We start from the raw sequence: 57671 nt of genomic DNA, 5'->3' as shown, positions 1-57671 counted from the left end.
CGGAGCTCCAGGATCACCCCGTGCTCCTTCAGCAGACGGATGATCCCCGCCGGCACGGTCTGTTCCGACCGCGCGTTGACCCGCACCGTCTGCCCCTCGGGCGCGGACCGGATCAGCCGCTCGACGGACGGCCAGATGGATTCCGCCGAGCCGGAGCCGGAGCCGGACGAATGATGCCCGGAGCCGCCGGACGGGCGGGACTCCTCCGATTCGGTGTAGGTCAGCACATAGAGGGAAAAGCGGTCGGTCAGGACGGTTACGGTTTTCGGGTCGTTGTCCGTATCCGGAAGCCGCGTGTAGGAAAGGCTTCCGTCCGGCTGCTCATGCGCGCGGATGACCGTGAACGCACGCTCATAGCCCGCCTGCGGGAGCAGGTCCTCCGGAAGCTCGATGACGAGCGGGATCGGCGCGGTGGTTTCCGGGACGGCCTGCGGCGCCGCGTTGCCGACCTTTTTGAAGAGCTGGATGTCGAGGCTCGCGCCGATCGTCTCCCCCTGGAGGCTGCCCGTGAGCTCCGCCTCCACGTCGGGGGCCAGCGCGGTCTTTTCCACCTTGGGGTAAATCTTCACCGTCGTGCCGTTCTGGACCTGCTCCTGCTCCCTATCGGTCAGGACGCTCGAGGCGATGTGGGAAGCCTGCTCCTGCGGCAGCTCCGTCTTCGGCGCGCCGTCGGCGATCTCCGAGTCGATGATCACATCCCCCGAGGCGAGGTTCCCGATCGTCCAGGCGGCCAGGTTTCCCTCCTGGGAAAAGCCGAGGTCGAATCCGCTGCCGGCAAACCACCCCGCGGGAACCGTGTCATTGTCGTCCGCCTCATAGGAGACGGCGACGTCCCCATTGTTCCAGCCGCTTCCGAGAAGTTCGAGGGAGACCGCGTCGTCGTCGGCTCCCGTCTTTGTGAAAAAGCCCTTCAGGTCGAGCCGGTCGGTCAAGCGGACCGTATCGAAATGCGCCACGCCGACGATCTGGCTGTTTCCTTCGTACAGGGTCAGCGACGCGCTCCCCGTCTCCGACGGGACAGGCATGCTTCCCTGCAGGTTTCCGCCGAGGATCATTTCAGCCTCGCTGTCCGAAACGGTGATGTCGCAGCGGTCCGTCACCGAGGCGTTGCCGCCCGTGCTGTCGGTCCCGCCGATCACAGTGCAGAAATATTCATTCTCCGGGAAAACCGCGGGATGATGATCCCCCTTCACGCGGTCCAGGGTCAGATCGACGGAACCGACGGCCGCGTTCGCGCCGGCGCCCGCATCGCCCCCGCCATAGATGCCGCCCGGAATCAGGCAGTCCTCCAGGAGCATGGTCACGCTCCCCACCGACGCGTCGGAACCCGTCCCCGAGGCCGTTCCGCCGCCGTAAAACACCGCCGCGGCGGGACTTCCCCATTGGTCCGCGACCGGCGCTTTCGAGCCCGAAACGGTCAGCTCCACCCGGCCGATCGAGGCGTTGCCCCCGCCGCTGGCGTCGCCGCCGCCAAGCACATAACCATAAAGATTGGGGCAGTCCTTGATCAGCGTCCGGGCCGTCCCCGATACGGAGGCGTCCCCCTTGCTGGCCTGCCCGCATTCGTAGCTCATCATCTCGGAGGTCCCGACCGTGCAGTCGATGCTTTCCGCCGTCGCGGAGGCGGATGCTCCGCTGGCGTAACCGCCGCTGTAGACCTCCCGCACGTCAAGGCCGGTGAGGTGCATACTGATGGGGCCGTTCACGTCGGCCACCGCCGCCCCGCCCGACGTCGCGGTCGCATAGCCGCCTCCGCGTACACTGTAGGTCGCGCCCCCCTCCAGGACCTTCAGGGAGACGGCGCCGACCGAGGCGTCCGCACGGTTCCTGCTGTTGGAATAGGCGTAGCCGCCTCCATAGACGCTATGGCCGTCTTTCGTGAAGCCCTCCTCCGGTAGGGGGCCGCGGGCCCGGTTCTCGGTGCGCGCCGTCCCCAGGACACGGGCGCTGGCGTCGCTGTTTTTGGCCTCCGCGTAGCCGCCGCCGTATGTCTTCACGATGATGTTCCCGGAGGTATCGATATTTGCGTCGCCGCTCACGTCGGCGGAATGGCTGCCGTCCGAATAACCGCCGCCATAGACGGCGCTCACCGGAACGCCGTCCAGCGTGACGCTGGTGTCCCCGTCGACGTCGCGGTTCTTGCCGCCCCCGAAGACGGTTTTGCCCCCGGGAGAGGGGAGCTCCAGCTTCCCGTCCGTCCCGTAGAAGATGTAGCACACGCCGTCCTCCTTGCGGATGGTGATGGCAACCCCGTTGGCGTAGACGCGGTTCCCGTCAATTTCCGGGACGGGACCGTCCTCTTCGGAAAGCGCGGCGACCGCGGCTTCCTCCTCCACGGGCTCCAGTCCGTCCTCATCCCCCGGCTGTTCCTCTCCGGGGAGCTCGTCCCCGGGAGTTTCCTCCGTCGGGTCCGTCCGCCCGCTTTCGTCCGGGACTTCCGGGTCCGTCACCGAGTCGGCGGGCCCGCCGTCTCCCGGCGTCTCTTCCCCGCCGTCCCCGGAATCCGCATCTCCCGGGAGTTCGGCGGGCGGGTCCTCTTCATCCGTTTCCGGTTCGCCGGGTTCTTCCGCGCCGCCCGTCTCCGGGACTTCCGTGGAAGGGGGCTCCGGGTCGGGGACCGGGTCCGCCTCCACGGTTTCACGCGGCTCTTCCCCGGGCTGCCCGTCCGCGGCGAACAGGGGGAGGCTGCCTCCCCACAGCAGAACGACTGCCGTAAGAAGCGCCAGAATCCCTTTCATCTTGGTTTTCATACAAACTACCCTCTCTAATAAAATACTGCAAAAAAAATACGCACCTCATTTTTCAATGATAAAATGCGCAGTCATACATAAGCAACGCCCCCGGGCTCCGGGAGCAGATGTGCTGCAACTGGCTGTCATCGCTTACGCATTAGACCCTATAGCTTTGCGTCCCCGCCTTTAGGCAGGTTTGCCCAATATGGAATTGTCACAAATCTTCTTGATATTTTAAACTGACAAATTCTGTGTTACTTATAAATATATACCTTATTTTGCGGAATGTCAACGCGGTTTTTTATGAAAGATCTCCCAAATCGTCCGCCGGGCCCCAATTGGGAAAATTTCCTCCGCGGCTTCCCTTCCCGCCCGGAATCTGTCATAATGGGACTATCTTTCCGTGCTCCCGCCCCGCCCGCCGGGAGGGGCGGGAGCACGCAAAAAAGGAGGGCCGGGATGCTGGTCAAAGCCGAACGGTATTTTCTCTGCTTCCTGTCATACTCCGTCCTAGGATGGCTGTACGAGGTATTTCTCGAGGTCGTCGTATACCGGTGGGGCTTCTCCAACCGGGGCGTCCTCTTCGGGCCCTACTGCCCGATCTACGGGGTGGGCGCCCTGGTGCTGGTCCTCTCCCTGCGAAGGCTGCGGGACCGCGACATCCGCATCGGGAAGCTGCCGGTTACGCCCCTGCTCGTCTTCGCGTCGGCCGGGGCCATCGCGACGGTGATCGAGCTCATCGGCAGCTACGTCATGGAGCTTACAACGGGCGGCTGGATGTGGGACTACCGCGCGTACCCGCTGAATTTTCAGGGGCGGATCGCGCTCAATCCGAGCGTCCGGTTTGGGCTCGGCGGCCTCGTTATCCTCTACCTTCTCCAACCGTTGCTGGAGCGCGCGGCGCGCAGGCTGCCCGGCAGGGCCCTCGCCCTCCTGAGCGGTTCCCTCGCGGGGCTGATGCTTTTGGATGCCGCCGTGACCTTCTTTTGAGGCGGATTCCGGAAGGCGCCGTGCGGGACGCTGCCGGTGCAAACAAAAAAGAGCCGGTGGAAACCGGCTCTTTTTTCTTATTTGATCGGGATGCAAACGAGTCCCAGCGGAAATTTGGTGAGCAGCTCGAGCTTCCTCTCCTTGACGCAGACGATATACTCGAGCGTAAAGGCGAAGTCCTCGTTGAGGTCGTAGATGTGGGAGTTGACGGAGATGAGCGTGTTGGGCTTCAGGATCACATCCTCGTCGTCCATGAAGTAGGGCGGCAGGTGGCCCGTACCGATGCCGTGTCCGAGGGGCACCGAACCGTTGTCCGGGTATCCCGCCTGCGCCAGCCGGTCGTGGTACCAGTGCTCGATCTCCTTAGTGGAGGCCCCCGGCACCAGCTTGGCGTTCAACTCGGGGATGATCCCCTCGATGGTATCGGTCATCTTGCGGAACTCCCTGCTCGGCTCGCCGAAGCACCAGGTGCGGAAGGTGTCGGTGCGGTACTCGTGCCAGACGGGATGAAAGTCGGTGTAGAAAACGTCGTTCCGGCGCAGGATCTTCCCCGAGGGCAGGTGGTCGCCGCCGCCGATGCGGGCGCCGAAGTTGCACTGGTTGGGGGTGTAATACCAGGTGGCGCCCAGGCGGCGCATCTCCTGCTCGCAGTGCCCCATCAGCTCCGCCTCGGTGATGCCGACGCGCGCGTACTCAATGATCTTCTGCTGCGCGGCGTCGCCCATCGCGCAGACCCGGCGGGTGATCTCCAGCTCCTCCTCGTCCTTGATCATCATGATGTCGTTGATCATCTTTTCCCCGTCGACAATGGTGGCTCCGGGGAACTCCGTCTCGAGGTCGTGGTAGAGGCGGTAGGGGATGGAGGGCAGTTCCACGGCGATGGTGGCCTGCTCGCAGTCGTGCTCGTGGAGAATCTGGTTGGCGACCTCGAGGAAGGAGACCGGCTCCATGCCCGAATAGGGCGATTTCCAGAAGCGGATGTCCTTGATGTAGCCCTCATATTTGAGCCTGCGCCACTCCGCGATCGCCACGAGCAGGGTGGGCTCCTGGTCGGCCCAGACGAAGATGCAGTTCCCGAGGTTGAAGTCGTTGTGGAAGTTGCCCGACACATAGGAGTACTTCTGCTGGTGGGTGAGGATCATCACGTCGATGCCGCGTTTTCGCAGCTCCGCGCGCACCTTCTCGGCATTCCGCCGGAAGAACGAGTAATTCATCATGCTGTCACAGCTCCTTTTCCAATCCGTTTCAGTCGTACCGCTTGACAAACCGTCCCATCGGCTCGAACGAGTCGAGCATGTTCTGTAAGAACACCCCGAAATTCCCCTGCTCCCCCTCCTTGAGGATCTTCTTGCCGCTGCCGACATACATGCCCGAGGGGTCGAGCAGGCGCAGAATCTCAATCTCCTCCTCGGTGGGCGGCTCGGTCTCGCGGACGTCCGGGGAAACCTTCAGGTCCCAGGGCACCATCTCCCGGATCTCCTCCACCGACACGCCGGGATGATAGGTGGCGAGGTACATCTCCTTCGTCTCCGGGTCGAAACGGAAGGTCCCCTCGGCGGAGATGACGATCTCCGGCCCGCCGCCGGGCATCCCGTATTTTTCCCGGCACCCCGGCCCGTCAAGGTAGCCCGGCGAGGTGATGTAATCGACCTTCTCCACAAAGCAGCGCCTGGTGCTGCGCATGATGATGATCGTGCGTTTTGCGCTGGTGGCGATGTCGTTCGCCCCGCCCGAGCCGGGCAGCATGGTTTTGAGGCCGCCCGTCTCACGGTCGAGGATCATCGTGGAGTTCACGTTGCCGTACCGGTCCACCTGCGCGCCGCCGATCACCCCAAGGTCGAGGCGGCCGTTCTGCATGTCGTTCATGATCACCTGCGAGCCGGGCAGCGCCACCGCCCGCTCGTTGACCGTGGTGTCGGTCACGCTGAACATCAGGCGGCGGGGGGTGGGGTTCACGGTGCCCCACTCGGTGGTGACGACGATGTTTTTGGCGTGGGTGATCCCCGCGAGGCTCGCCGCCAGCGTCGGGATGCCGACCCCGGCGATCAGGGTCTCATAGTCGTGGATCACCTTTGCGGTGGTGACGACGAGCAGCTCGTTGAGGGTATAATCCTTCGCGTACTTTTTCACGCTACCGCACCTCCCCATATGCCAAAAACCGCTTTTCGGCGTGGTAGAGCTTCCACAGCCGCTCGTATCCGACCGTCCGGCAGTAGCCGTCCCAGTCCTCCACGCCGAAGATGTACTTGTCGCACCACTCCCGGAAGCCCTCCTCCGTCCGCCACTTTTCCAGCGTGTAGGCGCCGAAGGGGAAATCGTTGTGGTAATAGTAGTTGGAGGCGAACCAGTGCGCGCCGAAGGGTGCCTCGACGACCGCGTCCACGTTGTACTGCGGGATGATCGTCTGGTTGGGGGTGCGCCGGATCTCATCCGTGGTGACCAGCTCCTCGCAGCTCGCGATCACGTATTTCGCGCTGCGCACGAAGATGTCCGTGTTCCCGAAATGCCCGAAGAACTGTAGATTCCCCAGTTTGTCGGCCCGGTGCACATGGATGATGCACACGTCCGGCCGGGCGGCCGGGACCAGCGCGACGGGGGTTCCGCCGCCGTAGGGGTCGTCGATCACCCTGATGCGGGGGTTCTGCTCCGCGATGCTCGAGCCGATCATCGAGCGGGTCGGCAGGAAGGGCACGTTCATCGAACCGGCCAGCGCCATCAGCGCGATGCCGTAGTTGCTGTAGAACTCCATCTCGACCTCGCGGGGAATCTTCTGCTCCGCAGCGCGGCGGAAGACATAGTTGTTCCCCGCGTTGCCGCCTCCGCAGTAGGCGGTGATGATCTTTTTGACCCGCCCGAGCCCGAGCAGCGGGGCGGTGAGGCCGCTGTCGCTGTCGAGCAGCAGGGTCAGGTCGGTCATCCCCTGCCGCGCGATCTCGTGCACGAGCGCGACCGAGCTGTGCTGCAGGCCGCTGAGCATCATGTCCCCGTCCCGCACGAACCGGCTGACCGCCTCCTTGGCGGTCATTACCTTGTCCCGGGACTTTTTATTTTCCACTCTGGGTGGCAGGTTGCTTTGCATCTCCCTCATATCCCTCCGATCACAGGCCGGGCCCGCCGAGGATCCCGCCGTTGTCCGCGCCGAGTTCGGGCGCGGGGCCCGGCTCCCTGAGCTCGAGTCCCTCGAACTTCACCGGGAACGCGACGAGCGGCTGCCCGTTCACCCGTTTTATCATCCCGCGGCTGACAAACTGCGGGTCGTTTTCCAGTTCCTCGATCCTGTTGACAGGCGTGACAGGTACGTCCGCCTCCCGCAGGATCTTCATCCATTCGTCCCGGTCCCTGAGCAGGAACTTTTCGTCGAGGCGCGGGTTGATCTCCGCGCGGTATTTCATCCGGTCGAACCAGCCGAGGTATTTCGGGTCCCTTCCGAGCTCCGGGTCGCCGAGCGCGTCGCACAGCCGCTGCCAGAAATTGAGCTCCAGGCAGCCGACCGAGACGTATTTCCCGTCCCGGGTCCGGTAGGCGCCAAAGCCGCTGCGCCCCATCATGGTTCCCTTGGGCGGCATCCCCCGGTCGAAATACTCCAGGATGCGCGGCCCCATGAACGCCAGCACGCAGTCGGTCATCGACACGTCAAGGTAGGCCCCCTTCCCCGTGCGGCCGCGGTTGATGATGGCCGCGAGGACCGAGACCGCCGCGTACATGGCGGAGGTCAAATCCGCCACCTGCACGCCGCCGCCGGCGACCGGCGGCCCGTCCGGGTCCCCGGAGATGCTCAGCGCCCCGGCGATCGAGAGGTAGTTGACGTCGTGTCCCGCCAGGTCGCGGTTGGGGCCGGTCTGGCCGAAGCCGGAGATCGAGCAGTAGACGACGCGGTCGTTGAGCGCCCGCACCGCCTCCCAGCCGAAGCCGAGCCGGTCGAGCACGCCCGGGCGGAAGCCCTCCATCAGTACGTCGCAGTCCAGAACCAGCTTCCTGAGCGCCTCCTTCCCCCCGTCGCTCTTGAGGTCCAGCGCGACGCTCTTTTTATTGCGCCCCGCCGAGGCGAACATCCCGCCCTGGTACCGCGCGGGGTCCCCCTTGGGCGGGCGCTCCACCTTGATCACCTCCGCGCCGAAGTCCGAAAGGATCATCGAGCAGAACGGCCCGGGCAGGAAGTTGGTCAAATCCACTACGCGGACGCCTTCCAATGGCAGCAATAGACTCACTCCTATCTTCCCCGCCGCGCTACGCGGCGGGCACCTTTGGTTTTCGTTTGTACTGCGACCAGTTGATCGCGGAGATCACGGCGATGATTGCCAGCCCGACCAGGTCGCTGCCGATGCCGGGCTTGATGAGCACCAGCGCGGCAACGAGCGACATCGCCCGCAGGAACCAGTTGAGCTTCCCGAATTGATAGCCGGTCAGCCCGGCCGAAAGCGCGAAGGTCCCGAGCATGGCGGTGACGAACGCCAGCAGGATCTCTCCCGCCGAGCCGATCATCAACAGCGGCGTGCCGTAGACGAACATGAAGGGCACGATGAAGCCGCATGCCCCCACCCGCGTGGCCTGGAAGCCGGTGCGCATCGGATCGGAGCCCGCGATGCTCGCGCCCGCGTAGGCCGCCATCGCGACCGGCGGGGTGATGTTGGAGAGGCAGGCGAAGTAGAAGGCGAACATGTGCGCCGCGATGGCCGGCACGCCCATCTGTACCATGGCGGGCGCGATGAGGACCACCACGATGATATAGCAGGCGGAGGTCGGCAGGCCCATGCCCATGATGATCGAGGCGATCATGGTGAGGACCATCAGGATCGGCAGGCTGCCGTGCGACAGCTCGACCAGCATGCCCGTAAGCATCATGCCGAGCCCGGTGCGCATCAGGATGCCGATGACGATGCCCGCGCAGGCGCAGACCGCCGCGACCTCGAGCCCGCCGATCGCGCCCTCGATCATCGCGGAGACGAATTTGCGCAGGTTGATGCGGGTGTGCTTGCGCAGCGCCGCCACCAGCACGACCAGCACGATGGTGAAGAAGGCGGATTTCTGCGCCGAGTAGCCGACCACACCGAGCAGGTAGATGAGCACGATGACCGGAATCACGAGGTGCCCGCTGCGCTTCATGATCTCGCCCGCCTTGGGCAGCTCGCTCTTCGGCATGCCCTTGAGCCCCGTCTTGGCGGCTTCCAGGTCGACCATGAAGAAGACCGCCGCGTAATAGAGCACGGCGGGGATGATCGCCGCCTTGACGACGTTCCAATAGGGGATCCGCAGGAAATCCGCCATGATGAACGCGGCCGCCCCCATGATCGGCGGCATGATCTGCCCGCCGGTGGAGGAGACCGCCTCCACCGCGCCCGCTACCTCGGGCCGGTAGCCGGTCTTTTTCATCATCGGGATCGTAAAGGTCCCGGTGGTGACCACGTTGGCGACCGCGCTGCCGCTGACGCAGCCCATGAGGCCGCTGGAGATGACCGCCGCCTTGGCGGGGCCGCCGCGCATGCCCCCGAAGGCCGCGTCGGCGATGTCGATAAAGAATTCTCCCGCGCCGGATACGCGCAGGAAGGCGCCGAAGAGGACGAACACCATGATAAAGTCGGCCGCGACCTGTAGGGGCGTGCCGAAGATGCCCTCTTCAGAGAGGTAGATGCTCGAAATGAACGCGCCCGGGTCCAGCCCGCGGTGCATGAGCACCCCCGGCATATAGGGGCCCGCAAAGCCGTAGATCACCAGGACGCCCACCAGGATCGGCAGCGTCCAGCCGACCTTCCGGCGGGCCGCCTCGATGACCAGAAGGGCCGCACAGACGCCCATCACCATATCGACCGCGTTGGGATTGCCGACGCGCCAGGCGATCGCCTTCTGGACCTTGATGACGTAAACAAAGACTACGACCGCGAGGATCGCGAATCCCGCGTCCAAAACAAGGGAAAGCCGTGGGTGCTTTTGGCTGGAGGGCTTGATCAAAAAGATCATCGGCAGCGCGAACGCCATCAGGGTCGCCCGCTGGGCAATGTTGGGCAGCGACCCCGAAAACGCGGTGTAAAGGAAGAAACAGGAACAGCAAAACGCAATGACCGCGATGATCTTCCCCCTGGTCCCTTTGAGCTTCTGCCCCTCCAGTACTTCTGTCAGCCAGTTCAGCATACTCATCCCTTTCTATTCAGTCTCCGGGTTTCCCTCCGCCGGCCGGCGGAGGATTGCCGGCCGGCGGAGACGGGGCCTCTTATGGTTCCCGCTGACGACCAGCGTTTATGGCAAGATGCTGATATCGAACCCGGCCTCCTTGTAGTAGCGCTCGGCGCCCGGGTGCAGCGGGAACGGGCAGTTGACCGCGGCGGTCTTTTCGTTGGTGTCCTTCCAGGCCGCGTGGATCGCGTCCAGTTCGTCCTTATGCTCGAACATGGATTTGGTGATATTGTAGACGAGCTCCTCGTCCATCGTATCCTTTACCATGAAGACGCAGCCGATGACCAGGGTGTTGACCGGCTCCTTCAGGCTGTCCACATAGCCCGCCGGAATCTGGCCGATCGTGTAGCAGGGGCTCTCCGCGTTGACCTCCTTGAGTTTCTCCATGTCCATGTCGATAAACCGGATCTTTTCGGTCGTGTCCAGCTCGATCAGACCGGGGGCCGCGCCGCCCTGCGGGAAGGTCATCATGAACGCGTCGATGTTGCCGTCCTTGAGCGCCTCCGTCTGCTGGGAGATGCCGCCCTGGTACTGGTCGACGTCCTTTTCAATGTCGATGCCGTGCGCCTTGAGGATCGCGACCGCGATTGTGTAGGCGCTGCTCCCCTGCACGCCGACCCCGAGTTTTTTCCCCTTCAGGTCCTCGATGCTGTGGACCGGGGAGCCGTCCTTGACGAGGATGCAGATGATGTTGTTGCTGAACATGGTGAGGGTGCGCAGGCTCTCATCCTTTTCCAGACCGGCCAGGCCGTGGTACTGCTGGTAGGGGATGTCCGCGGTCGCCATGCCGATCTCCATCTTTCCGCTGCGCACGAGGGTCAGGTTTTCAATGGTGGCCGCCGAAGGAGTCGCGCTTGCCTTTGCATTGGGAACATAGCTTGAAATCACATTGGCCAGCGCGCCGCCCATCGGGTACCAGGCCCCGCCCACCGTCGAAGTCCCGATGGTGAGCAGCTGGGTCCCCGCGGGAGCCGCCGCTTCCTGGGAAGCGCCCGGGGCCGCGTCGGGGGCGGGCGTCTGGGGCTCCGCCTTCTGGCCGCACCCCGCCGTGCCGATGATCAAAGTCAATGTCAACAGAACCGCAACTAAAATACGCATGCTTTTTTTCATGTCACACACTCCTTTTCTCCGTTCCCTCGATTGCAGTTCGAATCCTTCCTTTCAGGCACATCCCCTTTCCGCACATCCATTTGTTTCCCGGCTACGCGCCGGGCAGCCCGCCCGACTCCCGCTTCAGGCGTTCGTTCGCCTCGCGGACCCGTTGCCGTACGGTGCGGCAGCCGTATATCATATGGATCCTGATTAGGTCCTCAACCAACTTCTCATCCCTGTCGCTCAGGGCCTGCATGATCTCCAGATGCCTCCGGATCGAACCGTCGATCTGTTCCACGCTGGTGTAGTACTGCGGGTAGCGGTGAGAATAGTGCATCAGGTCGGAGATGATGCCGATCAGGCGTTCGTTGCCGCACAGCCGGTAGATGTAGCTGTGGAACGCCTGGTTGCAGAGCCAGTAGGCATAAAAATCCGCCGATTCGCGGTATTGCCTGCTGTCCTCGATCATCCGGTAGAGCTCTCCGATGTCCCTTTCCGTGACGCGCCGGGTGGAAAGCCTGGCCGCCAGGCTTTCCAGTGACGCGCGGATCTCAAACGTCTTGCACACGTCCTCGTCGCTGATGATGCTGACGGTGATCCCCATGTGCGGGGCCGTCACGAGGTACCGTTCCTGCACAAGCTGCTGGACCGCCTCCCGCACCGGGATTTCGCTTACCTCAAATTTTTCCGCGAGGCTCGTGATGGTCAGGCGGCTGCCGGGGGCGACGCTGCCCTGAACGATCTCATCGCGCAGTTCGTAATAGACCTTCTCTTTTTTCGTCCGGTATTTTTTCATACAATGTTCTTCCTCAAAATATATTTTTCAAAAATATAATATACTTTACCATCAATATAGCAAAGGCACTCCGCAAAAGCAAGCATTATTTTCCTACCGCGTAAAAAATAGGCGTTTTGTGCATTTATTACCGTACAATCTTGTGGTTAATGCAAATATTATGCATAATTACCACTATATTTTCCATTACTTTTTGTTTATATTGATTTCTCCGCCTTTTTTACTTCTGAAAAAATTGAAAATGTTTAAACTCCCATTCGAAAAAAATATATATTTTTCTTTACAACAATATATATTGATAAACTTTTCAGCGCGTTTTCAGACATAAAAAAGCAGCCGTCCCTGACGGCTGCTTCCCCGATATGGGCCGCGCGGTGCGGCTTCTTCTGTAAATATTTCGCTACTCCTTCTCTCCGGGGGCCTCCTCCCCCATCAGCTTCCGGCGCGCCTCCCGCACCCGCTCCTGCACCGTCTTGCACCCCATCACCATATGTGCGCGGACGAGGTCCTCCGTCAGCCGTTCGTCCCGGTCGGAAATCGCGTGCGCGATTTCCAAATGCCGGTCGATCGACCGCGAAATCTGCTTCGCATTCGTATAGTACTGCGGGTAGCGGTGGGAGTATTGCATCAGGCCGTCGATGATCCCAAGCAGGCGTTCGTTCCCGCAGAACTGGTAGATATAGCGGTGGAACGCCTGGTTGCAGAGCCAATACGCGTGGTAATCCAGTTCCTCATAGTATTTCCTGGAATCCTTGATCATCTTGTAGAGCTCGAAGACCTGCTCCTCCTCCATGCGCCGCACCGACAGGCGGGCCGCGAGGCTCTCCAGTGCGGCGCGCAGCTCGAAGGTCTTGCGCACGTCCTCCTCGCTGACGACGCTGACCGTAAGCCCCGCGCGCGGCGCGCTGATCAGGTAGGACTCCTGAAGCAGCTGCTGCACCGCCTCCCGCACGGGGATCTCGCTAACGCCGCATTTCTCCGCGATGCCGGCGATGGTGAGGCGTTCTCCCGGTGGGATTTCGCCCCGGATGATCTCTTCCCTCAGCTGGTAGTAGACTTTTTCCTTTTTGGTTTTATACGGCTTGGTCATAGACACGCATCTCCCGACTATGATTTTCAGATCATTCGGATTCGGCAGGCATTCAAATCTCCATCAAAATATATATTTGTTCAGGCCCATTCTAACTATATCAAAAATTTCCATTATTGGCAAATGAATTTCAAAAAAACCAAAAAAGAATCGCTTCCCTTCTTCTTAACGCTTGCGGCTGGAAATAAAGGCAAAAATCGTCTGCTTTTGTTGTATGATATCGCTAAACTTTTGAATGCGGATGGGAATCCGGTTGCTTTTCCCATTCCGCACATGCTATAGTAGAGGCGCGGCATTCCTTTGTTTTTTATCGGAAAATATATTTTAGGTCCTCAACCTATGATTTTGCGATAAAGAAGGAGTGTGTCCTATGATCCCAATCAATTTTGAAAAACGGCGCGCCGCGGTGGCACGGAAGGTTGAGGAAGCCGGTTTCGACGCCTACCTCGGCACCCGCACCGCCGCGCTGCACTATCTGGGCGGCGTCTTCATGCCGTGGCGCGGCATCGTAATCGTGACCAAACGCGGAGACTGCCGGTTCGTCTACTGGAAGGGCGACTCGGAACGCGTGCGGCTGGAGGGCCCCCCGATGAAGCTGGCCACCTACGGCGTCAGCAACATGATCGATGTGGCCGTAGGGGAACTGGTCGACCTCGGCGTGGCCGACGGTAAGATCGGCGTCGACCTGGAGCTGTTCGGCAACGCCCAACTCGCCCCCGGCATGCTCACCGCATCCGAATACCTCGCCCTGTGCAGGGCCCTGCCCGGGGCGGACATCCAAAACGGCGTGGCTCTGCTCGACGACGTGATCCTCCTCAAGGACGAGGCGGAAATCGAACGCCTCCGGCTGGCCACCGCTGCGGGCGACTACGGCTACGCCTGCGGGCTTGCCGCCATCAAACCCGGCGTTACGGAAAACCACATCGCGGGCGTCATCGAAAAGGCGATCCGCGATAAGGGCAGCTACTGGTCCTGGTCGGTCACCGCGGGGACGGAAGTCGGCTCGGGCGAGCGCACCGCCTATCTGGGCGGCGTGACCAACATCTCCACCGAGCGGAAGATCCGCAAAAATGAATTTGTCATTCTGGACCTTCACCCAGCGGTCGACCTCTATTACGCCGACATCTCCGTCCCGGCGTTCATCGGCAGGCCCAACGACAAGCAGAAGCACCTGATCGAATGCTGGGAGACCGCCGTGGCGACCGTCTTCGACGCCATCCGTCCCGGCGTCGCCATCGCCGACGTTGTGCGGAAGGGCGTTGCCGTCTATGAGCGCTTCGGGCTCGCGGAATACGGGGTAAACGGGTTCGGGCACGGCCTCGGCGTCTGTGCGCGCACCGCGCCCGCGATCAAATCCTACTGCAAGGCGGAGTTCCTCCCCGGCATGGTGTTCGCCCTGGGGGCGCATCTCTACCAGCCGGGCGTGGGCGGCATGCGTCTGGAATATCCCGTCATGGTCGGGAAGGAGCGTGCCGAATCCCTCGGCAGCACCGAGTTCCGGACGCACTACGTGGAGCTGTAGGGAGCATCCCGCCCACCGCTTCCCTCTTCGCCGCCGCTTCAAAAATGCGGGGCAAAACGTGGGTGATAATCAAAAAAAGAACCGCATGAAACGTACCGTTCATGCGGTTCTTTGTACGGATGCGAACCGTACGCTCTTCCGAATGTATCAATAAGGCCGTTTCGGTCTTTGATGTTTCGCAGACCGACGGCAAAGAACTCTCCTGGGCGCCTTTGTCTGAGGAACAGCCGGCTTGACGCCGGACCGTGCGGCGATGGAATTCTGGCAGCTGATCACCTGCTCCGCCTCCACCGCCAGGCAGGGAGCCGCCATAGTAAGCGCCGGGGCCGGCGGATCAGCATTTATTTCATGGGTGCACCTCTATCGTATCGGTAATTTCCGGCGAGATATTTTCACCATCTCCAGATGGGGACTGCTTGCAGTAATCGGTCAGGATCATTTCCGCAAGGCGTGCCTCACGGGCCATCAGGGCGCCGAACTTTCCGGAAAATCCCTCCCAGTCCCGGCGTGTCAGGCAGTCCGCGGCCTGCCCGATGGTCTGAGCATATTCGCTTTGCAGGCTGTGATTCCGCAGCCGGTGGACAGTAAAGGGGTATCCCCAGGCCAGAAATTCCTGGAGCGCCCCATAGCACTCCCGCACCATGGCCAACGGGCACCGCTCCGCAATAAAATTCAGAACAATATCAAAGCAGCGGTGGCAGCGGTCCCTTTCACACATCTCATTGAACTGCGCCGTCAAGCTGTCGCTGTCCGCTTCCGGCATCGTCCGCAGCATATGCAGCGAGACCGGTCCGGCCGTCAAGGATAAAAACTGCAGGCTCTCCCAGTAATACCGCAGTCCCTCTTTGATCTCCGGGCGGGAAAACTCAATATCCTCCACCTCCATACACACCAGCGTCCCTTTGCCATGGAAGGAGCGGGTCACGCCAAGGCTGCTTAAAATACTGAGCGTACGGCGCAGGGTGCGTACAGAGACGTCCAACTCCTCCGCCATCTTCGGCAGCGGCGGCAGGTAGCTCCCAATGGGATAGACTCCCGCCGGAATTTTCCGGATGATCCGGGCCGCCAGCGTATAGCAGAGCTGACGCCGCTGCCGGTAGATCGTCCAGTGGAACGGGACCTGCTCCTCCGCCGGGTAACGCCCCCGGGCCTCGTGGCAGATGCCGATAATCTGGCGGATCGTGCCGCCGGCGTCATACAAAACCTTATCTGACCGGCCGGCCTCATTATCCCGGTCGTTTTGAAACATTGCGGACGCAACGGCATCATAGGCGTCTGAAACGGAGAGGCATGAGAAGCGGAGATAGCGGTCCACCTCCCAGAATAGATTCAGGATGAGAGAGTTGTTCAAAACGGACAGGAGCAGAGCGCAGAGCCGAATGGCGGGTGAAATAATCTGATCCTTCCGCCCCGCCTCCCAGTTCTCCCGCAGGCGAGTCCGGCAGCTGTCGTCCATCTCCCGCAGCGCGTGAGTCAGAAGCGGCTCCAGCAGATAGGGCGCAGAGCGGCGCAGATCCTGGATCCCGTCACACCGCTGTGCGTAGTAGCGCGCCACAGCCTCCTCACGCGCGGCTCGGTCCGCCTGGTAGGTGACCCAACTGCCCTGTTTTGCCTCCATACGGATATAGCCATCCTCCGCCAGTATTAAAAGAGCGGCCCGAATGGTCTCCGGGGCCAAGTGAAAGGCGCCGGAGAGCTCCAGGATTGAGGGCAGCTTTTCACCATCAGAAAGCAGACCCGCCATAATGCGGGTGCTCAAATAATCATAGACCGATCCGCAGATCAACTTGTCGCTCACTTGCAAATGAAAAAACCTCCAAGTCAGATTCAACCATTCTATTATAACACGTTTTTCATTTTTCCGCCCCCGCACCTGTTTCCCGGCCGAACATAAACCGGTTCATCTGTGCATAGAGCGCCTTGATGTCAAACGGCTTGGAGATGTGGGCGTCCATCCCGGCCTCCCGGCTCTTATCCGCGTCCTCGGCAAAGGCGTTGGCCGTCATGGCGAAGATGGGGACGCTGCGCGCATCGGGGCGCTGAAGCGCCCGGATGCGGCGGGTGGCTTCGTAGCCGTCCATATGGGGCATTTGGATGTCCATCAGGATGAGGTCGTATTGCCCTGGGCCGGAGGTCTTGAACCGTTCCACCGCCTCCACGCCGTCCATGGCGGTATCTACAGAGGCTCCCGTCATCCCGATCAGCTCCGTCGCAATCTCCAGGTTGATCTCATTGTCCTCCACCAGAAGGATGTGCTTTCCATGGAAATCGCAGTCTGCATAACCGCCGCCCGGGCTGGGCTGCTCGCGGTCCTGGCTGAGGCCGGCCAGCGCATCGGCCAGGCTGCTCTCGAAAATCGGCTTGGTGACGATGCCCGCAGCGCCCAGCCCCTCCGCCGCCTGGGCGATGTCCGAGGCGTCGTTGGCGGTAATTATGACGATAGCGGTCTCGCCGCCCACGGCGGCGCGGATGCGGCGGGCCGTCTCCAGCCCGTCCATACCCGGCATCCTCCAGTCCAAAAAGCAGACGTCGAAGTCCTCGCCCCGGCTGTGGGCCTGCTCCACGCGGGCGACGGCCTGGAGTCCGCCGCTCACCGACTCCGAGCGCACCCCCATCTTGCCGAGCACCAGCGTGATGTGCTCACAGGCGTCCGGGTCGTCATCCACAACCAGGGCGCGGAGGTCCTCGTACCGGATCGGTTCCCTGCGTTCCTTCACCCGGCCGAAGGGCAGCTCCACGGTGAAGGCGCTGCCCTCGCCCGGGGTGCTGTCCACCCGGACGCTGCCGCCCATCAGCTCGGAGAAGCGCTTGACGATGGCCAGCCCCAGGCCGGTGCCTCCGTACTTGTGGGTCACGTCGGCGTTTTCCTGTTCAAAGGACTGGAAGATCTTATCAAAGTTCTCCGCCGCAATGCCGCAGCCCGTGTCCTGCACCACGAACCGCAGCCAGAGGGTGTCCTTATCCCCCAGCCCGTCCAGCCGGGAGACCCGCAGACAGATGAAGCCGCCGGCCGGAGTAAATTTCAGCGCGTTGGAAAGCAGGTTGGCGAGAATCTGATTGAGGCGCAGGGAGTCCCCCACCAGGGCCTCGTCCACGTCGCCGAGCAGGGTGGTCTCGCAGTGGATGCCCCTGTCTCTGGCCTGGGTGTAGTAGAGGTTGCCCAGGCTCTCCAGGAAGGAGCGGAAGTCGAACCGTGCCTTGCGCAACTCCACCTTGCCGCTCTCGATCTTGGACATATCCAGCACGTCGTTGATCAGGGCCAGCAGGTGGTTGGAGGAGAGGGTGACCTTCTTCAGGCAGTCGGCCACCTTGGCGTCGTTGCCGATGTTCTGCGCGGCGATGGCGCTCATGCCGATGATGCCGTTCATGGGCGTACGGATCTCATGGCTCATGCGGCTTAAAAATTCGCTCTTCGCCAGGTTTGCTGCCTCCGCCCGCCTGCGCGCAGCCTCCGCCTCCGTGTTCGCGCGCAGCAAGGCCCGCTCGCTTCTGCGCATGGTTGCGTAGTAATAGAAGAAGACCGCCGACAAAATGGCGAGGATAATCACCAGCACGATGACCGCGTTCCGGTTGAGTCGGAAGGTCAGGTTGCGCACCGTGGTGTCCACCAGCTCATAGGGCGCGATCGTGAGTATAAACCAGTCCGTCTCCGGTACGGGGGCGTAGTGCAGATACCAGTCCCCGCCGTCCAGAGAGAGGGCGGCGATCCCCGCACCGCCGAAGCGGAAATCCGCCTGAAGCTGCTCCAGGGAGTACCCGCCGTCAAAGGCCGCGTACTGCTCCAGGGTGGAGAAGATGTTGGTGCCCTTGGGCACGTCGGCGCTGTACCAGCTGTTGTTAATGATGTAGTTCCCGTTGGGCGCCACGATGCTGGAGTAGGTCCGGGTGTCCTCCTTCTCCAGGGACAGCTGTTGGTTCAATGCCACGGTATCCAGCCCCGCCAGCACCGCGATGAACGTCCGGTCTCCGTAGGCCTGGGGCCGGATGGTGGCGCCCAGCAGTAGTATATCGTCCCCCAGAATTGTCTCGTTGTAGGAGACGAACGTCTCCTCCCCCTCCAGCAGTCTGCCAAGGGAGCTGATCTTGGAGGCCGCCGGAAAGGCGCCCTCCACGCTGTGGTACTCCCCGTGGTCGTCCAAAAAGGCCAAAAAGGTGAAATTGTTGTACTCCTGCACCTGTCTGAGGAAGCCCGACAGCGCCTGCTGATCCTCCAGGTCCTCGTCGGAGAGTGCATTCACCGCGGTGCGCAGCTGGGCGAACTGGGCGCGCAGGCTGGTCTGGAAGTGGCCGACGGTCTGGGAGGTCAGCTCCCGCAGATAGAGCGTACTCATTTCCATGGCGGCCTGCCGGGAGACCGTGTTGGAGAAATGGATCATGCCCAAAAAGCATATGGTACAGGCGAGGATGATCGAAACGAGAAACAAGGCCGTAAAACTGGGCCTTTTCCTCCGCTCATGCGGCTGCAGGTCCTCCATGGTCATCCTTCCCTCCCCGCAACGGTGATGCGGCCCTCCAGCCTGGCGGAGATGGGCTCGTCCCGGTGGTTGTAGAAATAGGCCCGCGCCGCATCGGCATAGGTCGCGCCCGTGTCGTCCAGCAGCGTGACGTCTTCTGCGGCAGGCGTGTCGGCGCTGAAGAGGTTCAGCATCGTGTAGCCGTCCCCGTTGTTGTCCAAATATCCGCTAGAGCCCGCCATATAGTTGTTTACAGCCAGCCGATAGCGCCCGTCCGGGTCCAGGGGCGTCCCGTCCGGCAGGGTCGCGGACAGCAGCTCGGCGGGCGTACCGCCGTCCTGCGGCGTATAGGCGTAACGCAGCCCCGACACCTGGAGGAAGCGGCCGCCGGGCACCTCGTCCCGCGCGGTCATGGAGATGCCGTTTTTCAGCATCTCCAGGATAACGCTGCCCCGGGCCTCCACCAGGACGATGGTGTTGGCGTAGGGGCAGACCGCGGCCAGGTCCGCGCCCAGCACGTCGCCCTGATAGAGGCTGGCGCGGATGCCGCCGCCGTTGACCACGGCGATGTCCGCCTCCGTGTACTCCGCCACGGCGTCCGCCATCAGGTTTCCGATGGCCGTCTCCTCCAGGCGGGTGTTGTAGTTTTCATAGAGCAGGTCCTCCGCCACGCTGCCCACTACCGACTGGTCGTAGTCCACCGCCTCGGAGCCGTTGACGCAGTAGTCGTCCACCGCAGCCAGGGCCTCCGCCATCTCCGCCTTTCCGTTCAGCACGGAGATCATTCGTTCCCCGAAGTACTGGATGATGTTGGAGGGCAGCCGCAGATCGTAGATATATCCGCCCTCCACGCAGTCCTCCAGGCCGGCTGGGATCTCGTTTTCCGCATCCTCATACCCGGTGAGGTAGGAGTTGGTGGCCCCGGTATCGGCGATCCAGGCGTCCTGCCCCTCCTGGGTGGAGAGCAGCTCCAAGACGCGCTTGCAGGCGTCCAGCTCCGCCTCTCTGCCCGGTTCGCTGAGCGCCGCGTTGATGCCGATGTAGCCGTCGGGGGAGGAGATGGCCCAAGGGTGGTTTCCCCGGCCGCTCAAAAAGGGCAGCATCACATATTCGTAGGCGTCCGCCTCGCCGCAGAGCTGCGCGAACAGCCGCGCGTTCCCGTAGCAAAACAGCAGCGTGCCGTCCAGCATCCGGTCCTTGACCGGCAGGGCGTTGGTCTGCTTGAGTGAGAGGGTCTGGGCGTTCAGATAGCCCCGCTCCACACAGCTCTCCAGGTCGTCCAGGCAGTTGTCCCACCGCCCGCTGAAGGCGACGGTGCCCTTTTCGACGCCGCCCATCCACCGGATGCCGTCCATCAGGCCGAGGAAGTCCGGCACCTGGGTGCCGATGATGTAGGAACCCACCGCCGCGGTCCCGACGATGTCGATGCCGAACATGGTCCCGTCCGGTCCGATGCCGACGCCCTCTTCCCTGCCGGCGTCGAGCAGCGCCATCAGCTCCGCGTTGGAGGCGGGCAGCGCGTCCGCCAACCCGTCGGCAAGGGTTTTGTTTAAGATGTAGCCGGAGTACTGCCCGGGCAGGGGCAGGTAGCGCGTCCTGCCCTCGATCATGACCGGGTCCATCACCGTGGCCTGGTAGCCGGTGGAAAAGGCCGTGGCGCTCAGGTCCAGCATATAACCCTTCACGTCGCCGGTGGGCAGGGTGGTGACCACAAGGTCGGTGCCGTGGCTGTTGCGCAGGCGGCGCTCGCTGTCCCCGTTCATCATGGCCGTGGTGGTGGGCTCCACCTGCAGGTCGATGTCCTGACAGGAGGTCTCCACCAGCGCCTCAAAGCGGTTCAGGCCCGATGGGTACATCATGGTGACCACCGTTTTCCCAGAGGAAAGCGCCGCCTCCGGTATCTGCTGCCGGCAGCCGGTACTGCCGAGCAAAAGCGCCAGTCCCAGGAAAAGGCAGATATAACGTCTCTTTTTCATTTCAACTGCTCCCTATCGCGCCTTGATTGCCCCACTGGCAGCCAACGGGCTTTATAATCTAAATTTTAATTATCGTAGCATATTCATGGACATAGTTCAAGGCATATCTGATATATTTATGGACAGAGATGCCAGAAAGACAGCCGAAAGCGTGGAGGCGTTATTTAAAAGTATTTTGGCGGGCGAACAATAAAGTGGGTTATTCAAAACGAAAGGACCGCATGAAACGTACTGTTCATGCGGTCCTTACTATGGTGGAGCCGAGGGGAATCGAACCCCTGTCCGAAAACCAGTCCATACAGGCTTCTCCGAGTGCAGCCGGTCTTTTTAAATTCCCTTGCCGCGCCGCCGTCCGGCAGGCTGCGCAGCTTGGTAGCCCCGAATACAATCCAGCCCTACGAGGCGCTCGGGCGGATCGTTCACCACTAATCGACGCTCTGTCCGCGGCCGTGGTACTCCGCGGCAGAACGACGGCTTAATTAAGCCGCAAAAGCTAAATTATTGTTGTCGTCTAATTTAAAAACGTCATACTTTTATAGAGGTGCATGCTCCTCTACTCGCTACCCGTACTTCATGACCCCCGTCGAAACCTTTACGGCCCCGTATCGGTGGGGAAAGCCTTTCCCATGGCCATTTTGTCACGATCTCTATGGGATTGTGCCTATTATACCAGAGTTTACGCCTTTTGTCTATCGCGCAGGGCGCGGTCAATATCCCGCTGAGCGGCTTTCTTGGCCATATCGGCGCGTTTATCGTGCAATTGCTTACCCTTGCAGAGCCCCAGCTGCACTTTCACGCGCGAGCCCTTGAAATAGAGGGAAAGCGGGATGAGCGTATAGCCCTGCTGCGCGACAAGCCCGGCCAGCCGGTGGATCTCCCGCCGGTGCATGAGCAGGCGGCGCGGACGGTAGGGGTCCTTATTAAAGATATTGCCCTGCTCGTAGGGGGAGATGTGCATCTGCTTGATGTAGAGCTCCCCGTCCACGACGTCGCACCAGCTGTCCTTGAGGTTGCAGGCGCCCTTGCGCAGGGATTTGACCTCGGTGCCGAAGAGTTCGATCCCCGCCTCGAAGCTGTCCTCCACAAAGTAGTCATGCCGCGCCTTGCGGTTGAGCGTGATGGTTTTGGTGGACGCTTTTTCCACGCCCGCACCCCCTTTTGTCCGGTTACTTCTGTCCTTTGAAGATCCACAGCCGGCTGATGAGGAAATTCACCGCCAGCGTAAAGCAGGTGACGACCAGTTTGGCCGTCAGCTTGCCAAGCCCCAGCTGCACGGTGCAAAGGTTGATGAGCAGTACGCTGAGCAGCAGCACCGCCAAGTTCCCCACGATGAACCGCACGAGCTGGAGGCTGAAAAAGCGCTCCCCCGTCCGGAAGGTCCAGCTGCGATTGACAAGGTAGCTGTTGAGCATCCCCGCCGAATAGCCGCACACCTGTGAAAACGGCACGCTCAATCCAAGCGCGACCGCCAGCAGCGTATAGACGCCGAAATCGATCAGCGTGTTCGCCGCGCCGGTGACCCCGAATTTGATGATCCTTTTAAATTCCTCGCGGTCGAGCCGCATCTTTGATCCATCTCCCCCGGCGGCGGGACAGCCGCTCTTTTAGTATGGTCCGCAAACCGGGAAATAGTCTATGTAGCCGTCAGATTTCGCTGCGCCCCTCGAGCGCGCGGTAGAGCGTCACCTCATCGGCGTATTCGAGGTTGCCGCCGACCGGGATGCCGTAGGCGAGCCGCGTCACCCTGACGCCCATCGGCTTTAGCAGCCGCGCGAGGTACATCGCCGTGGCCTCCCCCTCGACGGTGGGATTGGTGGCCATGATGACCTCTTTCACCTCGCCCGAACCGATGCGCGCGAGCAGCTCCTTGATGTGGAGCTGATCGGGGCCGATCCCGTCCATCGGCGAGATCAGCCCGTGCAGCACATGGTAGAGCCCGTGGTATTCCCGCGTGCGCTCGAACGCCAGCACGTCCTGCGAGTCCTCGACCACGCAGATGACGCTCCCGTCCCGCGCCGAATCGGCGCAGATCGGGCAGAGCTCCCCTTCGGTGAGGCTCTGGCAGACGCGGCATTTCTTGATCTTGTCGTGCGCCTCGGTGATCGCGTCGGCGAACTGCTGCGCCTTTTCGCGAGGCAGGTTCAGCACGTAAAACGCCAGCCGCTGCGCCGTCTTGCGCCCGATGCCGGGCAACCGCTCAAACTGCTCGATCAGCTTGGTGAGCGGTATTACGTTATATGCCATGATCCGCTCAGAACATGCCCGGGACCTGCAGGCTGCCGGTGATCTTCTCCATCTCGGCGGCCGAGGTGTCCTCCACCGTGCGGATGGCCTCGTTGACCGCGGCCACGATCAGATCCTGCAGCATCTCGATATCCTCGGGGTCGACGACCTCCGGCTTGAGGACCAGCTCGCGCAGCTCCTTTTTGCCCGTCATCGTCACCTCGACCATGCCGCCGCCCGCGGTGGTCTTGAACTCCATCTCCTCGAGCTCGGCCTGCTTTTTCTTCATGTCCTCCTGCATCTTCTGCGCCTGGCGGATCATGGCGTTCATATTCTGCGGGCCGCCGCCCATACCCTGTGGCAGTCTTGCTTTCATGGTTCCGATTCCTCCAACCTGTTGTTTCCTTTTTATTTCAGTTCCACCGGCACGCCCAGGTCGCTCGCCTTTTTGAGAAGCCCGTCAAGCGGGTCGGCGGAGACTTCGGCAACCGCGTGTTTTTTGGCGTTGTAGGGCCCGAGGCTGAACTTCTGCCCCGTCACCGCGAAGATCGCGTCGCGCAGGCTCTCCTTTGCGGCGGGACTCGTGCGCAGCAGCGTGCGGAAGAAGTCGCTCTCGCAGTCGATCAGCATGAGGTCGCCGCTCGTGAAGGCGCGCGACCCGGTCATCGCGCCGCAGAGCGCGCCGTTGTGTCTGCCCAGCTCCGAAAGCACCTTCGCCCAATCCTTGAAAGGCGAAACCTCGCTCTTTCCCTCCGCCTTTTCGGCGCGCTGTTCGGGCGCGGGGCGTGCCCCGGCCGTGGGCGCCGCTGCCGCCGCGGGCGGCTCCGGCGCCGTCCCGCGCGGCGCGTCCGGTTCCGGCGCGCGCGCCGGGACCCCGGTCCTTACCGCCCGTTCGAGCTTCTCGAGGCGCTCGCCCAGCGCTTCCAGTCCGCCGCCCATCTGCTCGTCGCACAGCCTTACGACGGCCATTTCGAGCTCGGTGCGTTTGAAGGCGGTGCGGGAGAGCCTGCCCAGCGTGTCGCCGAGCAGGTCGAGGGAATAGAGAATCCGCGTGAGCGGCAGGTCCTTCGCCTGGGCGCGCAGCCGTTCAAGGTCCTCCGGCGTGCCCTGCACGAGGTCGTCCGGTTCGCGGACGGTCTTGACGATCATCAGGTCGCGGTAGTGGCCGACAAGCTGTTCGCAGAGGCGGGAAAAGTCGATGGAATTCTCGCTGAGCCTGCCGATGACGGCGAGCGCCCCGGAGGGGTCGCGCCCGTTCACCGCGTCGGCGAGGTCGAAGAGGTGGGACTGCCCGGCAAGCCCGGCGGCCTCGGTGACGGTGGAGAGGGTGATCTCCTTTCCGTAGGAGGCGCACAGGTCGAGCAGCGACAGCGCGTCGCGCATCCCTCCGTCCGACAGCCGCGCGATGAGCAGCGCCGCGTCGTCCGCGAGGGAGAGCGCCTCCTCGCCCGCCACATGGAGCAGACGGTCGGCGATCGTGCGGGATTTGATGCGCTTGAAATCGAACCGCTGGCAGCGGGAGAGGATGGTCGGCAGGACCTTGTGGATTTCGGTGGTGGCGAGGATAAAAATGACGTGCGCGGGCGGCTCCTCGAGGATTTTGAGCAGGGCGTTGACCGCGCCGGGCGAGAGCATGTGGCACTCGTCGAGGATGTAGACGCGGTATTTGACCGAGGCCGGGAGGAAATACGCCTCCTCCCGGAGCTGGCGGATGTTGTCCACGCCGTTGTTGCTGGCCGCGTCGATCTCGACCACGTCGAGCACCGAGCCGTCGTCGATCCCCCGGCAGGCGGCGCACTCGTTGCAGGGGTTGCCGTCCACCGGGCGCTCGCAGTTGACCGCCTTGGCCACGATCTTGGAACAGGTGGTCTTGCCCGTCCCGCGCGAGCCGGTAAAGAGGTAGGCGTGGGAAAATTTGCCCGCGGCGACCTCGTTCTTGAGGGTCGCGGTGATGTGCTCCTGCCCGACCACCTCGTCGAAGGTCTTCGGCCGCCATTTGCGGTAGAGCGCCTGGTACATCGATTCCCACCACCTTTCCGTAAGAAGAAAAAAACGCAAAACTGTGTGCCCACATATGCGGACATGCAGATTACCTGCGGCACACATCACAACCGCTTAATGCTGCTCGGTTCCCCGCCTGACATGGTTCACGGCGCTCTGTCGCACAGGACCCGCATACCCGCATGTCTGGGCACACAATGTCTTGCGTATGCTGAACTAGGATATTATAGCACGGTATTGGGAAAATTTCAAGATTGGATTTTACTTGTGCTTGGCGTAGAAGAAGAGCGCGACCGTCCCGGGGCCCGAGTGGGCGCCGATGACCGGGCCGACATAGCTGATCGTATAGTCCTTGAGCCCGAACCGCCGGCACACCTCGTCGGCCACGAACTGGGCGTCGTCGATGCAGTCGCCGTGGCTGATGGCAAACCGGTCGCATTTCTCCGGGTCCATCTGGCGCGCCATGCCCTCCACCAGCCCCAGCAGGGAGTTGCGGCGGCCGCGCACCTTGCCGGTGGGGATGAGCCTGCCCGCGTCGTCGACGTGGAGGAGCGGCTTGATGCCGAGCATCGTCCCGAACACGGCGGCCGTCTTGGAGACGCGCCCGCCGCGGTGGAGGTGGTTGAGGTCGTCCACGGTGAAGAGATGCGCCTGGCGGGGGATATCCTCCTTGATTCGCTCGGCGCTCTCGTCGAGGCTGAGGCCCTGCTCCCTGTACATGACGGCGCGCGCCACAAGCATCCCCTGCCCCGCCGACGCGGCGAGGGAATCGAGCACGATGATCCGCTGGGTGGGATACTGGGGCGCGAGCTCCTCGGCAGCGAGGCGGACGCTGTTGTAGGTGCCGGAGAGCGCGGAGGAAAACATGATGCAGAGCAGGTCGCTGCCCGCGTCGAGCAGCGGGGTCAGCGCGCGAACGGCGTCCTCGATGTTCACCTGCGCGGTGATCGGCATCTCGCCCGCCCGCACCATGTCGTAGAAAGCGGGGCGGGAAAGCGACGGATCGTTGCAGGGCCTGGTGACGCCGCCGATCGTGTAAGTCAGTTCCAGCTCCACGATATGGTTCTCGGCCGCAAACCCCGGGACCATATCCGCGCAGGAGTCGGTAACGATGACGTAAGGATTCATGTGTGTACCCTCCCAACAGGAATTGCCAATTTTCCCCCATTATACCACAGTTCCCGCCCCGGTTCCATACGAAAATGCCCATCCCCGGCGATTTTCTTTCAGGGCGGAGGGGATTTCCCGTCTATTTTCCCTGCCGCTGCAGCTCGGTGACCAGGATGCCGTCCGCGATCTTGCGGAAGATGGGGGCGGCGGTGTCCTCGCCCGATTTGCCGTCCTCCACGAGCACGACCACCGCGTATTTCGGGGTGTCCGCCGGGAAGTAGCCCGCAAACCACGCGTGTACGACTTCGCTCTCCTCCACGCCCGGCTCCAGGTAGATGCCCGTCTGGGCGGAGGCCGTCTTGCCGCCCGCGCCCACGCCGGCGACCGTCGGATTGGCCTTGACGCCGCTGCCCACCTCGACGTTGTTGACCAGCGTCTCCCGCAGGATGTCGGAGGTGCGCTTGGAAAAGACGCGGCTGGGGGCATAGGCCGCCGTATGCTCATAGTAGGTCTTTCCGTCGTCGGTGAAGCCCTCGACGAGCCGGGGCGTCACCGCGAAGCCGCCGTTGGCCGTGGTGGACACCATCTGTGCGATCTGGATGGGGGTGGCCGTGAGGGAGCCCTGCCCGAAGGAGAGGTTTGCGACGGCCGCGTCGCTCTCGAGCTCCGCGTCGGAGGGCAGGGTCCCGCTCTGGGTGCGGATGTCGTCGGTGAACTGGGCGGCGCGGGTGAAGCCGATCTCCCGCGCCATCGAGACGATGTTCTTGCCCCCCGTCTCGAGCCCGAGATGGATGAAGAAGGGGTTGCAGGAGATCTCGATCGCCTTCTTGAGGTCGATGTTGCCGTGCCCGTTGCGCCAGTGGCAGTAGAAGATATGCCCGCCGACGTCCGCGTACCCCTCGCAGGTGTACCGCTCGTAGCGGCTCACGCCGCTTTCGAGCGCGGCGGCCGCCACCACCAGCTTGAAGGTCGAACCCACGTTATACTGCGAGAAGGCGCGGTTGACGAACGGGCTGTCGGGGTCCTGCAGGCTTGCCGCGAGGTCGTTCGCGTCGTAGGCCGGCACCGAGACGGATGCCTTGATGTCGCCCGTGGCGACGTCCATCACCACCGCCGCGCCCTTTTCGACCCCCTTCATCGCCCGCTGGGCGATCCGCTGGAAGTCCGCGTCAAGGGTGAGCGCGACGCCCCCCTCGCTCTTGTAGTTGTCCCGCAGCACCTCGGGCGGGTTGAGGGTGAGGGTGTGTCCCGCCGCGTCGAGGGTGTAGCGCAGCTTGAGGCTGCCGTCATACTGCTTGAGCAGGTCGTCGTACGCCATCTCGATGCCCGCCGCGCCGTTCGTCTTTTCCGGGTTGAGGTAGCCGACGATGTGGGGCGCGAGCTGTTCGTCCCCGTAGCGTTCCACCGCGTCGATCATCTCGACCCCCTTGGCGTAGACCTCCTCCTCCACCGGGAGCAGGTAGGGCTTCGTCTGCGAGGCGCCCGCGGGCACCTGCTCCCCCGCCTCGGCAAGCGCGGTGAACGCCTCGGGCGAGGGCTGCACCGCCGCCAGCTTGCGCACCTCCGTGCCCACAAGGGGCTTGAGGTTGCAGTCGTAAATGACGCCGCGCGTGTTGTCCACATCGAGCACGAACGCGCTCTGGGTGTTCGCCGCCGAAGCGAGCGCGCCCCCCATCGAAAGCGCGTACACGCGGCAGATCATCCCCGTAAATATCAGCACCAGCGCCGCGTAGACGCCGACCGCCCTTCTTCCCATAAGCCGTCTCCTTTGCCTTTTCGTTACCTCTATTGTTGGCGGGAGACGGCGGATTTTATACGCGCCGCGCCCGCGCGGGAAAATTCCCGGCGGGACGCAGAAAAACCGGACTTTTCCGGCACTTCTATGTCAGAAAGATGAAAAGGGGCTGATCCGATGAACCGGACTGTTGCTGTACTGCTCGCATTGACGCTTTTTTTGACCGGCTGCGCCCATCCCGCATCCACGCCGGCCGCGTCCTCCGCGCCGGAGTCCGCCGCATTTGGCGCTCCCTCCGCGCCGCCAGAGCCGGAGGCGCCCGAAGCCGGCTCCGGGGCGGACGGTGCGTCGTCGGAAACGGAGACCTCCGCGCCGGCGGCGGTGGCCGACGTGGACGTCCTCCCCTCCGGCATCCGGGGCCTCACCTACGCCGAGGCGCTCGCCGACCCCGATTTCGGCGGCTGCTTCCCGCGGGAGCTTGTCGAGGGGTTTGCCGTGCGTGAGGCCCACCGCGGCGCGGACTCCCTCTTCATCAGCTTTGAGCAGGCGGTCGGCAACGCCGATTACCGCGAGCTCGTCCTTTCGGCCTCCCGCGCGGAGCCGGGCGACGGGGAACGCACCGTCGACATCGACGCGGTCGAGAGCTACGACGTGCACCTCTACGAAATCCCCTGGGCGGACAGCGTGCCCGAAAAATACATGGAAACCTTCGACCACCCCCTCTTTCGCGCGGAGGATCTCTCCCCGCAAGTGCTCGCGCGGCGGGTGTACGACCACCGGGAGCTGGGGGACGAGCACGTGGCCGCCGATTTCTCGGTGCTCTGCAAAGACGGCGTCACGATCCGCGTTATGGCGCGCAACATCGACGCGCTCGCGCTCTTTGATTTGCTCCAAAGCCTGCCCGCCGTGACCGCCGGGCAGGATGCGGCCGGCTGACGGCAGTCAAAAAGCGGCGCTCACCTTCCGGTGAGCGCCGCTTTTGTTTACTGGTAGATAAGCCTCAGGCCACCGTCCTCGACGGCCAGCTTCATCAGCGCGGGGACGTGGTCGGGGTCGTCGACCAGCCGCAGGCTGATGGCGTCCTCGACCTCCTTGCGGATGACGGTGCGCAGGTCGCGCGCACCGCTGCGCTTGCCGTACGCCTTGTGGGCGATGAGCGCCGCGGCCTCGTCGTCCCAGCCGAACTTGATCCCCTTCTCGGCCAGCGGGTCCTTGAGCTCTCCGAGCATCAGCCCGGCGATCCTGCGGAAATCCCCCTCGTCGAGCGGGCGGAAAACGACCACCTCGTCAACGCGCGCCAGAAACTCCGGCCGCAAAAACTCGGAGAGCGCCTTGAGCGCCTTCTCCTTCGAGGCCTCCCCCTCGGTGCGGTTGAAGCCGAGCGCGCCTTCGCGCCGCTCGCTGCCCGCGTTGGAGGTCATGACGATGACGGTGTTCTCGAACGAGCAGACCCTGCCGTGCGCGTCGGTGATGCGCCCCTCGTCGAGGATTTGCAGCAGGATGTTGAGCACGTCGGGATGGGCCTTTTCGATCTCGTCGAAGAGGACGACCGAATAGGGCTTGCGGCGCACTTTTTCGGTGAGCTGCCCCGCCTCGTCGTAGCCGACGTATCCCGGGGGCGAGCCGACCAGCCGGCTGACCGTGTGCTTCTCCATGAATTCGGACATGTCCAGCCGGATGAGCGGGTCGGCCGAATCGAAGAGCTCCTTGGAGAGCACCTTGACCAGCTCGGTCTTGCCCACGCCGGTCGGGCCGACGAAGATGAAGGAGGCCGGGCGGCGGCGGGCGGAAATCTGCACGCGGGAGCGGCGCACGGCGGCGCTCACCAGCTCGACCGCCTCGTCCTGCCCGATGATCTTCTCCTTGAGCGCGGGCTCGAGCCGGGCCACCCGGCGCAGCTCGGTCTCGCGGATCTTGGCGGCGGGGATGCCCGTCCACAGTTCGATGACGTTGGCGAGGTCGTCCCCCGTCACCGGCTGGGCCAGCGCCCTGGGGCCGACCTCCTTGAGCTTTTCATCGATGACGATCTTTTCCCCGCGCAGCCGCGCGATCGCCTCGTAATCGGGCTCGTCGGTCGACGCCTCGAGCTCCTCGAGTTGCTCGGTCACGTCGCCGTCCTGCTTCATCAGGCGGTCGTACTCCGCGAGGTCGGCGTTGCGCAGCACGGCGGCCGAGCAGGCCTCGTCGAGCAGATCGATCGCCTTGTCGGGCAGGAAGCGGTCGGTGATATACCGCTCGGACAGCACGACGGTCATGCGCGCCAGCTCGTCGCTGACCACCACCCGGTGGTGCTGCTCGTAGTAGCTCTTGATCCCCTTGATGATCTCGACCGACTCCCCGATCGAGGGCTCCTCGATCGTCACCGGCTGGAAGCGGCGCTCGAGCGCGGCGTCCTTTTCGATGTTCTTGCGGTATTCGTTGAAGGTGGTCGCGCCGATCACCTGGATCTCCCCGCGGGAGAGGGCGGGCTTCAAAATATTCGCGGCGTTCATCGAGCCCTCCGAATCGCCCGCGCCGACGAGGTTGTGGACCTCGTCGATGAAGAGGATGACGTTGCCCGCCTCCTTGATATCCTCGACGAGCCCCTTGACGCGGCTCTCGAACTGCCCGCGGAACTGGGTGCCCGCGATGAGCGCCGTCAGATCGAGCAGGTAGAGCTTCTTGTCCGCGAGGCGGAAGGGCACGTCGCCGCACGCCAGCCGCTGCGCGATCCCCTCGGCGACCGCCGTCTTGCCGACGCCCGGTTCGCCGATCAGGCAGGGGTTATTCTTGGTGCGGCGGTTGAGGATCTGGATGACGCGGCCGATCTCCCGGTCGCGCCCGATGATCCGGTCGATCTTCCCCTGCTCCGCCTTGAGCGACAGATTGTCGCAGTAGGCGTCGAGGTGCTTGTATTTTTTTTCGGGGGCGCCGCGCTTATTGCGCGGGGGCTTGGGCTTCTCGCGCAGCCGCGCGGGCGGCTCCTGCGGAAGCTCCTCCTTTTTCGGCTCCTGCGGCACCAGGCCGCCGCCGAGGATGTTTTGCAGAAAGGGCGGCAGCGCCTGCGCGCCGCCCATCTCAAAGCCGTTCTCGCCGTCCGCGCCGAACATATCCATCATCTGGTCGGAGACGCTGTCCAGCTCGTCGTCGGTGATGCCCATCTTCTCCATCAGGTCGCTGACCGGCTTGAGCCCAAGCTCCTTCGCGCAGCGCAGGCAGAGCCCCTCGTTGACCGTTTTATCCCCGTCAAGGCGGGTCATGAAGACCACCGCCAGGCGTTTCTTGCATCTTGTACACATCATATCCATCAGATTTTTCACCTTTTCTCACAAACGGAAATAGAATCTACCAGACTATATTGTATATGCCCGTTGTGAACAACATATTAACGCGTCATAAATAATCATACGATTTTGGTGTAGTTTACCGTTTTTTGGCGGAACGCAGCATCCCCCAGAACATCACCCCGTACCGCAGCAGCGAGAAGAGCATGAAGACGAGCAGCAGCAGGAGCATCGCAAGGATGGTCCCGTCGCTCAGCGACGGGAAGGCCACGATCGTGATCATAATGACGTAAAACATGACGGTCGCGAGCTTGCCGAACCACTTGGCCCCCTCGATGGTGACCCGCTTGCGGTGCAGGCGCAGTCCGCCGACCAGCATGAGGAATTCCTTGAGGATGAAGACCGCGTAGAGCGGCCAGAGGTGCGGCTTCGTAATCCACAGCGCCGCGACGACGGAGGCCAGGGTGAGCTTGTCCGCGATGGGGTCGAGGATTTTGCCGAGCTGGGTGATCTGGTTGCAGCGCCGCGCGATATAGCCGTCGAGCGTGTCGCTGAGCGCCGAAACCCCGAGGATCAGCGCCGCCGCGTAGAATTGCAGCTGCGTCTGCGCGGTCAGGAACCGCCACAAAAAGAGCGGGATCAGCACGATCCGCAGGACGGTCAGCGCGTTCGGAACATTCATTTTCATGGCGGTCAACCCTCTCTCTGGCGTCGGAGGCCAAACGGCTTATGCAAGCTGCCCCAGCAGCGTGGGATCGGCGAAATAGCGGAACAGGAAGGTGTGGCCGATCGTGTCGGCGCGGAAGATCCACCAGCCCTCCGGATAGATGCCCAGCAGCCCCCGCAGCAGGAAAGCGAACACCCACACGAGCAGCACCCCCTCGAGGACGCCCACCGCGCCGCCGAGCAGCGCGTTGATCGGGCCGACCACCGGCAGGTGGTTGACGATCCCCAGCGTGGAGAGCAGGATGTTCGCGATGATCGACAGGATGGAGAAGAGCAGCACGAACCCGATCATGCCGATCGCGCTGACCATGAGCGGACGCAGGGTGGCGTCCGCCAGCTCTTCCACGATCCCGTCGGCGAGCGCCTGCGGGTCGAACTCGTCGGGCAGCATCTCCTTCATCGAGTCAAATCCGCTTTCCAGCGCGCCGAGGCCGTCGTCGAGCGCCGAGAGCATCCCCGCCCGCCCGTAGGAGATGAGGTCCGCTCCGCCGGGTTCGCGCGGCGCCTCCTGGCGGTGGGTGATCATCGGCTCTACCACCCGGTCATAGACGACCGGGGCGGCCGCGCGGCTGAAGAAGGAGGCCGCGAGAATGATCGCGACATAGGCGACCATCTGGATGACCGTGCGCAAAAAGCCCTTTTTCGCCGCCGCGTGCGCGCAGTAAACCACGATGGCGACGGCGGCGATATCCAATAAAATGGCTGCAATGTCCATAGATTCCCTTTCCTGCGGCTGTGCGCCCACCGGCGCGGGACGCGCGGCGGGAGCGCCGCAGCAAAAAGCGCTCCGCACAGGCGTCATGGCCGCTGCGGCCATTATACCAAATCTGCCGCAAATTTACAAATCGGTTCAGCCTCCCGGCGCGAGATCGTCGTAGTTGAGAAGGTCGCCCGACGAGGCGTCCCCGGAAGGGGCCGCGCTTTCGGGGGCGGATTCCGGTTCGGCCGCGCTTTCAGGCTCCGAATCCGGCTGGAGGTTTTCCGCGTCCCCGCCGCTTTCCGAAGGCGCTTCCTCCCCGGACGGCTGCAAAGACGCCTCCCCGGAAGGGCTGTCGTCCTCGTCCGCGGGGGCGCTTTCCTCCCCGGAGGAGGCGGGCGCTTCCTTGCCGGAGGAGGCGGGCGGCGCGATCTCGCCGATGTCGATGACGTTGATCGCCGTGTCGGTCGTGTAGTAGAGCTTGCCGCCGACCGGCTGGATCTGGCTCAAGCTGTTGATCTGCACCGACGCCGCCATCGCGCCGTCGAAGTCGAGGATGTGCAGACGGTCCTTGGCCATCAGGTAGATGTAGTCGCTGTCCGCCTTGACGCCCGAGATGTTGTAGTCGATGGTAAACCGCCCGACCTCGTTGAAATCGCGGTCGAGGGTCACCACCGAGAGGCGCTTCTCCTTGTCGTAGTTGCCAAGCACGAGCACCAGCCTGCCGTCGGGAGAATCGGCGTAGCGGTCGAGCACCGTCTCGCCGAAGGCGAAGGACGCCGTCTCCCGCAGGTCGCCGTCAAAGAGGATGACCCGCTGGTCGGTCAGCGCGCGGATCGCGCTCGCGCTGCGGTAGTCGACCATCAGGAGCAATTCGCCCGGCAGGTCGACCCGGCCGGTGTCCCCCTCCTGGTAGCTGAACTGAAATTTCCGGATGCTCGAGAGGTATTTGCCGTCCGACGCGTCCACGAACCCGACCGCCATCGTATCGCGGTTGTCGGCCAGCGAGATGCTGATGATCGGCGTGTTCCCCGAGAAGCGGAAGATCTCCTCGGCGCCGCGGTTGTAGACGATGACGCGCGCGAGCGCGTCGTTCGCGCCGGTGACGACCGCGAAGTTGCCGTTGGTGGCGAGGTCCGCGGTATGTATCTGGCTGTCGGTCGTGACCGACGAAAGCTGCGCCGACTTGGAGTAGACCGCCAGCTTTTCGGCGCTCGGGTCGTAGAGCAGGATGCGGTCGCGGGCGGTCTTGAGGGTCTGGCTGGCCATGCCGTGCTGCACGCCCAGCATCTGCCCGCCCGAGGAATTGTAGGTGTAGAGGTTGGTGTCGGTGAGCATCACGAGCGCGTCCCCCGCGCTCTCGAGCTCCGTCACCTGCCCGCCCGGCAGAGAGACGGGATATCCGTCGCCCGACGCCATCCCCGCCCGGAGGTCGCTGTAGGCGGTTTTGAGGTCGAGGTCGCCCGCCTGGCGGATGACCGTCACGCAGAGGAAGACCACCGCCGCGAAAAGCGCGAGGATGAAGAGGCTCCGCACCATCCGGCGCCGTGCGCGGCGGCGGCGCACCTTTTCAAGATCGGTTAACTGTGCCATCGGTTTTCCTCCCGTGAAGCTGAAATCAGTAGAATACCGCGTCGAGGTAGAGCCCGTGCGGCGGGGCGGTCGGACCGGCCGCGGCGCGGTCGCGGCCCGCGAGGATGCGGGGGATGTCGGAGGGGGCGAGCGCCCCGCGCGAAACCTCCAGCAGCGTGCCCGTCATGATGCGGACCATGTTGTAGAGAAAGCCGCCGCCCGTGACCGAGAAGGTGACGAGCGCCCCCTCGCGCGCGACCGACGCGGCGGTGATGGTGCGCACCGTGTCCTCCACCGAGCCGCCCGCGCTGCAAAACGCCGAAAAGTCGTGCGTCCCGATAAACTGCCGCGCCGCCGCGTCCATCGCATTTTCGTCGAGCGGGTATTTCCAGTGGAGCGCGAGACCGCTCAGGAACGGGTCGCGCACCGGGGAATTGTAGATCTTGTAGAGGTACCGCTTGCCGGTGCAGGAGTAGCGCGGATGGAACTCCTCCGGCACCTCGCGGCAACCGGTCACGGCGATATCCTCCGGCAGGCGCACGTTCATCGCGCGCACCACCGCGTCGCAGGGGATGCCGCTCTCGGTGCGCAGGGCGAGCGCGAAGCGGTTGGCGTGCACCCCCGCGTCGGTGCGGGAGCAGCCCTTCACGTCGAGCCGCGCGCCGAACACCGCCTCCACCGCGTCCTGTACCACCTGTGCCACGGAAAGCGCGTTTTGCTGCACCTGGAAGCCGTGGTAATTCGTGCCGCGGTAGCGCAGGGTCAAAAGCAGATGGCGCAACCCCGTCACCTCCCCGCTAGACAGAACGAAGCAGCAGGCCCAGCTGCTCCAAAACCCGGGCCCCGTAAAGATTGGAAAGGACGATGAAGACCAGACAGGCCCCCACGAAGACGGCGCTCCACACGTCGCGCGGGTGGATCTTGAGCTGCTTCATGCGGGTACGGCCTTCTCCGCCGCGGTAGCAGCGGCACTCCATCGCGAGCGCCAGCTCGTCCGCGCGGCGGAACGCCGACACGAAGAGCGGGATCAAAATCGGGATGAGCGCGCGCGCCCGCTGCATGAGCCCGCCGCTCTCGAGGTCGGCGCCGCGCGCCTTCTGGGCCGACATGATCTTGTCGGTCTCCTCGATGAGGGTCGGGATGAAGCGCAGCGCGATCGTCATCATCATCGCGAGCTCGTGCACCGGCAGCTTGAAGCGCTTGAGCGGGTTGCAGAGCCGCTCGATGCCGTCGGTGAGCGCGATGGGCGAGGTCGTGTAGGTCAGCAGGCTGGTGCCCGCGATCAGGCAGACGATGCGCACGCTCATGAATACGGCGGTCTTGACCCCCTCCGCCGTGAGCTTTAAAATCCACCACTGGAAAAGCACCCTGCCGTCGATGAAGAACATGTTGAGGACCGAGGTGAAGACGATGATCGGCACCACGGGCTTTAAGCTCCGCAGGATCATCACCGGCGGGATTTTGGAGATCCCGTAGACGAGCACGAGAAAGAGCACCCCGACCGCGAGCCCCACCGCGTTCTGCGCGGTAAAGAGCAGGATGATGTACGCGACCGTGAGCACGATCTTCATGCGCGGGTCGAGCCTGTGGATGGGGGAGGTCCCGGGGAAATACTGGCCGATCGTGATATCCTTAAGCATGGTTCCCCGCCCCCTTTCCGAGCAGCGAAAGCAGCTCCTCGCGCGCGTAGTCCATCGTGTAGACGCTCTCGCTCACCGGGAAGCCCTCCTCCCGCAGACCCATGAAGATGCGGGTCACCTGCGGCACCGAAAGGCCCATCCTCGTGATCTCCTCCGCGCGGGAGAAGACCTTCGCCACGTCGTCGTACATCGCGACGCCCGAGCGGTTGAGCACGAGCACCTTGCGCGCGTAGCGCGCGATGTCCTCCATGCTGTGGGAGACGAGCAGCACCGTGTTGCCCCGCTCCCGGTGGTAGCGCTTGATCTGTCCGAGGATGCTGTCGCGCCCCTTGGGGTCAAGCCCCGCGGTCGGCTCGTCGAGCACGAGGATGTCCGGGTTCATCGCGAGCACCCCCGCGATCGCCACCCGGCGCTTCTGCCCGCCCGAAAGCTCGAAGGGCGATTTCTGCAAATGGTAGTCGCGCAGGCCGACGAAGTTGGCGGCCTCGCGCACCCGCTCGTCCACCTGCGCGGGCGAGAGCCCCATGTTGACCGGTCCGAACGCGATGTCCTTGTAGACCGTCTCCTCAAAGAGCTGGTATTCGGGGTACTGGAACACCAGCCCCACCTTGAAGCGGTATTCCCGCAGGTTGGTCTCCTTGGCCCACAGGTCGGTCCCGTTGATGAGCACCCGGCCCGAGGTGGGCTTCAAAAGCCCGTTGAAGTGCTGGATGAGGGTCGACTTTCCCGAGCCGGTGTGCCCGATGACGCCGACGAACTCCCCCTGCTCGATCTCGAGGTTCACATGGTCGATGGCCGTCTTCTGGAAGGGGGTGCCGGCCGAATAGGTGTAGGTGAGCTCCTCCGTTTTGATTGCGATCATCTGGCGCCCACCCCCTTTTTGCGCAGCGCGTCCGAGATGGCCGCGACGGCCTCCGCCTCGGTAAGGATGCCGCCCGGCAGGTCGACCCCCGCCTGCCGCAGCTGCCAGCAGAGCTCGGTGGCCTGCGGCACGTCGAGCCCGACCTCCTTGAGCTCCCGCACGTGGGAGAAGACCTCCCGCGGCGGCGCGTCGAAGAGGAGCTCGCCGTCGTTCATCACGACGACCCGCTCCGCCTGCGCCGCCTCCTCCATATAGTGGGTGATCAGCACGACGGTGATGCCGTTTTCGCGGTTGAGGCGCTTGATCACGCTCAAAACCTCGCGGCGGCCTTTGGGGTCGAGCATCGCGGTCGGCTCGTCGAGCACGATGCAGCGCGGGCGCATCGCGATAATGCCCGCGATCGCGATCCGCTGCTTCTGCCCGCCCGAAAGCTGGTGCGGCGCGTGGGTCCTGTACTCGGTCATCCCCACGTCGGAAAGCGACTCGTCCACCCGGCGGCGGATTTCCGCCGGGTCGACCCCCATGTTCTCCGGCCCGAACGCCACGTCCTCCTCGACGATCGTCGCGACGATCTGGTTGTCCGGGTTCTGGAACACCATGCCCACCTGCTGGCGGATATCGTAGAGCTTGTTCTCGTCCGTCGTGTCGATGCCGCAGACGGTCACCTTTCCCTCGTTCGGGACGAGGATCGCGTTAAAATGCTTAGCCAGCGTGGATTTGCCCGAGCCGTTATGGCCGAGCACCGCCACAAACTGCCCCTCCGGGATGGTAAGGCTCACGCCCCGCAGGACGATATTCAGTTGGTTGTCCTCTTTCGGGTAGCCAAAGACCACCCGTTCCGCGGAAATGATGTCTTCCATTTGGCTGTCTCCTCTTAGATGGTCCGGTTCCCCGGGGGATACCGGCCGTGTGAGCTTGTCTGTTTCTGCGGGCCGCACCCGCGATGCGTTATCCGCGCGTCCGGACGGCGGTCACGGTTCGCGCGTCCAGACGGCGGTGCTCCCGCAGGGGAGCACCAGCCCCGTCCGCGTGACCGGCAGGCCGATCTCGTCGGCGGACACCCGCCCGCCGAACCGCTCCCCCACCGTCACCGACAGGATGTACGCCATCACCGACGGGGAGAGCCCCGTCGTATAGGAATTGAGCAGAAAAAATTCCGGCGCGTCCGACAGCGCCCCCGCGCAGAGGCTCACGAGGTCAAAGACGCTGTCCTCCAGCTTCCACACCTCGCCGCCCGGGCCGCGCCCGTAGCTCGGCGGGTCCATGACGATGCCGTCGTACCGGACGCCGCGGCGGATCTCCCGCTCGACGAACTTCTTGCAGTCGTCGACGATCCAGCGGACGGGCCTGTCCGAAAGGCCGGAGCGCGCGGCGTTGTCCCGCGCCCACTGCACCATCCCCTTGGAGGCGTCGACGTGGCAGACCTTCGCGCCCGCCGCCGCGCAGGCGAGCGTCGCGCCGCCCGTGTAGGCGAAGAGGTTGAGGACGCTCAGCTCCCGGCCGGCATTTTTGACAAGGCCGTCCATCAGGTCCCAGTTGACCGCCTGCTCGGGGAAGAGCCCCGTGTGCTTGAAGCCGGTCGGCCGGATGCAGAACCGGAGCGGTCCGTAGCCGATCTCCCATTCGGCGCGCGGCAGGCGGTTCACCTGCCAGCTGCCGCCGCCGCTCGACGAGCGGTTGTATCGCGCGTTGGCGCGGCCCCACTCCGGACCCTTCGGCGTCTTCCAGATCACCTGCGGGTCGGGGCGGGCGAGGATCACATCCCCCCACCGCTCCAGCTTTTCGCCGTCCGCCGCGTCGAGCAGTTCAAAGTCCTTCCATCCGGTTGCTGCGCGCATGTCATTACCCCTTTATCACGTCCGCGATCTCCCGCGCGATCGCCTCGATCTCTCCGATGTCCTGCCCCTCGACCATGATGCGGATGAGCGGCTCGGTCCCCGACGCGCGCACGAGCACCCGCCCGTCGCCGCCCAGCCGGTCGTTCTGCCGCGCGATCTCCCCCTGCACCCGCGCGTCCTGCGAGAGCGACGCCTTCATTTCCGGCGTCGCGCGGATGTTTAAGAGGGTCTGCGGATAGGTCTTCATGAGCCCCGCCGCCTCAGAGAGGGGCTTGTGGAAGAGCTTCAGGAGGCTCAGCATCTGGATGCCCGAAAGCTGCCCGTCCCCCGTGGGCATGAAGTCGCGGAAGATGATGTGCCCCGACTGCTCCCCGCCGATACAGAAGTCCTCGGCGAGCATCGTTTCGAGCACATAGCGGTCCCCGACCTTGGTGGCCTTGGTCGCGATGCCGTGCTTTTCGGCGAACTTGAAGAGGCCGAGGTTGCTCATCACGGTGGCCACAAGGGTGTTGTTTTTCAGTTTGCCCTGCTCCTTGAGATGGTATGCGAAGAGGGCGATCAGCCGGTCGCCGTCGACCAGTCCGCCGTTCTCGTCCACCGCGAGGCAGCGGTCGGCGTCCCCGTCGAAGGCGAGCCCCGCGTCGAAGCCGCCCTCGCGCACCCGCGCGCAGAGCTCCCCGATGTGGGTGCTGCCGCAGCCGTCGTTGATGTTTTTGCCGTCCGGCTCGGCGTGGAGGATGTCGCAGTCCGCGCCCAGCCCCTCAAAGAGCTTTTTCGCCGTGACGCTCGCGCTGCCGTTGGCGCAGTCGAGCGCGACGCGCAGCCCCGAGAGGTCGCACTCCACGGTGGTCTTGAGGTACTCCACATAGTCGTCCACCGCGCTGTCCGCGCGGCGCACCGTGCCGATCTCCGCCGGGGCCTTGATCGAATAGGGCTTCTCGTGGTCGAGCACGATCCGCTCGATCTCCTCCTCCTGCGCGTCAAGCAGCTTGTAGCCCCGGGAGGAAAAGATTTTGATGCCGTTATATTCATAGGGGTTGTGGCTCGCCGAGAGCATCACCCCCGCGTCCGCGCCGTACCTGGTCACCAGGAAGGCGACCGCCGGGGTGGGCACCACGCCGAGCAGCACCACGTCCGCCCCCGCGCTGCACAGCCCCGCCGCCATGGCGGATTCAAGCATGTCGGAGGAGATCCGCGTATCCTTGCCGACCAGGAAGGTCGGGCGGCGTCCGGTCGCCTCCTCCACCACCATGCCGGCCGCGCGGCCGAGGTTCATGGCGAGCTCGGGCGTCAGGTCGCCGTTGGCGACGCCGCGCACCCCGTCGGTTCCAAAAATTCTGCCCATTCGGTCTTTCTCCTATCGTATGTAATCGGTCCGCTCAGCCGAGCGTGAGCTGTCCGGGGGCGTCCTCCCCCGGCATTTTGAGCCCGAGATGCCCGTATGCCAGCGCGGTGGCGCACCGCCCGCGCGGGGTGCGCGCCAGAAAGCCGAGCTGCATGAGGTAGGGCTCGTAGACGTCCTCGAGCGTGATGGCCTCCTCGCCGACCGCCGCGGCCAGCGTGTCCAGCCCCACCGGGCCGCCCGCATAGTTCCTGATGATCGTCTCGAGCATCCGGCGGTCGGTCGTCTCGAGCCCGAGGTGGTCGATCTCCAGCCGGTCGAGCGCGATGGCGGCGATCTCCTTGGTGATCCTGCCGTCCCCCATCACCTGGGCGAAATCGCGCACCCGCTTCAAAAGCCGGTTGGCGACGCGCGGGGTGCCGCGGCTGCGGCGCGCCAGCTCAAACGCCCCTTCGGGGTCGCATTCGACCCCGAGGATCCCCGCGCTGCGCCGCACGATCGTGCAGAGCTCGTCGGCGGTGTACAGCTCCAGCCGCTGGATCACGCCGAACCGGTCGCGCAGCGGCGAGGTGAGCTGCCCCGCGCGCGTCGTCGCCCCGATCAGCGTGAAGTGCGGCAGGTCGATGCGGATCGACCGCGCCGACGGGCCCTTTCCGATGATGATATCCAGCGCGTAGTCCTCCATCGCGGGGTAGAGCACCTCTTCCACCGCGCGGGACAGCCGATGGATCTCATCTATAAACAGTATATCATTTGGCGCGAGATTGGTGAGTAACGCGGCCAAATCGCCCGGTTTTTCGATCGCCGGGCCGCTGGTGACGCGAATATTGACGTTCATCTCGTTGGCGATGATCCCCGAGAGGGTGGTCTTGCCCAGTCCCGGAGGGCCGTAGAGCAGCACGTGGTCGAGCGGTTCCCCGCGGCCCTTCGCCGCCTGGATGAAGACCCGCATGTTCTCCTTGACCTTCTCCTGCCCGATGTACTCCCCAAGCGTCCGGGGGCGCAGGGAGAGCTCGATCTCGCCGTCCGCCGGGGTATACTCCGGCGCGGCGATGCGGTTTTCAAAGTCCATCTCGTTGTCGAACATCCCCGATGCCCCCTCCCGTTATCTGCCGCCCGAAAGCGCCTTGAGCCCGTGCTTGATCAGTTCGTCCACCGGCGTGTCGGCGGCCATGCCCGCCAGCGCGCGCGCCGCCTCCGACTGGCTGTAGCCGAGCACGCACAGCGCGCTGACCGCCTCGCTCATATTGGTCGTCTCGCTGCGGAGCTGCGCGGCGACCTCCTGCATCCCCTCGGCGAGCCCGTCCGTCCCGAGCTTGTCCTTGAGCTCGAGGATGATCCGCTGGGCGACCTTCGGCCCGATGCCCGGCGCGTTGCGCAGGCTCTTCGCGTCGCCCGACGCGACCGCCAGCGAGAGCTGGTCGGGCGTCATGTCCGAAAGGACGGCCAGCGCCGACTTGGGCCCCACGCCGGACACGCCGATCAGCATCTGGAAGGCGGTCCGCTCCGCCTGGGTATAGAACCCGTAGAGGTCGAGCGCGTCCTCCCTTACGTTCAGGTGGGTATAGAGGGTGACCTCCCCGCCCGCCGGCGGCAGGCAGGAGAGGGTCGTCATCGTCGTCATGCACTTGTAGCCCACCCCGCCGCAGCTCACCACCGCGAGATAGGGCTCCACATGGATCAGCTTTCCGGTCACGCAGTAATACATCCCCGCGCCTCCTATCGGTATTTTGCAAGCAGCGAGCCCGCGCAGTGCGCGTGGCAGATGGCCAGCGCCAGCGCGTCGGCGGTGTCGTCCGGCCGCGGGACCTTTTCCAGCCCGAGCAGCCGGCGGGTCATCTCCATCACCTGCTGCTTTTCGGCCAGCCCGTAGCCGACCACCGACTGCTTGACCTGCATCGGCGTATACTCGTATACCGGCACGCCGCGCTGCTGCGCCGCGAGCAGGATCACCCCGCGCGCCTGCGCCACGTCGATGCCGGTGGTCTTGTTGTTGGTAAAGAAGAGCTGCTCGACCGACATCGCCGCGGGCGGGGTCTTGTCGAGCACCTGGCAGAGGTCGCCGTAGATGATTTCCAGGCGCGCCGGAAACGCCATCCCCGCCGGCGTGGTGATCGCGCCGAAGCGGATGGGCGTAAATTTCCCATAGGCATAATCGACCACCCCGAAGCCGACCGTGGCGTAGCCGGGGTCGATTCCCAGAATTACCATGACGCCCTCCTGTACATGCCAAATCAATTTATTATATCACATTCACGCACCGGCGAACAAGTGCTTTTCAGTTGGTTTTGACAGTGCGAAGGGGGCAATTTTTGACAGAACTGCACAATAAATCCCCCGGATTCCCCCCACACTCCTTGTCGATTTCCACGGTTTACAAATTTTTGCGCCAATTTTGAATTTTTCGCTTGCATTTTACCGAGAATTATATTATAATAACAAAGTCGCTGATAGAGACGACGATATGGACGGTTAGCTCAGCTGGTAGAGCACCTGCTTGACGTGCAGGGGGTCAGGGATTCGAGTTCCTTACCGTCCACCAGGGGTGCTGTCCGGGCAATCGCTTGGGCGGTACTTTTTTTGCTCTTTTTTAATTTCCATTTTTCTGGATATCACAATATATTTGATTTTTTCTCCCGATTTTCCACGAATATGACTATATACAGAATTGTAAATTTATGGTATACTAAAGGCGCAATCAAAATAAACCGTTTCCCCACAGAGCGTCCGCCTTTCCCGGCGGGCGTTTTGCTCTTCCCTGCCGCACGGCCCAAAACGCCTCCGCCGGGGCTGGAAAAATCGACCGCGGCGGAAAAAAGCCCGGCTGCCTCTGGCAGCCGGGCTTTTATGATCGTGCGGTTCAGATCGTCGACATCGTCTTGCCCGCACCATGGATCGCCTCAAAATCCTTCCGGAAGCCGTCCACCGCGCTGTCGATGCTGGTCATGCCCAGCCCCAGGCGGATGATGTCGGCGCCCACGGTGGCGCCCTGCGCGCCGCTCGCGTAGGCGGAGACGACCTGCGCGGCGTTCTTGAAGCTGGCGGCCAGGATCTTCGCGCCGCTGCCGCTGCCGTCGATGAACGCGCGGATCTCCGCGATGACCCGCGTGGGATCGGTGCAGTTATTCTCCATGCGGTTAAAATAGACCGCGATGTACTTCGCGCCCGCCAGTACGGCGAGCATCCCCTGCATCGTCGAATAGATCGCCGTGGCGGTGACGTTCACCCCCCCGGCGGAGAGCTTTTTGATGGCGGGCAGGCCCGCGGCGCTGACCGGGACCTTGATGAAGGTGTCCTTCCCGAGCTGATCGAGGATGTGGCGCGCCTCCTCCAGGATCGCGTCGGTGGCGGTGGAGACGACCTGCACATGCAGGCTGCGCTTTTTTCCGCAGAGCGCCTTGATCTCCCGCAGGCGGGCGTAGACGTCGATCCCGCCCTCCTCCTTCAGGATCGTGGGGTTGGAGGTCACGCCGACGACCGGCCAGCTGTCCAGTCCCTCCTTCAAATCTTCCAGATTCGCGGTGTCAAGCATCAGTTCATACATATTGAAAACTCCCTTTCGGTCAATTGATCGGCGTTACAGGGCCTGCTCGGTGCGCTCGATGATGTCGTCCTGCGTCCTGCGCGAGAGGACGTTGAAGAAGGCGCTGTACCCAGCCACCCGCACGATGAGGTCGCGGTGGTTTTCGGGGTGGGCCTGCGCGTCGAGCAGGGTGTCGCGCGAGACAACGTTGAACTGCACGTGGTAGCCGTGGAGGCGGTTGAAGAAGGTGCGCAGCAGCAGGACCAACTTCTCGCGGTTCTCCTCCTTTTGGAGCATCTGCGGGGTGACCTTCTGGTTCAGGAGCACGCCGCCCGTGATCTCCCCGGTGGGCAGCTTGGAGACGCTCTTGAAGACCGCCGTCGGGCCGTTTCTGTCGGCCGCGTGGCTCGGGGAGCACCCCTCGGCCAACGGCTCGCCCGCCCTGCGGCCGTCGGGGGTCGCCAGCGTGCCCGCGCCCTGCGGGACGTTGGCCGAGATCGAGCTGGTGCCCGCGTAGTAGATTCCGCCGATCGGGCCGCGCCCGTACCGGGTGTTGTGGTATTTCTTCATCTCGTCGATGTAGACATTGTAGGCGTCCACAACGAGGTTGTCAACATAGTCGTCGTCGTTGCCGTACTTGGGCGCGGCCTGTAGGAGCGCCCGGATGCGCTCGTTTTCCGGTCCCTCGAAGTTCTGTTCCAGCGCCTCCCACAGGCGTGCCGGGGTGACCGCTGCGTCCTCGAAGACGACCTTTTTGACGGCGGCGAGGCTGTCGGCCAGGTTGGCGATGCCCACCTGCAGGTCGCTGATGAAGTCGTAGACCGCGCCGCCCTCCTTCATGTTGAGGCCGCGCTCGATGCAGTCGTCGGTGAGCGCGCTGCAGAGGATGTCGGCGGTGTTCTCCTCGAGCACCATGTCGCAGGTCGCGTCGATGACCGTGCACTGGCGGCACATCTCGCGGATAACCTTGTCCCAGCAGGCTTTCACCTCGTCGAAGCTCTCCATATCGCGGAAATGCCCCGCCCCCTCGCAGAGTCTGGTGCCCGACGCGGGATCGACGCCGTCGTTCATCGCGATGAGCAGCGCCTTGGGGAAGTTCAAAAAGCTCATGCCGGTGCAGCGGTAGCCCCACTTCCCGGGGACCGCCGTCTCGACGCAGCCGATCGCCGAATAGTTGTAGGCGTCCTCCGGCTTCACTCCCTTGGCGATGAAGGAGGGGATAATCACCTCGTCGTCGTTGAAGGCGGGCATTCCGAACCCACAGCGCACCACCTCGACGCATTCGCGCATGAATTCGTCGGAAAGCCCCCTGTGGTAGCGCACGGTCAGGTTGGGCTGGGTCAGGCGGCACTGCGCCACGCTCTGGAGGATCAGCCGGCTCATCGGGTTGGTCGCGTCCCGCCCGTCGGGGGTCTGGCCCGCGATCGTCACGTTCTGGTAGAGGGGGCTGCCCGCGCTGAACTGGGTGTGGCTCCACGAGCGGATCTTGTTGATCGTGTAGGTCTTGAGCCAGAGGTTGCAGAGCAGCTCATCCGCCTGCGCCGCGGTGATCCTTCCGGCGGCGAGGTCCGCCTCGTAGTAGGGGTCGAGGTACTGGTCCATCCGCCCGTAGGAGAGGCTGTGGCCGTTCGATTCGATCTGGAGCACGAGATGGGTGAGCCAGAGGGCCTGCACGGCCTCCCGGAAGCTCTCCGCCGGCCCGTAGGGCACCTTGTTGAGGATCCGGCTCATCTCCAGGAGCTCCGCCCGGCGGGCTTCGTCCGGCTCCTCCTGCGCCGTCTGGAAGGCGAGGTCGGCGTACCGCCTGGCGAAGGCGCGCACCGCGTCCACCACGATGACGACCGCGCGGTAGAAATAACTCTTGTGGATATTGCGGTAGTCGGTCAGGTCGAGCGCGGCGAGCTTTTCCTCCGCGCGGCGCTTATAGTCCCCGAGGCCCGCCCGCAGCATGTCGCCGTAATTGACCGCGCAGTGCGCGTCGCCCGAGGTGATGTTGCCCTCCGACTTGATGATGCCGAGGTCATAGTAGAGCCTCGAGTGGGGCGGGAAGGCCGCGAGGCCCCTGTCGAGCACCGTGTTGTGCTCCCAGAAGGGCGCGATCTCCCGCAGCTTCCGCTTATTCTCCTCCGTGATGTAAAAGACGTCGCCGTCCCGGCGCTCGAACTCGTCGAGCTCGTCGATCACCCACGACATCGCGTACTCGGGGAAGATCGGCGCGCTGCGGTTGCTCGACGCCTGGTTTCCGGCGATCAGCGTCTGCGGCTCGATGAAGATCGACATGCCCGCAAGCACCTCGCGCAGCATGATCGCGCGCTTGAGGGCGAGCGGCTGGTCCTGCCGCTCGCGGTAGACGCGGGTGGTGATCACCGCGCGCTCGACGCAAACCTGCGGCTTCGCGTTCAGCAGCTCCTCGCGGAAGGCCGCCATGCGCGGGGTAAGCTCTCCAAAATAACTCATATCGGGTTCTCCTTTCAATAGAACAGCTCGGCCGCGCCGATGACGCCGAAATCGTGTTCAAGCTCCGCCATCTTGAAGTAGACGGGCATATCGTTATGATTATAGCCGTCGAACACCTCGCGCACGCGTCCGAAGAGCAGTTCCCCAAAGCCGGTCAGCCCGCCGCCGAAGATGAAGCAGTTGATGTTGAGGGTCACATAGAGGTTATAGAGCCAGATGCCCAAAAACTTCGCCATCTGCCCGAGCGCACGCAGCGCCATCGCGTCCCCCAGCCCGCACGCCTGCCGGAGGTGCACCGCCGTGATCTTTTCCGCCCCGCCCGCCAGCTCGGCCATGACGGTCGGTTCGCCCGCCGCGATCCAGCTTCGGATGTGCCGGACGATCATCGAGCCGGAGCACCAGCTCATGAGGCAGCCGCGGTTGCCGCAGCCGCACTCGATCCCCTCGCCGGGCGTGACGATCATGTGCCCGCTCTCCCCCGACCAGCCGTACCGGCCCCGGAAGAGCCTGCCGTCGATGACGATGCCCGACGAGATGCCGGTGCTCACCGGGCAGTAGACGATGTTCTGGAAGCCGCGCCCCGCGCCGTGGCGGAATTCCGCCAGCGCGCCGGTGTGGGAGTCGTTGTCGAGCAGCACCCGCGCGCCGCCGAGCTTCTCCATCAGGTAGGCGCGCGCCGGGAAGTCGCGGATCTTCGTCAGGTTGGTGGTCTTGACGATCCGCCCCTCCTCGAAGAGGATGAAGGAGGGCATCCCGATGCCCACGCCGCGCAGGTTTCCCGGGGCGATCCCCGCCTCCTCCATCAGCTCCCGCACGTTGGCGGCGACGCCGTCGAAAAACGCCTCGGGGGAAAGAGAATCGTCCGATCGGCAGCGGCGGCGCGCCACGATCTGTCCCGCGCCGTCAAACACGCCGTACGCCGTCTTGGTCCCGCCCACGTCAACGCCGATTACATACTGTTCCATGCGGCCGCTCCTCCCTGCTGTCAAGTAAATTCGTTCGTAAGTATTTACCCATTCGTTTGCAATTTCATTGTAGCAATCTCCCCAAAGAATGTCAATTGTATTTCTGTACAAAATCTTATGATATTTCATTCGTAAGTTTTCGTTTACTTTTGGGCTTCCCCGTGCTACAATGGAGCCAGACAAACGAGGGGGGGGCGTTCCCATGGGCGAGAAGCGCCTGATTTTCAATCTCCAGAAGTTCAGCCTGCACGACGGGCCGGGCATCCGCACCGTCGTGTTCTTGAAGGGCTGCCCGCTGCGCTGCGCGTGGTGCGCCAACCCGGAAAGCCAGAGCCCCGACATGCAGATTCTGTGGGACGGCGGGCAATGCCTGCGCTGCGGCGGATGCGCGCGCGCCTGCCCGCGGGGGGCGGCCGCGCTCGGCGCCGAAGGGGTGCGGATCGACCCCACGGCCTGCGTGGGGTGCGGGGCCTGCGTGCGGCAGTGCCCGGCGCGGGCGCTCTCCTGTGAGGGGTCGTGGAAATCCGCGGAGGAGGTGCTGCGCGTCTGCATGCAGGACCAGCCCTTCTACGAGGAGAGCGGCGGCGGGGTGACGCTCTCGGGCGGCGAACCGCTCATGCACCCCGATTTCTGCGCCGCGCTGCTCGGGGCGCTGCGGGAGCGAAAGGTCCACACCGCGATCGAGACGACCGGGTACGCGCCCGCCGCCGACTTCGACCGGGCGGCGGCGCTCGCGGACCTGCTGCTCTTCGACGTGAAGCACTGGGACGAGGCACGGCATGTCGCGGGGACGGGCGTCTCCAACCGCGCAATCCTCGACAACCTGCGGTGGGCCGCCGCCTCCGGAAGCGAGGTGCTCCCCCGGATTCCGGTCATCCCCGGCTATAACGACGCGCCCGCGGACGCGGACGGCTTCCGACGCCTTCTCCGGGAGGCCGGCCTTTCGCGGGTGCAGCTGCTCCCCTTCCACCAGTTCGGCGAGAAAAAATACGCCCTGCTCGGGCGCGCCTACGCCTATTCCGGTGCGGACGCGCTGCACGAGGAGGATTTGGAGGACTACCGGCGGCGGTTCCTCGACGGCGGGATCGACGCCTTCTTCTAACGCGCAAACGCCCCGGGCGGCCAACGGCCGTCCGGGGCGTTTTCTTATTCGTTTGCCGGCACCGTGTGCACCGTGACCGCGCGCGCCTCCAGTTCATGGCGCGCTTCGGGCGGGATGCCGTCGTCGGTGATCACCGTCCGCGCCTTCTCCGCGAGCTGGAGCGGCACCACGCCGTGGCGCCCGAACTTGCTGCTCTCCATCAGCACGACCACCTCCTCCGCCTGCGCGGCCATATCCCGCACCGCCTGCGCCCGCAGGTGGTCGCTGTTGGTGAAGCCGCTGCGGCTCGCGTAGCCGTCGGTGCCGATGAACAGCCGGTCGACGCAGAAGTTTTCCGCGCACTGCCGCACAAGCGGCCCCACCATCACCTGGGCGTCGTTCTGGTAGACGCCGCCCAGCAAGATCACCTTCGCGCCCGGCTTCCTCCGCACGTACCCGGCGATGAACGCGCTGTTGGTGATGATCGTCACATCCCGGCCCGCGCCCGTCAGCGCGTCCGCCAGCAGCGCGCAGCAGCTTCCGCTCTCGATCATGACCGTCTCGCCGTCCCGCACCAGCTCCGCCGCGCGCGCCGCGATGCGGCGTTTCGCCTCATAGTGGTAGGCGATGCGCCCGTTGAGGTCGTCCGGACTGCAAAGCACGGCCCAGCCGTGCTCCCGGTGGATGACCCCCTTCTCCTCCAGCGCGTCGAGGTCCTTGCGGACCGTCACCTGCGAAACGCCGATCTCCCGCGCCAGCGCGGCCACTTCGATCCGCTTGCGCTCGGTCAAAAGCTCCAAAATCCGGTATTCCCGCTGTTTCACTGCCGTCACCTCATTTGTTGTTCCATCTTAGCACAACGCGATAACGAAATCAACCCGTTTTTCTTTCAAATGAAGCGGAAAGGGGCGGGCAGCCCTTGGCTGCCCGCCCCTTTTGTCCTGGATTACCGGTTGGTCACGGCGACCTGGAGGCCCTCCATCACGTCGAGCGCCTTTTCGTTCATCGCCGGGTCGGCGCAGGCGGTGCACCGCGCGTCGACCGACACCCGCGCCTCGGGCAGCGCGGCCTTGACGAGCACCGCGTTGGAGATCACGCAGATGTTGGAAACCAGCCCGCACAGCTCGACCTCCTCATAGCCCTGCGTCTTGGCGTAGTAGGCCAGCGCCATCGATCCGAAGGCGGGCTTGTGGAAGCAGGGGGTCAGCGCGTCGCAGTAATCGGCCACCCTCCCGTAGAGCTCCCAGCCCGGCATCCCCCGCACACAGTGGGTGACGGGCAGGTTTTTGCCCTCCTGCGTCTCCAGGTAGTCCTCCCCGTGGGTGTCGAAGGTGAACGCCACGTCGTCCCCGCGGGCCTTGTACTCCTCGATCTTGCGGCAGATCGGCTCCTCGAGCGCCTCCGCGCCCGGGAACCCGAGGCTCCCGTTTACAAAATCGTTCTGGTAGTCGACCACAACCAACAGCTTGCTCACTTGCTTGTCCTCCCCTTTGAAAAGGGCCGGATTCCTCCGGCCCTCTTTTTCAGATTTCGTATACGGATACCTGGTTATTGACCATCGCGACCGAGATGCGCCGGGGCGGGTTCGTGCCCTCCACGAGGCAGGAGGCCGTCCCGAAGGCCGCCGCGAACTGCAGCGAGCGCTTGGGGTCGTACTTGTAATCGTGCGCGATGATGAAGCCCGCGAGGGCCGCGTCGCCCGCGCCGATGGTGGATTTGATCTCCGAAAGCTCGGGGACGTCGGCCTTGTATGTAACCTTGCCGTCCCCGTAGACCATCCCCTCCGCGCCCATGCTCGCGAGCACGTGGCGCACGCCGAGATCGGCAAGCTGCTTGACGGCGGCCTTGATCTGCTCGAGCGATTCGAGCGGGCGGCCGACGAGCATGCACAGCTCCTCGAAGTTGGGCTTGATCACCCACGGCTGGATCTTGGCGATGTTTTCCAGCGTGGCGGAGCGGGTGTCCAGCGCGACCGTGCCGCCGCAATCCTTGATGAACATGCAGATTTCGCAGAAGATGTCGTCGGTGACCCCTTCGGGCATCGCGCCCGCCACCACGACCAGCGTCGCCGGGCGGATCTCCTCCGACAGCGCCGTCTCCAGCTCGTCGATCGTGCGCTGGCGGATCTTGGGGCTCTTGCGGATCAGCCGGGTGAAGGTGCCGTCCGGGGTGACGATGCTGATGTTCTCGCGCATCCGACCGGGCGCGAGGATGACCCGCGTCCGGACATGCTCGTCGTTGAGGCGCTCGAAATAGCGCTTGCTGTTCTCCTGTCCGGCCACGATGAGCGCGGTGTTCGCGAGCTCATAGCTTTGCAGCACGCGCGAAACGTCGACCGCCTTGCCCGCCGAATCGTACAGTTCGCTGGTGACGTTGTTCTCGCTGCCCATGATGAACCCGTCCACATAGAGGGTGATGTCCGCCACGGGGTTGAGCGACAGCGTGATGATCTTGTCGAAGAGCATCTTCCTTACCTCCCGCTAAAAGTGATTCCATTCCTCCCCGAACGGCGAATTGTCCGGGTGCTCCGCGGGGGGAGCCTGCCCTCCCGGGGCGGGTTCCTCTTTGGGGGCGGTGTCCTTGGGCGGCTCAGGCTGCCGGCCGGGCGCGGCGCGGTAGAAGGAGGACCCGGAGGTCTCCGGGACCGGCCTGCCCTCCATCATCGCGGCGAACTGGTCCTCCTCCATCTTCTCGTGCTCGAAGAGGTACTGCGCCACCTGGTGCAGCTGATCCATGTGCTCGGTGAGGATTTCGACCGCGCGCTCGAAGGCGGTGTCGATGATCTCGCGGATCTCCGCGTCGATCTCGGCGGCGACGTTTTCCGAGTAGCTCGGAGTGCTCGAGAAGTCGCGGCCGAGGAAGATCTCGTTTTCGTCGTGCCCGTAGACGATGGGCCCCAGCTTCTCCGAGAAACCGTAGCGCATGATCATGTTGCGCGCGACCTTGGTGGCGCGCTCGATGTCGTTGGAGGCGCCGGTCGAGATGTCCTCGAGCACGAGCTTCTCCGCCACGCGCCCGCCGAGCAGGGTGACGATCTCCTCGTTCATCTCCCGCTTGGTCATGTAGGATTTGTCCTCGCCCGGCAGCGAAAGGGTGTAGCCGCCCGCCATGCCGCGCGGGATGATCGATATCTGGTGCACCGGGTCCTGCGTGGGCAGATAGTAGGTGCAGACCGCGTGCCCCGCCTCGTGGTAGGCGGTGAGCTTTTTGTCCTTCTCGGTGACCACCCGGCTCTTCTTCTCGGGGCCGGCGATCACCTTGATGGTCGCCTCCTCGATCTCGGTCATCGTGATCGCCCGGAGGTTCTTTTTGGCGGCGAGCAGCGCCGCCTCGTTCGCGAGGTTTTCGAGGTCCGCGCCGGTGAAGCCGACGGTCGACGCGGCGATCGTATGCAGGTTCACGTCGGGCGCGATCGGTTTATTCTTGGTGTGGACGCGCAAGATCGCCTCGCGCCCCTTGATGTCGGGATAGCCGACCGCGATCTGGCGGTCGAAGCGGCCGGGGCGCAGCAGCGCCGGGTCGAGGATGTCGCGGCGGTTGGTCGCCGCGATGATGATGACGCCCGTGTTGGTGCCGAAGCCGTCCATCTCGACGAGCAGCTGGTTGAGGGTCTGCTCGCGCTCGTCGTGCCCGCCGCCGAGTCCCGCGCCGCGGTGGCGGCCGACCGCGTCGATCTCGTCGATGAAGACGATGGACGGGGCGTTCTTTTTGGCCTGCTCAAAGAGGTCGCGCACACGCGACGCGCCGACGCCGACGAACATCTCGACGAAGTCGGAGCCGGAGATCGAGAAGAAGGGCACGCCCGCCTCGCCGGCGACCGCCTTGGCAAGCAGCGTCTTACCGGTTCCGGGAGGGCCCATAAGCAGCACGCCCTTGGGGATGCGCGCGCCGAGGGAGTTGAATTTGGAAGGGTTCTTGAGGAACTCGACGATCTCGACGAGCTCCTCCTTCTCCTCGTCCGCGCCCGCGACGTCCTGGAAGGTCACCTTCGGGCCCTCCTCGGGGGCGCGGGGCTTCGCCTTGCCGAAGCTCATCACGCCGCCCGTGCCGCCGCCGCGCGCCTGCTTCATCATCATGTAGTAGAAGAAGACGAGCAGGCCCACGAGCACGAGGGTCGGCAGCAGGCTCACCCACCAGGGGGTCTGCTTGATCGGGAAGTGGTCGTAGACCATCGGGGCGTCGGGGTGCGCCTCGTTGTACTGCCGGACGAAGCTCTTGGTGCCGTCCGGCTTGTCGGAACTGATATCGTCGAGGAAGAGCACGACGTTGGGGACCTTGTAGTCCTTGGTCGTGTCGTCCTGGAAGGTCATCTTCAGTTCGCCGGTGCCCAGGTCGAGGGTGTATTCCTTGACCTCCTGCCGCTGGAAATACCCGAGCACGTCGGAATACTTCTCGGTGACGGGGGTCTGCCGCATCGACGAGAACATCAGCACGGCCATGAGCATCAGCAGCAGAAAGGTCGAAAGCCAGATGCCGATGCCTCTTGACTTTTTGTTCAAATCAGATTCACTCCTGTCAAATCATTGCGCGCCCAAAGCGCGCCGCACGGCGGCGCGGGACTACTTTTCGTAGACCTCCGGCTTGAGCACGCCCACATAGGGGAGGTTGCGGTATTTCTCCGCGAAGTCGAGCCCGTAGCCGACCACGAACTCGTCGGGCACCTCGAAGCAGGTGTAGTCCGCCTGGATGTCCGCGGCGCGGCGGGCGGGCTTATCCAGCAGCGTCGCGATGCGGATGTCCGACGCGTGCCGCTGCATGAGCAGCTCCTTGAGGTATTTGAGGGTCAGGCCGCTGTCGAGGATGTCCTCGACGATGAGGATGTTGTAGTCCTGGGGGTTGATGTCGATATCCTTGATTATCTTAACCACTCCCGAGGATTTTACGCCGGAGCGGTAGCTCGAAACAGCCATGAATTCGATCTCGCAGGGGACGGTGATCGCGCGGATGAGATCGGCCATAAAGACGAACGATCCCTTGAGCACGCCGAGCACCAGCAGCTTTTTGCCCGCGTAATCCGCGGAGATTTTCGCGCCGAGTTCCTTTACCTTTTCCGCGATCGCATCTTCCTCGATCAGTACCTTCAGGATGTCGTCCGTCATATTCCCTTTCGCCATGCCTATTCATCCTCCGCTCGTTTGTCCCCCGCCCCGGACTCCGGCGCGAGGGTGATCATCATGATGTTTTTCGTCCCGCGGCCGACCCGCACCCGCTCGTCCACGCCGGCGCCCTCCGCAAAGAAGACCCCTTCGCTGTCGGCCAGCACGCACAGCCGCTCGCGTCCGTCGAGCCCAAGCTCGGAAAAGAGCTTTTTGAGCGTTTTCGTACATCCGCGCCCGGCGGGCTTCATCCGGTCGCCCGCCTGCCGTGAACGTAAAAAAATATCAACATTTATTTTATCATAGTCGGCCGCGTTTTTTAATCCCTTATCCGGAATGTTCTCAAAAATTTCATAATCTGCACAGTTTATAACCGAAAATTCTATTGCTTTTCCACCGTCCAGCGGAATCCGCGCGCCGTCAAGCCGCGCCTTCTCGAGCTGCCGCGGCGCGATCGGCGCGAGGCGCTCCCCGCGCCGTTCCAGCCGCAGCACCCCTTCCCGCACGGTGACGTAGAGCCGCGGCCCGACCTGCATCGTGTGCCTGCGGCTGTTCACCAGCATGCCGGCGACCGCGCCGATCCGCTCGGCCGAGCGTTCGACGCCGCCCTCCTCGAGCAGCGAGGCGATGATGCGGGAGCGGAGCGCCGGGTGCAGTGCCGCGAGCCCCGCCGCGTCGTAGCCGCCCTCCCGGCGGAGCTTCTCCCCCGCCTCCCCCGCGAGCCGCGCGAGGCAGTCGGCGTCCCGCCGCAGAGAGTCGGTCATCCGCCCGACGGCCGCGAGCGCCTCGGGATTCACCCGGAAAAGCTGCGGCAGGACGTTGTGGCGGATGTGGTTGCGGGTGTAGCGGTCGGTCAGGTTGGTGCTGTCGGTGACGTAGCAGAGGCCGTGGGCCGCGCAGTAGTCCTCCGTCTCCCGCCGGGTGCAGCCGATGAGCGGCCGCACGACCGCCCCGCGCACCGGCGGGATGCCGCACAGCCCGGCGATGCCGGTGCCGCGCGCGAGATTCAAAAGCACCGTCTCGGCGGCGTCCGAGAGAGTGTGCGCCGTCGCGATCTTGCAACGGTATTTTTCCGCGAGCTCGTCGAAGAAGGCGTAGCGCGCCTCCCTCGCCGCGACCTCGATCGACACGCCCCGCTCCCGCGCGAGCGCCTTGACCTCGACCCGGCGCAGGTCGAGCGGGATTCCATACTGTTCGCACATTGTGCGCACGAGCTGTTCGTCCCGGTCGCTCTCCTCCCCGCGCAGGCAGTGGTTGAGGTGGCAGGCGCGCACCGTCAGGCGAAGGTCGGTGAGCGAGCACAAAAAATCAAGCAGGGCGACCGAGTCGGCGCCGCCCGAAACCGCCGCCGTGACCGTGTCACCCTGCCGGAGCATGGAAAACTCTTCAATTGTCGCCCTCGCCTTACGGTTCATCGCGCCCCAGCTCCAAATTCGTAAATCTCGTGTAACGGTTGTCCCAGCCGAGCTTGACGACCCCCACCTCGCCGTGGCGGTTCTTGGCCACGTCGCACTCGGCGATGTTGCGCTCCTCCGCCTCCTCGCGCGCGTAGTAGTCCTCGCGGTAGAGCAGCAGGACGATGTCGGCGTCCTGCTCGATCGAGCCCGATTCGCGCAGGTCGGAGAGCATCGGCTTGTGGGTGGTGCGGCTCTCCGGTCCGCGGGAGAGCTGGGAAAGGGTGATGACCGGGACGTTGAGCTCCTTGGCCATGATCTTGAGGTTTCGGGTGATCTCCGAGACCTCCTGCACGCGGTTTTCGCTGCGCCGCCCGGTGGACATCAGCTGGAGGTAGTCGATGATGACGAGGTCGACCTTTTTGAGCCGGCGCAGCTTCGCCTTCATCTCCCCCACCGTGATGCCCGGCGTGTCGTCGAGGTAGACGTCCGCCTTGGAGAGCACCTGCGACGCCATCGCGATGCGCACCCAGTCGTCCCCCGTGAGCTCGCCCGTGCGCAGCAGCTGCCCCTCGACCGACGCCTGCGACGAAAGCAGGCGCTGCGCGAGCTGCTCGCTGCTCATCTCGAGGGAGAAAACGGCGACCGTGCGCCCCCCCTTGGTGGCGACGTTCTCCGCGATGTTGAGCGCGAGGGAGGTCTTGCCCATGCCGGGGCGGGCCGCGATAAGGATGAGGTCGGTCTTGTTGAGCCCGGTGATCACCCGGTCGAGCGCCGGGTAGCCGGTCGAGATGCCCTTATACTTGTCCCGGTCCTCGCCCGAGAGGTGCTGGAGCAGCTCGTAGGTCTCGGTGATCGCCGTGCGGATATGCTTGAAGGAGCTCGTGTTGCGCCCCTGGCGGATGTCGAAGATGCTCTGCTCGGCCGAGTCGAGCAGCACGTCGGACTCCGCCTGGGACTCCTGCGCCATGTCGATGATCTCCCGCGAGGCGGTGATCAGCCGGCGCACGTAATATTTTTCGCGCACGATCCTGCAATACGCCTCGACGTTCGCCGACGAGGGCACCACCTGCGCGAGATTGGTCAGGTAGATTTTGGCGTCCTCGTCGGTCTCGAAGATCTGCTCCCCCTTGACCGCGTCGAGGATCGTGATGAAGTCCATCGTCCGGTTCATATTGAACATGTTGGTCATCACGTCGAAGATCTGCTGGTGCTGGGGGCGGTAGAACGCCGCCGACCGCAGGTTCTCCATCACCAGCGCGAAGCAGGAGGGATCGATCAGCACCGCGCCGAGCACGCTCTGCTCCGCCTCGAGGCTGTAGGGCATCTGCCGGCCGTATTCCCCCGTGTCCAGATTAAATTCCGCCAACGCAGCCCCTCCTTCCCTCACAGCATCCGGTTATTCCGCTTCGCCGACGACCACGTAGACGTCCGCCGCGATGCCCGGGTGCAGCTTTACCTGCACGGTGTAGCTGCCGAACGCCTTGATGTCGGAATCCATGACGATCTTGCGCTTGTCGATCTGCGCGCCGAACTGGCGGGAGAGCTCCTCGGAGATCTCCTTGCTCGTGACCGAGCCGAACAGCTTGCCGTTCGCGCCCGCCTTGGCCGCGATCTTTACCGTCTTGCCGCCGATCTTCCCGGCCATCTCCTGGGCCGCCTGCTTTTCCACCGCGGCCTTGTGCTCGACCGACGCCTGCCGCGCCTTCATCTCGCCGAGCGCCTGGGCGCTCGCCTCGATCGCCAGCCCCTTGGGCAGCAGGAAATTGCGGGCGTACCCGTCGGAAACCTTGACGAGCTCCCCCTTCTTGCCGCTTCCCTTGACGTCCTGTGTCAGAATCACTTTCATTGTTCCGTCTCCCTTCCGGCCCCCTTCCGGGGGCCTGCCAAATGCGATCTCCGTCGGGCGCGGGCGCCTTCCGGGACTAATTTCTGCTGTTTTCCTCGAAGTATTGGTCGATCGCCGCGACCAGCCTGCGGTACGCCTCGTCGAGCGGCATGCCGGAAAGCTGCGCCCCCGCCATCGTGAGGTGCCCGCCGCCGCCCAGCTTTTCCATGATGATCTGGACGTTGAGCTGCCCCATGCTGCGCGCCGAGATCGACACGCCGCCGTTCATCTCAAAGACGAGGAAGGACGCCTGCACGCCGATGATGCCGAGCAGTTCGTCCGCGGCCTGCGCCGCCGTCACCTGGATGTCGGGCGCGTCGCGGTCGGGCGACACGGCGATCGCGCAGCCGCGGTAGACCTCCGCGTTGGCGACCAGCTTGGCGCGGCGCTGGTAGCTCTCCATCGACAGGGCGAACATCCGCCGCACCTCCACCGTATCCGCGCCGATCTTGCGCAGGTAGGCCGCGGCCTCGAAGGTGCGCACCCCCGTCTTGATGATGAAGTTCTTGGTGTCGAGCATAATGCCCGCCAGCAGCGCCTCGGCCTCGGGGCGGCCGAGCCGCAGCTTGTCGCCGAAATACTGCACCAGCTCGGTGACCATCTCCGACGCGCTCGACGCGTAGGGCTCGTGGTAGAAGATGACGGCGTTGTCGATGTGGCCGACCATCTTGCGGTGGTGGTCGACGACGACGACGTTCTTGCAGGCGTCGAAGACCGCCTCCGACTCGAGGATGTGCTTGACGTGGGTGTCGCAGATGACGAGCAGCGTCTTGCGGGTGATTCTGGGCAGCGCGTCCTCCGGCTCGAGGAACATCCCCTCGAATCCGTTCTGGAGCAGCCGCTCATATTCGAGCGTCACGAGGTTGGTGTTCCTGCGGATGACGACGTAGGCGTCCTTGCCCATGAGGCGGGCGGCTTTCATGATGCCCACCGACGCGCCGAAGCAGTCGAGGTCGGCGGCGCGGTGGCCCATGACGAGCACGTTGTCGCTGCCGGAGATCAGCTCGGCGAGCGCGGTCGCGACGATGCGCGTCTTGACCTTGGTGCGCTTCTCCATGCCGCTCGAGACGCCGCCGAAGAACTCGTAGCCCGACGCGCCCCGCACCGCGGCCTGGTCGCCGCCGCGCCCGAGCGCCATATCGAGCGCCTGGCGCGCGAACCGCTCGCTCTCCTCCAGGGTGGCCGCGTCGCGGCCGACGCCGACCGACAGGGTCGGGACCATCTTGGTCTCCGTCTCGATCGCGCGCACCTGCTCGAGCAGGGTGAACCGCGCCGAAATGACGCCGCGCAGGCTTCGCTCCTCCATCACCGCGGTGAACCGGTCGCGCTCGGTCTTGAGCAGCAGCCCGCCGCTGTCGGTGACGAACTTGCTCACCGCGTATTCGATCTGGCCCATCACCCGCGCGCGCTCGTTGTCCTTCATGTTCTGCTGGAGCTC

Annotated in this window: 48 protein-coding genes, 1 tRNA gene, 2 other RNA genes and 1 riboswitch (2 of these 52 only partly in view); of the genes, 5 read left to right on the top strand and 46 right to left on the bottom strand. The window is 63.8% G+C overall.

What is annotated here, in order from left to right:
• Positions 1-2750 carry the 5' portion of a hypothetical protein gene (locus C1A13_RS06570; protein ID WP_101550315.1) on the bottom strand. 169 nt of this gene lie to the left of the window's left edge, so the window shows 2750 of its 2919 coding nt (coding positions 1-2750); it begins with the start codon at positions 2748-2750; its stop codon lies off the left edge, out of view.
• Between the two features lie 110 nt (positions 2751-2860).
• Positions 2861-2943, bottom strand: a riboswitch (cyclic di-GMP riboswitch).
• 248 nt (positions 2944-3191) lie between these two features.
• Here C1A13_RS06570 and C1A13_RS06565 point away from each other — a divergent pair.
• Positions 3192-3722, top strand: a complete 531-nt coding sequence (locus C1A13_RS06565) for a putative ABC transporter permease (RefSeq protein ID WP_101550313.1) — start codon at positions 3192-3194, stop codon at positions 3720-3722.
• Positions 3723-3799: 77 nt separating this feature from the next.
• Here C1A13_RS06565 and C1A13_RS06560 read toward each other — a convergent pair whose 3' ends face one another.
• The 8 genes from C1A13_RS06560 to C1A13_RS06525 form a co-directional block, all read right to left on the bottom strand.
• The gene (locus C1A13_RS06560) at positions 3800-4939 is read right to left on the bottom strand and encodes a M24 family metallopeptidase (protein ID WP_172439197.1); all 1140 of its coding nucleotides are present in this window, start codon (positions 4937-4939) and stop codon (positions 3800-3802) included.
• A 28-nt stretch (positions 4940-4967) separates the two neighbouring features.
• On the bottom strand, positions 4968-5852 hold the full coding sequence (locus C1A13_RS06555; protein WP_101550309.1) for a CoA-transferase subunit beta: 885 nt from the start codon (positions 5850-5852) through the stop codon (positions 4968-4970).
• Between the two features lies 1 nt (position 5853).
• Complete coding sequence (locus C1A13_RS06550; RefSeq protein WP_207654182.1) at positions 5854-6801, bottom strand: CoA transferase subunit A; 948 nt, start codon at positions 6799-6801, stop codon at positions 5854-5856.
• A gap of 19 nt (positions 6802-6820) precedes the next feature.
• On the bottom strand, positions 6821-7921 hold the full coding sequence (locus C1A13_RS06545; protein WP_172439196.1) for a CaiB/BaiF CoA transferase family protein: 1101 nt from the start codon (positions 7919-7921) through the stop codon (positions 6821-6823).
• A gap of 28 nt (positions 7922-7949) precedes the next feature.
• Positions 7950-9848, bottom strand: coding sequence for a TRAP transporter permease (locus tag C1A13_RS06540; RefSeq protein ID WP_172439195.1), 1899 nt, complete (start codon positions 9846-9848; stop codon positions 7950-7952).
• Positions 9849-9953: 105 nt separating this feature from the next.
• Complete coding sequence (locus C1A13_RS06535) at positions 9954-11000, bottom strand: TAXI family TRAP transporter solute-binding subunit (protein ID WP_101550301.1); 1047 nt, start codon at positions 10998-11000, stop codon at positions 9954-9956.
• 91 nt (positions 11001-11091) lie between these two features.
• Positions 11092-11778: a GntR family transcriptional regulator gene (locus C1A13_RS06530; RefSeq protein WP_101550299.1), complete on the bottom strand. Its 687-nt coding sequence runs from the start codon at positions 11776-11778 to the stop codon at positions 11092-11094.
• Between the two features lie 400 nt (positions 11779-12178).
• Complete coding sequence (locus tag C1A13_RS06525; protein ID WP_101550296.1) at positions 12179-12868, bottom strand: GntR family transcriptional regulator; 690 nt, start codon at positions 12866-12868, stop codon at positions 12179-12181.
• A gap of 370 nt (positions 12869-13238) precedes the next feature.
• Here C1A13_RS06525 and C1A13_RS06520 point away from each other — a divergent pair, with 370 nt between their 5' ends.
• On the top strand, positions 13239-14390 hold the full coding sequence (locus tag C1A13_RS06520) for a M24 family metallopeptidase (protein WP_101550294.1): 1152 nt from the start codon (positions 13239-13241) through the stop codon (positions 14388-14390).
• Between the two features lie 346 nt (positions 14391-14736).
• On the opposite strand, the gene C1A13_RS06515 is transcribed toward C1A13_RS06520, so the two are convergent.
• The 12 genes from C1A13_RS06515 to C1A13_RS06460 all read right to left on the bottom strand — a co-directional run bounded on the left by C1A13_RS06515 (position 14737) and on the right by C1A13_RS06460 (position 27910).
• Positions 14737-16188 carry a GntR family transcriptional regulator gene (locus C1A13_RS06515; RefSeq protein WP_242970894.1) on the bottom strand — a complete coding sequence of 484 codons (1452 nt, stop codon included), beginning with the start codon at positions 16186-16188 and terminating at the stop codon, positions 14737-14739.
• A gap of 55 nt (positions 16189-16243) precedes the next feature.
• Positions 16244-18865, bottom strand: coding sequence for a hybrid sensor histidine kinase/response regulator (locus tag C1A13_RS06510; RefSeq protein ID WP_242970824.1), 2622 nt, complete (start codon positions 18863-18865; stop codon positions 16244-16246).
• 2 nt (positions 18866-18867) lie between these two features.
• Positions 18868-20820: a 5'-nucleotidase C-terminal domain-containing protein gene (locus C1A13_RS06505; protein ID WP_101550290.1), complete on the bottom strand. Its 1953-nt coding sequence runs from the start codon at positions 20818-20820 to the stop codon at positions 18868-18870.
• Positions 20821-21072: 252 nt separating this feature from the next.
• Positions 21073-21422: a transfer-messenger RNA gene (ssrA, locus tag C1A13_RS06500) on the bottom strand.
• Between the two features lie 74 nt (positions 21423-21496).
• A complete protein-coding gene (smpB, locus tag C1A13_RS06495) occupies positions 21497-21964 on the bottom strand; it encodes an SsrA-binding protein SmpB (RefSeq protein WP_101550288.1) in 468 nt (155 codons plus the stop codon).
• A gap of 22 nt (positions 21965-21986) precedes the next feature.
• Positions 21987-22385, bottom strand: coding sequence for a GtrA family protein (locus C1A13_RS06490; RefSeq protein ID WP_101550286.1), 399 nt, complete (start codon positions 22383-22385; stop codon positions 21987-21989).
• A 79-nt stretch (positions 22386-22464) separates the two neighbouring features.
• Positions 22465-23064 carry a recombination mediator RecR gene (gene recR / locus C1A13_RS06485; protein ID WP_101550284.1) on the bottom strand — a complete coding sequence of 200 codons (600 nt, stop codon included), beginning with the start codon at positions 23062-23064 and terminating at the stop codon, positions 22465-22467.
• Positions 23065-23071: 7 nt separating this feature from the next.
• Positions 23072-23419 carry a YbaB/EbfC family nucleoid-associated protein gene (locus C1A13_RS06480; protein ID WP_101550282.1) on the bottom strand — a complete coding sequence of 116 codons (348 nt, stop codon included), beginning with the start codon at positions 23417-23419 and terminating at the stop codon, positions 23072-23074.
• Positions 23420-23451: 32 nt separating this feature from the next.
• The gene (dnaX, locus tag C1A13_RS06475) at positions 23452-25062 is read right to left on the bottom strand and encodes a DNA polymerase III subunit gamma/tau (protein WP_101550280.1); all 1611 of its coding nucleotides are present in this window, start codon (positions 25060-25062) and stop codon (positions 23452-23454) included.
• A gap of 60 nt (positions 25063-25122) precedes the next feature.
• Positions 25123-25220: signal recognition particle sRNA small type (gene ffs / locus C1A13_RS06470), an RNA gene on the bottom strand.
• Between the two features lie 85 nt (positions 25221-25305).
• On the bottom strand, positions 25306-26172 hold the full coding sequence (locus C1A13_RS06465; protein WP_101550278.1) for a DegV family protein: 867 nt from the start codon (positions 26170-26172) through the stop codon (positions 25306-25308).
• Positions 26173-26293: 121 nt separating this feature from the next.
• Positions 26294-27910, bottom strand: coding sequence for a peptidoglycan D,D-transpeptidase FtsI family protein (locus C1A13_RS06460; protein ID WP_101550276.1), 1617 nt, complete (start codon positions 27908-27910; stop codon positions 26294-26296).
• A gap of 156 nt (positions 27911-28066) precedes the next feature.
• On the opposite strand from C1A13_RS06460, the gene C1A13_RS06455 reads away from it, so the two are divergent.
• Complete coding sequence (locus tag C1A13_RS06455) at positions 28067-28825, top strand: hypothetical protein (protein WP_101550274.1); 759 nt, start codon at positions 28067-28069, stop codon at positions 28823-28825.
• Between the two features lie 47 nt (positions 28826-28872).
• Here C1A13_RS06455 and C1A13_RS06450 read toward each other — a convergent pair whose 3' ends face one another.
• The 13 genes from C1A13_RS06450 to ruvC form a co-directional block, all read right to left on the bottom strand.
• The gene (locus C1A13_RS06450) at positions 28873-31170 is read right to left on the bottom strand and encodes an ATP-dependent Clp protease ATP-binding subunit (protein ID WP_101553202.1); all 2298 of its coding nucleotides are present in this window, start codon (positions 31168-31170) and stop codon (positions 28873-28875) included.
• A gap of 121 nt (positions 31171-31291) precedes the next feature.
• Positions 31292-31840 carry a CDP-alcohol phosphatidyltransferase family protein gene (locus C1A13_RS06445; RefSeq protein ID WP_101550272.1) on the bottom strand — a complete coding sequence of 183 codons (549 nt, stop codon included), beginning with the start codon at positions 31838-31840 and terminating at the stop codon, positions 31292-31294.
• Between the two features lie 39 nt (positions 31841-31879).
• Complete coding sequence (locus C1A13_RS06440; RefSeq protein ID WP_101550270.1) at positions 31880-32593, bottom strand: CvpA family protein; 714 nt, start codon at positions 32591-32593, stop codon at positions 31880-31882.
• 135 nt (positions 32594-32728) lie between these two features.
• Positions 32729-34168 (bottom strand): DUF5711 family protein, encoded by a 1440-nt coding sequence (locus tag C1A13_RS06435; protein ID WP_101550268.1) that lies wholly within the window; start codon positions 34166-34168, stop codon positions 32729-32731.
• Between the two features lie 25 nt (positions 34169-34193).
• On the bottom strand, positions 34194-34928 hold the full coding sequence (gene truA / locus C1A13_RS06430) for a tRNA pseudouridine(38-40) synthase TruA (RefSeq protein ID WP_101550266.1): 735 nt from the start codon (positions 34926-34928) through the stop codon (positions 34194-34196).
• A gap of 16 nt (positions 34929-34944) precedes the next feature.
• On the bottom strand, positions 34945-35787 hold the full coding sequence (locus tag C1A13_RS06425) for an energy-coupling factor transporter transmembrane component T family protein (protein WP_101550264.1): 843 nt from the start codon (positions 35785-35787) through the stop codon (positions 34945-34947).
• Complete coding sequence (locus C1A13_RS06420) at positions 35780-36649, bottom strand: energy-coupling factor transporter ATPase (protein WP_101550261.1); 870 nt, start codon at positions 36647-36649, stop codon at positions 35780-35782. The genes C1A13_RS06425 and C1A13_RS06420 overlap by 8 nt, the downstream gene beginning before the upstream one ends.
• Positions 36646-37509 (bottom strand): energy-coupling factor transporter ATPase, encoded by an 864-nt coding sequence (locus C1A13_RS06415; RefSeq protein WP_101550259.1) that lies wholly within the window; start codon positions 37507-37509, stop codon positions 36646-36648. Before C1A13_RS06415 ends, C1A13_RS06420 begins: the two co-directional genes overlap by 4 nt.
• A gap of 111 nt (positions 37510-37620) precedes the next feature.
• Positions 37621-38487: a class I SAM-dependent methyltransferase gene (locus tag C1A13_RS06410; protein WP_101550257.1), complete on the bottom strand. Its 867-nt coding sequence runs from the start codon at positions 38485-38487 to the stop codon at positions 37621-37623.
• 4 nt (positions 38488-38491) lie between these two features.
• Positions 38492-39832, bottom strand: a complete 1341-nt coding sequence (glmM, locus tag C1A13_RS06405) for a phosphoglucosamine mutase (protein ID WP_101550255.1) — start codon at positions 39830-39832, stop codon at positions 38492-38494.
• Positions 39833-39866: 34 nt separating this feature from the next.
• Positions 39867-40916, bottom strand: a complete 1050-nt coding sequence (gene ruvB, locus C1A13_RS06400) for a Holliday junction branch migration DNA helicase RuvB (RefSeq protein WP_101550253.1) — start codon at positions 40914-40916, stop codon at positions 39867-39869.
• Between the two features lie 18 nt (positions 40917-40934).
• Positions 40935-41537: a Holliday junction branch migration protein RuvA gene (gene ruvA / locus C1A13_RS06395; protein ID WP_101550251.1), complete on the bottom strand. Its 603-nt coding sequence runs from the start codon at positions 41535-41537 to the stop codon at positions 40935-40937.
• An 11-nt stretch (positions 41538-41548) separates the two neighbouring features.
• On the bottom strand, positions 41549-42040 hold the full coding sequence (gene ruvC, locus C1A13_RS06390) for a crossover junction endodeoxyribonuclease RuvC (RefSeq protein ID WP_101550249.1): 492 nt from the start codon (positions 42038-42040) through the stop codon (positions 41549-41551).
• A gap of 255 nt (positions 42041-42295) precedes the next feature.
• Between ruvC and C1A13_RS06385 the strand changes: the two genes are divergently transcribed.
• Positions 42296-42371 (top strand) — tRNA-Val (locus C1A13_RS06385).
• A 318-nt stretch (positions 42372-42689) separates the two neighbouring features.
• Here the strand turns inward: C1A13_RS06385 and C1A13_RS06380 are convergent.
• Genes C1A13_RS06380 through C1A13_RS06370 form a run of 3 tightly spaced genes read right to left on the bottom strand, consistent with a single transcriptional unit; the run spans position 42690 to position 46774 of the window.
• Positions 42690-43373, bottom strand: coding sequence for a fructose-6-phosphate aldolase (locus C1A13_RS06380; protein WP_101550247.1), 684 nt, complete (start codon positions 43371-43373; stop codon positions 42690-42692).
• A 33-nt stretch (positions 43374-43406) separates the two neighbouring features.
• On the bottom strand, positions 43407-45809 hold the full coding sequence (locus C1A13_RS06375; protein WP_101550245.1) for a glycyl radical protein: 2403 nt from the start codon (positions 45807-45809) through the stop codon (positions 43407-43409).
• A 14-nt stretch (positions 45810-45823) separates the two neighbouring features.
• On the bottom strand, positions 45824-46774 hold the full coding sequence (locus C1A13_RS06370) for an ROK family protein (RefSeq protein WP_172439194.1): 951 nt from the start codon (positions 46772-46774) through the stop codon (positions 45824-45826).
• A gap of 202 nt (positions 46775-46976) precedes the next feature.
• On the opposite strand from C1A13_RS06370, the gene C1A13_RS06365 reads away from it, so the two are divergent.
• Positions 46977-47876, top strand: coding sequence for a glycyl-radical enzyme activating protein (locus C1A13_RS06365; protein WP_101550241.1), 900 nt, complete (start codon positions 46977-46979; stop codon positions 47874-47876).
• 44 nt (positions 47877-47920) lie between these two features.
• Here C1A13_RS06365 and C1A13_RS06360 read toward each other — a convergent pair whose 3' ends face one another.
• From C1A13_RS06360 to C1A13_RS06320, 9 genes are all read right to left on the bottom strand, one after another.
• Complete coding sequence (locus C1A13_RS06360; RefSeq protein WP_101550239.1) at positions 47921-48679, bottom strand: DeoR/GlpR family DNA-binding transcription regulator; 759 nt, start codon at positions 48677-48679, stop codon at positions 47921-47923.
• A gap of 122 nt (positions 48680-48801) precedes the next feature.
• Positions 48802-49329 (bottom strand): cysteine hydrolase family protein, encoded by a 528-nt coding sequence (locus tag C1A13_RS06355; RefSeq protein WP_101550237.1) that lies wholly within the window; start codon positions 49327-49329, stop codon positions 48802-48804.
• A gap of 49 nt (positions 49330-49378) precedes the next feature.
• Positions 49379-50320 carry a 1-phosphofructokinase family hexose kinase gene (locus C1A13_RS06350; protein ID WP_101550235.1) on the bottom strand — a complete coding sequence of 314 codons (942 nt, stop codon included), beginning with the start codon at positions 50318-50320 and terminating at the stop codon, positions 49379-49381.
• Positions 50321-50335: 15 nt separating this feature from the next.
• A complete protein-coding gene (gene ftsH / locus C1A13_RS06345) occupies positions 50336-52300 on the bottom strand; it encodes an ATP-dependent zinc metalloprotease FtsH (RefSeq protein WP_101553201.1) in 1965 nt (654 codons plus the stop codon).
• Positions 52301-52414: 114 nt separating this feature from the next.
• Positions 52415-52969, bottom strand: a complete 555-nt coding sequence (hpt, locus tag C1A13_RS06340) for a hypoxanthine phosphoribosyltransferase (RefSeq protein WP_242970823.1) — start codon at positions 52967-52969, stop codon at positions 52415-52417.
• Between the two features lie 2 nt (positions 52970-52971).
• The gene (gene tilS / locus C1A13_RS06335) at positions 52972-54366 is read right to left on the bottom strand and encodes a tRNA lysidine(34) synthetase TilS (protein ID WP_101550233.1); all 1395 of its coding nucleotides are present in this window, start codon (positions 54364-54366) and stop codon (positions 52972-52974) included.
• Entirely contained in the window at positions 54356-55672 is a 1317-nt protein-coding gene (gene dnaB, locus C1A13_RS06330) for a replicative DNA helicase (RefSeq protein WP_101553199.1), read from the bottom strand. The genes tilS and dnaB overlap by 11 nt, the downstream gene beginning before the upstream one ends.
• A gap of 72 nt (positions 55673-55744) precedes the next feature.
• Positions 55745-56194: a 50S ribosomal protein L9 gene (gene rplI / locus C1A13_RS06325; protein WP_101550231.1), complete on the bottom strand. Its 450-nt coding sequence runs from the start codon at positions 56192-56194 to the stop codon at positions 55745-55747.
• Between the two features lie 76 nt (positions 56195-56270).
• Positions 56271-57671: the 3' portion of a DHH family phosphoesterase gene (locus C1A13_RS06320; protein ID WP_146021695.1), read on the bottom strand. The gene runs 573 nt beyond the window's last position; the window shows 1401 of its 1974 coding nt (coding positions 574-1974); the start codon falls outside the window, past its right edge — the gene reads right to left on this strand; the stop codon is at positions 56271-56273.

It is taken from the genome of Anaerotruncus massiliensis (ex Togo et al. 2026) (genome assembly GCF_900199635.1).
GTDB lineage: Bacteria > Bacillota > Clostridia > Oscillospirales > Ruminococcaceae > Anaerotruncus > Anaerotruncus massiliensis.
Note: the sequence above shows the minus strand (reverse complement) of the source record. Positions and strands in the feature narration are given on the sequence as shown.

Bases quoted from the DNA above. Each gene is read 5' to 3' on its own strand.
- C1A13_RS06565 (WP_101550313.1), top strand. From the start codon at position 3,192: ATGCTGGTCAAAGCCGAACGGTATTTTCTCTGCTTCCTGTCATACTCC.
- C1A13_RS06560 (WP_172439197.1), bottom strand. From the start codon at position 4,939: ATGATGAATTACTCGTTCTTCCGGCGGAATGCCGAGAAGGTGCGCGCG.
- C1A13_RS06550 (WP_207654182.1), bottom strand. From the start codon at position 6,801: ATGCAAAGCAACCTGCCACCCAGAGTGGAAAATAAAAAGTCCCGGGAC.
- C1A13_RS06540 (WP_172439195.1), bottom strand. From the start codon at position 9,848: ATGCTGAACTGGCTGACAGAAGTACTGGAGGGGCAGAAGCTCAAAGGG.
- C1A13_RS06535 (WP_101550301.1), bottom strand. From the start codon at position 11,000: ATGAAAAAAAGCATGCGTATTTTAGTTGCGGTTCTGTTGACATTGACT.
- C1A13_RS06530 (WP_101550299.1), bottom strand. From the start codon at position 11,778: ATGAAAAAATACCGGACGAAAAAAGAGAAGGTCTATTACGAACTGCGC.
- C1A13_RS06525 (WP_101550296.1), bottom strand. From the start codon at position 12,868: ATGACCAAGCCGTATAAAACCAAAAAGGAAAAAGTCTACTACCAGCTG.
- C1A13_RS06520 (WP_101550294.1), top strand. From the start codon at position 13,239: ATGATCCCAATCAATTTTGAAAAACGGCGCGCCGCGGTGGCACGGAAG.
- C1A13_RS06510 (WP_242970824.1), bottom strand. From the start codon at position 18,865: ATGGAGGACCTGCAGCCGCATGAGCGGAGGAAAAGGCCCAGTTTTACG.
- C1A13_RS06505 (WP_101550290.1), bottom strand. From the start codon at position 20,820: ATGAAAAAGAGACGTTATATCTGCCTTTTCCTGGGACTGGCGCTTTTG.
- C1A13_RS06490 (WP_101550286.1), bottom strand. From the start codon at position 22,385: ATGCGGCTCGACCGCGAGGAATTTAAAAGGATCATCAAATTCGGGGTC.
- recR (WP_101550284.1), bottom strand. From the start codon at position 23,064: ATGGCATATAACGTAATACCGCTCACCAAGCTGATCGAGCAGTTTGAG.
- C1A13_RS06480 (WP_101550282.1), bottom strand. From the start codon at position 23,419: ATGAAAGCAAGACTGCCACAGGGTATGGGCGGCGGCCCGCAGAATATG.
- dnaX (WP_101550280.1), bottom strand. From the start codon at position 25,062: ATGTACCAGGCGCTCTACCGCAAATGGCGGCCGAAGACCTTCGACGAG.
- C1A13_RS06465 (WP_101550278.1), bottom strand. From the start codon at position 26,172: ATGAATCCTTACGTCATCGTTACCGACTCCTGCGCGGATATGGTCCCG.
- C1A13_RS06460 (WP_101550276.1), bottom strand. From the start codon at position 27,910: ATGGGAAGAAGGGCGGTCGGCGTCTACGCGGCGCTGGTGCTGATATTT.
- C1A13_RS06455 (WP_101550274.1), top strand. From the start codon at position 28,067: ATGAACCGGACTGTTGCTGTACTGCTCGCATTGACGCTTTTTTTGACC.
- C1A13_RS06450 (WP_101553202.1), bottom strand. From the start codon at position 31,170: ATGATGTGTACAAGATGCAAGAAACGCCTGGCGGTGGTCTTCATGACC.
- C1A13_RS06445 (WP_101550272.1), bottom strand. From the start codon at position 31,840: ATGAAAATGAATGTTCCGAACGCGCTGACCGTCCTGCGGATCGTGCTG.
- C1A13_RS06440 (WP_101550270.1), bottom strand. From the start codon at position 32,593: ATGGACATTGCAGCCATTTTATTGGATATCGCCGCCGTCGCCATCGTG.
- C1A13_RS06435 (WP_101550268.1), bottom strand. From the start codon at position 34,168: ATGGCACAGTTAACCGATCTTGAAAAGGTGCGCCGCCGCCGCGCACGG.
- C1A13_RS06425 (WP_101550264.1), bottom strand. From the start codon at position 35,787: ATGCTTAAGGATATCACGATCGGCCAGTATTTCCCCGGGACCTCCCCC.
- C1A13_RS06420 (WP_101550261.1), bottom strand. From the start codon at position 36,649: ATGATCGCAATCAAAACGGAGGAGCTCACCTACACCTATTCGGCCGGC.
- C1A13_RS06415 (WP_101550259.1), bottom strand. From the start codon at position 37,509: ATGGAAGACATCATTTCCGCGGAACGGGTGGTCTTTGGCTACCCGAAA.
- C1A13_RS06410 (WP_101550257.1), bottom strand. From the start codon at position 38,487: ATGCGCGCAGCAACCGGATGGAAGGACTTTGAACTGCTCGACGCGGCG.
- glmM (WP_101550255.1), bottom strand. From the start codon at position 39,832: ATGGGCAGAATTTTTGGAACCGACGGGGTGCGCGGCGTCGCCAACGGC.
- ruvB (WP_101550253.1), bottom strand. From the start codon at position 40,916: ATGTTCGACAACGAGATGGACTTTGAAAACCGCATCGCCGCGCCGGAG.
- ruvA (WP_101550251.1), bottom strand. From the start codon at position 41,537: ATGTATTACTGCGTGACCGGAAAGCTGATCCATGTGGAGCCCTATCTC.
- ruvC (WP_101550249.1), bottom strand. From the start codon at position 42,040: ATGGTAATTCTGGGAATCGACCCCGGCTACGCCACGGTCGGCTTCGGG.
- C1A13_RS06380 (WP_101550247.1), bottom strand. From the start codon at position 43,373: ATGTATGAACTGATGCTTGACACCGCGAATCTGGAAGATTTGAAGGAG.
- C1A13_RS06375 (WP_101550245.1), bottom strand. From the start codon at position 45,809: ATGAGTTATTTTGGAGAGCTTACCCCGCGCATGGCGGCCTTCCGCGAG.
- C1A13_RS06370 (WP_172439194.1), bottom strand. From the start codon at position 46,774: ATGGAACAGTATGTAATCGGCGTTGACGTGGGCGGGACCAAGACGGCG.
- C1A13_RS06365 (WP_101550241.1), top strand. From the start codon at position 46,977: ATGGGCGAGAAGCGCCTGATTTTCAATCTCCAGAAGTTCAGCCTGCAC.
- C1A13_RS06350 (WP_101550235.1), bottom strand. From the start codon at position 50,320: ATGCTCTTCGACAAGATCATCACGCTGTCGCTCAACCCCGTGGCGGAC.
- ftsH (WP_101553201.1), bottom strand. From the start codon at position 52,300: ATGCTCATGGCCGTGCTGATGTTCTCGTCGATGCGGCAGACCCCCGTC.
- hpt (WP_242970823.1), bottom strand. From the start codon at position 52,969: ATGGCGAAAGGGAATATGACGGACGACATCCTGAAGGTACTGATCGAG.
- tilS (WP_101550233.1), bottom strand. From the start codon at position 54,366: ATGAACCGTAAGGCGAGGGCGACAATTGAAGAGTTTTCCATGCTCCGG.
- dnaB (WP_101553199.1), bottom strand. From the start codon at position 55,672: ATGCCCTACAGCCTCGAGGCGGAGCAGAGCGTGCTCGGCGCGGTGCTG.
- rplI (WP_101550231.1), bottom strand. From the start codon at position 56,194: ATGAAAGTGATTCTGACACAGGACGTCAAGGGAAGCGGCAAGAAGGGG.